Source organism: Aquisphaera insulae (assembly GCF_011064615.1).
Classification (GTDB): Bacteria; Planctomycetota; Planctomycetia; order Isosphaerales; family Isosphaeraceae; genus Aquisphaera; species Aquisphaera insulae.
Genome location: NZ_JAALJH010000024.1, coordinates 1 through 57,671 on the forward strand (window position 1 = coordinate 1; position 57,671 = coordinate 57,671).

General features: G+C 69.3%; 40 protein-coding genes and 1 pseudogene. 23 read left to right on the forward strand and 18 right to left on the reverse strand.

The features are described from left to right. Positions 1-131: 131 nt before the first annotated feature. From G6O54_RS14930 to G6O54_RS14940, 3 genes are all read left to right on the forward strand, one after another. Positions 132-1,706, forward strand: coding sequence for a DUF2271 domain-containing protein (locus tag G6O54_RS14930; protein WP_165226447.1), 1,575 nt, complete (start codon positions 132-134; stop codon positions 1,704-1,706). Positions 1,707-1,729: 23 nt separating this feature from the next. Continuing rightward, on the forward strand, positions 1,730-2,389 hold the full coding sequence (locus G6O54_RS14935) for a PepSY-associated TM helix domain-containing protein (protein ID WP_165226448.1): 660 nt from the start codon (positions 1,730-1,732) through the stop codon (positions 2,387-2,389). 821 nt (positions 2,390-3,210) lie between these two features. Beyond that, complete coding sequence (locus G6O54_RS14940; protein WP_165226449.1) at positions 3,211-4,638, forward strand: PcfJ domain-containing protein; 1,428 nt, start codon at positions 3,211-3,213, stop codon at positions 4,636-4,638. 159 nt (positions 4,639-4,797) lie between these two features. On the opposite strand, the gene G6O54_RS14945 is transcribed toward G6O54_RS14940, so the two are convergent. From G6O54_RS14945 to G6O54_RS39050, 3 genes and pseudogenes are all read right to left on the reverse strand, one after another. Next, positions 4,798-5,217, reverse strand: a complete 420-nt coding sequence (locus tag G6O54_RS14945; protein WP_165226450.1) for a VOC family protein — start codon at positions 5,215-5,217, stop codon at positions 4,798-4,800. Between the two features lie 258 nt (positions 5,218-5,475). Beyond that, entirely contained in the window at positions 5,476-6,474 is a 999-nt protein-coding gene (locus G6O54_RS39045) for a DUF1593 domain-containing protein (protein ID WP_439650246.1), read from the reverse strand. Positions 6,475-6,528: 54 nt separating this feature from the next. Beyond that, positions 6,529-8,034 (reverse strand): annotated as a pseudogene (locus tag G6O54_RS39050) (DUF5060 domain-containing protein); the annotation flags it as partial. Between the two features lie 157 nt (positions 8,035-8,191). Between G6O54_RS39050 and G6O54_RS14955 the strand changes: the two are divergent. Then, a complete protein-coding gene (locus G6O54_RS14955; RefSeq protein WP_165226452.1) occupies positions 8,192-9,049 on the forward strand; it encodes a helix-turn-helix domain-containing protein in 858 nt (285 codons plus the stop codon). Between the two features lie 541 nt (positions 9,050-9,590). Here G6O54_RS14955 and G6O54_RS14960 read toward each other — a convergent pair. Then, the gene (locus G6O54_RS14960) at positions 9,591-10,457 is read right to left on the reverse strand and encodes a hypothetical protein (RefSeq protein WP_165226453.1); all 867 of its coding nucleotides are present in this window, start codon (positions 10,455-10,457) and stop codon (positions 9,591-9,593) included. A 551-nt stretch (positions 10,458-11,008) separates the two neighbouring features. Here G6O54_RS14960 and G6O54_RS14965 point away from each other — a divergent pair. Together G6O54_RS14965 and G6O54_RS14970 are read left to right on the forward strand one after the other, a co-directional pair. Then, positions 11,009-11,200, forward strand: a complete 192-nt coding sequence (locus G6O54_RS14965; RefSeq protein ID WP_165226454.1) for a hypothetical protein — start codon at positions 11,009-11,011, stop codon at positions 11,198-11,200. Positions 11,201-11,822: 622 nt separating this feature from the next. Next, the gene (locus G6O54_RS14970) at positions 11,823-12,668 is read left to right on the forward strand and encodes a class I SAM-dependent methyltransferase (protein WP_165226455.1); all 846 of its coding nucleotides are present in this window, start codon (positions 11,823-11,825) and stop codon (positions 12,666-12,668) included. Here G6O54_RS14970 and G6O54_RS14975 read toward each other — a convergent pair. After that, complete coding sequence (locus G6O54_RS14975) at positions 12,658-13,572, reverse strand: metallophosphoesterase family protein (RefSeq protein WP_165226456.1); 915 nt, start codon at positions 13,570-13,572, stop codon at positions 12,658-12,660. The two genes, G6O54_RS14970 and G6O54_RS14975, sit on opposite strands and share 11 nt — an antisense overlap. Positions 13,573-13,591: 19 nt before the next feature. Further along, positions 13,592-14,647, reverse strand: a complete 1,056-nt coding sequence (locus tag G6O54_RS14980; RefSeq protein WP_369432142.1) for a diacylglycerol/lipid kinase family protein — start codon at positions 14,645-14,647, stop codon at positions 13,592-13,594. 68 nt (positions 14,648-14,715) lie between these two features. On the opposite strand from G6O54_RS14980, the gene G6O54_RS14985 reads away from it, so the two are divergent. From G6O54_RS14985 to G6O54_RS14995, 3 genes are all read left to right on the forward strand, one after another. Further along, on the forward strand, positions 14,716-15,531 hold the full coding sequence (locus G6O54_RS14985) for a 3-keto-disaccharide hydrolase (RefSeq protein ID WP_165226458.1): 816 nt from the start codon (positions 14,716-14,718) through the stop codon (positions 15,529-15,531). Between the two features lie 20 nt (positions 15,532-15,551). Further along, positions 15,552-16,832 carry a Gfo/Idh/MocA family protein gene (locus G6O54_RS14990; protein WP_165226459.1) on the forward strand — a complete coding sequence of 427 codons (1,281 nt, stop codon included), beginning with the start codon at positions 15,552-15,554 and terminating at the stop codon, positions 16,830-16,832. Between the two features lie 189 nt (positions 16,833-17,021). Beyond that, entirely contained in the window at positions 17,022-18,095 is a 1,074-nt protein-coding gene (locus G6O54_RS14995; protein ID WP_165226460.1) for a sugar phosphate isomerase/epimerase family protein, read from the forward strand. 254 nt (positions 18,096-18,349) lie between these two features. Here the strand turns inward: G6O54_RS14995 and G6O54_RS15000 are convergent, their stop codons facing one another. From G6O54_RS15000 to G6O54_RS15015, 4 genes are all read right to left on the reverse strand, one after another. Continuing rightward, positions 18,350-20,353 (reverse strand): alpha/beta hydrolase family protein, encoded by a 2,004-nt coding sequence (locus tag G6O54_RS15000; protein ID WP_165226461.1) that lies wholly within the window; start codon positions 20,351-20,353, stop codon positions 18,350-18,352. Positions 20,354-20,407: 54 nt separating this feature from the next. Beyond that, on the reverse strand, positions 20,408-21,253 hold the full coding sequence (locus G6O54_RS15005; protein WP_165226462.1) for a GNAT family N-acetyltransferase: 846 nt from the start codon (positions 21,251-21,253) through the stop codon (positions 20,408-20,410). A gap of 108 nt (positions 21,254-21,361) precedes the next feature. Further along, positions 21,362-24,976, reverse strand: a complete 3,615-nt coding sequence (locus tag G6O54_RS15010; RefSeq protein WP_165226463.1) for an NPCBM/NEW2 domain-containing protein — start codon at positions 24,974-24,976, stop codon at positions 21,362-21,364. 752 nt (positions 24,977-25,728) lie between these two features. Further along, entirely contained in the window at positions 25,729-27,438 is a 1,710-nt protein-coding gene (locus G6O54_RS15015) for an L-lactate permease (protein WP_165226464.1), read from the reverse strand. A gap of 291 nt (positions 27,439-27,729) precedes the next feature. Here G6O54_RS15015 and hpf point away from each other — a divergent pair, with 291 nt between their 5' ends. From hpf to G6O54_RS15070, 10 genes are all read left to right on the forward strand, one after another. Then, a complete protein-coding gene (gene hpf, locus G6O54_RS15020) occupies positions 27,730-28,089 on the forward strand; it encodes a ribosome hibernation-promoting factor, HPF/YfiA family (protein WP_165226465.1) in 360 nt (119 codons plus the stop codon). A gap of 189 nt (positions 28,090-28,278) precedes the next feature. Continuing rightward, the gene (locus G6O54_RS15025) at positions 28,279-28,749 is read left to right on the forward strand and encodes a PTS sugar transporter subunit IIA (RefSeq protein ID WP_165226466.1); all 471 of its coding nucleotides are present in this window, start codon (positions 28,279-28,281) and stop codon (positions 28,747-28,749) included. 191 nt (positions 28,750-28,940) lie between these two features. Beyond that, complete coding sequence (locus G6O54_RS15030) at positions 28,941-29,270, forward strand: HPr family phosphocarrier protein (RefSeq protein WP_165226467.1); 330 nt, start codon at positions 28,941-28,943, stop codon at positions 29,268-29,270. Positions 29,271-29,392: 122 nt separating this feature from the next. Next, on the forward strand, positions 29,393-31,231 hold the full coding sequence (gene ptsP, locus G6O54_RS15035; RefSeq protein ID WP_205678819.1) for a phosphoenolpyruvate--protein phosphotransferase: 1,839 nt from the start codon (positions 29,393-29,395) through the stop codon (positions 31,229-31,231). Between the two features lie 172 nt (positions 31,232-31,403). Further along, the gene (locus G6O54_RS15040) at positions 31,404-32,171 is read left to right on the forward strand and encodes a TIGR03936 family radical SAM-associated protein (protein ID WP_165226468.1); all 768 of its coding nucleotides are present in this window, start codon (positions 31,404-31,406) and stop codon (positions 32,169-32,171) included. Positions 32,172-32,206: 35 nt separating this feature from the next. Further along, on the forward strand, positions 32,207-35,491 hold the full coding sequence (locus G6O54_RS39055; protein ID WP_205678821.1) for an Rne/Rng family ribonuclease: 3,285 nt from the start codon (positions 32,207-32,209) through the stop codon (positions 35,489-35,491). Between the two features lie 134 nt (positions 35,492-35,625). Beyond that, a complete protein-coding gene (gene hemB / locus G6O54_RS15055) occupies positions 35,626-36,633 on the forward strand; it encodes a porphobilinogen synthase (RefSeq protein WP_165226469.1) in 1,008 nt (335 codons plus the stop codon). A 6-nt stretch (positions 36,634-36,639) separates the two neighbouring features. Continuing rightward, the gene (locus G6O54_RS15060) at positions 36,640-37,551 is read left to right on the forward strand and encodes an RpnC/YadD family protein (protein WP_165226470.1); all 912 of its coding nucleotides are present in this window, start codon (positions 36,640-36,642) and stop codon (positions 37,549-37,551) included. A 212-nt stretch (positions 37,552-37,763) separates the two neighbouring features. After that, positions 37,764-39,089: a glutamate-1-semialdehyde 2,1-aminomutase gene (hemL, locus tag G6O54_RS15065; RefSeq protein ID WP_165226471.1), complete on the forward strand. Its 1,326-nt coding sequence runs from the start codon at positions 37,764-37,766 to the stop codon at positions 39,087-39,089. A gap of 31 nt (positions 39,090-39,120) precedes the next feature. After that, a complete protein-coding gene (locus G6O54_RS15070; RefSeq protein ID WP_250846904.1) occupies positions 39,121-39,891 on the forward strand; it encodes a carbohydrate-binding family 9-like protein in 771 nt (256 codons plus the stop codon). A 41-nt stretch (positions 39,892-39,932) separates the two neighbouring features. Here the strand turns inward: G6O54_RS15070 and G6O54_RS15075 are convergent, their stop codons facing one another. From G6O54_RS15075 to G6O54_RS15105, 7 genes are all read right to left on the reverse strand, one after another. Beyond that, positions 39,933-40,394: an HIRAN domain-containing protein gene (locus tag G6O54_RS15075; RefSeq protein WP_165226472.1), complete on the reverse strand. Its 462-nt coding sequence runs from the start codon at positions 40,392-40,394 to the stop codon at positions 39,933-39,935. Positions 40,395-40,459: 65 nt separating this feature from the next. After that, the gene (locus G6O54_RS37360) at positions 40,460-42,643 is read right to left on the reverse strand and encodes a glycoside hydrolase family 99 protein (protein WP_205678823.1); all 2,184 of its coding nucleotides are present in this window, start codon (positions 42,641-42,643) and stop codon (positions 40,460-40,462) included. 53 nt (positions 42,644-42,696) lie between these two features. Further along, positions 42,697-43,782, reverse strand: a complete 1,086-nt coding sequence (gene tsaD / locus G6O54_RS15085; RefSeq protein WP_165226473.1) for a tRNA (adenosine(37)-N6)-threonylcarbamoyltransferase complex transferase subunit TsaD — start codon at positions 43,780-43,782, stop codon at positions 42,697-42,699. Beyond that, complete coding sequence (locus G6O54_RS15090; RefSeq protein ID WP_165226474.1) at positions 43,779-45,224, reverse strand: S41 family peptidase; 1,446 nt, start codon at positions 45,222-45,224, stop codon at positions 43,779-43,781. The genes tsaD and G6O54_RS15090 overlap by 4 nt, the downstream gene beginning before the upstream one ends. Before the next feature lie 109 nt (positions 45,225-45,333). Next, positions 45,334-47,457, reverse strand: a complete 2,124-nt coding sequence (locus G6O54_RS15095; protein WP_250846905.1) for a thioredoxin domain-containing protein — start codon at positions 47,455-47,457, stop codon at positions 45,334-45,336. Between the two features lie 192 nt (positions 47,458-47,649). After that, the gene (locus G6O54_RS15100; protein ID WP_165226476.1) at positions 47,650-51,453 is read right to left on the reverse strand and encodes a serine/threonine-protein kinase; all 3,804 of its coding nucleotides are present in this window, start codon (positions 51,451-51,453) and stop codon (positions 47,650-47,652) included. Then, positions 51,431-52,069: an ECF-type sigma factor gene (locus G6O54_RS15105; RefSeq protein ID WP_165226477.1), complete on the reverse strand. Its 639-nt coding sequence runs from the start codon at positions 52,067-52,069 to the stop codon at positions 51,431-51,433. The genes G6O54_RS15100 and G6O54_RS15105 overlap by 23 nt, the downstream gene beginning before the upstream one ends. A 285-nt stretch (positions 52,070-52,354) precedes the next feature. Here G6O54_RS15105 and G6O54_RS15110 point away from each other — a divergent pair, with 285 nt between their 5' ends. From G6O54_RS15110 to G6O54_RS15120, 3 genes are all read left to right on the forward strand, one after another. Beyond that, positions 52,355-53,413: a DUF1559 domain-containing protein gene (locus tag G6O54_RS15110; protein ID WP_165226478.1), complete on the forward strand. Its 1,059-nt coding sequence runs from the start codon at positions 52,355-52,357 to the stop codon at positions 53,411-53,413. Between the two features lie 13 nt (positions 53,414-53,426). Then, the gene (locus G6O54_RS15115; RefSeq protein ID WP_250846906.1) at positions 53,427-53,756 is read left to right on the forward strand and encodes a hypothetical protein; all 330 of its coding nucleotides are present in this window, start codon (positions 53,427-53,429) and stop codon (positions 53,754-53,756) included. Positions 53,757-53,869: 113 nt separating this feature from the next. Next, entirely contained in the window at positions 53,870-56,293 is a 2,424-nt protein-coding gene (locus G6O54_RS15120; protein WP_165226479.1) for a hypothetical protein, read from the forward strand. A gap of 230 nt (positions 56,294-56,523) precedes the next feature. On the opposite strand, the gene G6O54_RS15125 is transcribed toward G6O54_RS15120, so the two are convergent. Next, the gene (locus G6O54_RS15125) at positions 56,524-56,772 is read right to left on the reverse strand and encodes a hypothetical protein (RefSeq protein ID WP_165226480.1); all 249 of its coding nucleotides are present in this window, start codon (positions 56,770-56,772) and stop codon (positions 56,524-56,526) included. Between the two features lie 398 nt (positions 56,773-57,170). Here G6O54_RS15125 and G6O54_RS15130 point away from each other — a divergent pair, with 398 nt between their 5' ends. After that, on the forward strand, positions 57,171-57,668 hold the full coding sequence (locus G6O54_RS15130) for a metallophosphoesterase family protein (protein WP_165226481.1): 498 nt from the start codon (positions 57,171-57,173) through the stop codon (positions 57,666-57,668). Positions 57,669-57,671 lie beyond the last annotated feature (3 nt).

Below are 57,671 nucleotides of genomic sequence, written 5' to 3' on the forward strand. Positions count from 1 at the left end.
GACCGCCGTCAATACAAACCGTGTCGTGCGCCCCCCCCAGCCCCGCAACCGTCGTTGTCCGGCCGCGCTCGCTTTGATAGCCTCGTTCCTGGCCCGCAACCCGACACGCCCGCACGAATCGGAACTCGCCCATGCTCGTCCCCTCGATGATTCTGGCCTGCCTCCTGGGATTCCTCGACGACGGGCCCTCACCATCGGCCGGGGGACGGGACCACGACTACTTCCACGAGAACGTGATGGGGACGTCGCTCGAGCTCCGGGTCCGGGCCGCGGATGAGCCCTCCGCCCGTCGCGCGGAGTCGCGGGTCCTCGCCGAGATCGACCGACTCGCCCGGGTCTTCAGCTCCTACGACCCATCGAGCGAGATCCGACGCTGGCAGTCCGGGCCGCCCGGCCCCGCACACGTCTCGCATGAGTTGCTCGACCTGCTCGCCGCCTGCGACGGCTGGCGCGAACGGAGCGGCGGGGCCTTCGACGCCCGCGCGGAGGTCTTCACCCGGATCTGGGCCGGCGCCGAACGGCGGGGATCGCCCCCCTCGGCCCCCGAGCTCGCCGCCGCCCGGACGCTCCTGGATCGGCCCGCCTGGCGACTCGACATGACGGGGGCGACGGCCGAGCGGCTCGAGGATGTCCCAATCACGCTCAACGCCATCGCCAAGGGCTGGATCGTCGAGCGGGCCGCCGTGGCCGGGCTCGGGGAGGGCGAAGGCGTCCGCGGCCTGGTCCTGAACGTCGGCGGGGACCTGCGGGCGATGGGCGACATCGAGGCGAACATCGGCATGGTCTCCCCCTGGAGGGACTCCGAAGGGGCGGAGCCGATGACGACGCTCGCCGTCCGGGATCGGGCCGTCGCCACCAGCGGGCAATCCCAGCGCGGGTTCCGGATCGGCGGCGCCTGGTATTCGCACATCATCGACCCCCGGACCGGGCTCCCCGCCCGCGAGGTCGTCGCGGCCACCGTCGTCGCGCCCCGGTCGGCGGACGCGGACGCACTCGCGACCGCCTGCTGCGTCCTGACGCCGGAGGAGGGCCTCCGGCTCATCGCGTCCGTGGCGGGCGCGGAGGGCCTCGTCGTCGATCGCCGGGGGCGGGTCACCCGGAGCCCGGGCTTCTCACGCTTCGAGATCGCGATGGCCTCCCAGGAGCCGGCGAAGCCCGCGGCGAAACCGGAGGCCGGTTCCCAGGACGGGGCCGCGGAGACATGGAACCGGGACCATGAGCTGGCCATCGACTTCGAGATCAACGCCCCGGAAGGGGAGGGCCGGCGCTACCGTCGGCCTTACGTCGCGATCTGGATCGAGGACGCCGACGGCAACGTCGTCCGCAACCTGACCCTCTGGGTCTCGCTCCGGGGCGCCGGCCCGTTCCAGTGGCTCCCCGACCTGAAGCGCTGGTATCGCGCCGACCAGGCCCGCAAGCAGGCGGAGAAGAAGGACCTGTTCCTCACCCTGGCCCGACCGACGCGGCCTCCCGGCAAGTACAAGGTCGCCTGGGACGGCAAGGACACCCAGGGCCGCCCCGCCCCCCCCGGCGAATACACGGTCAACATCGAGGCCGTCCGCGAGCACGGGACGTACCAGCATATCCAGAAGAAAATGAAGGTCGGTGGCGATGCCCCGATCCGCGAGGAGCTGAGGGGGGATACCGAGATCAAATCCGCGACCGTCGAATACCGTCGCAAGGATTCGCCGAAACCGGCGCGGTGACATGAGGTGAGGTGACTGTGCCGATGGCCACGACCGACGCTCGCCCGTTCCGCCGCCGGCTGGCGATCCGCTTCGCCTGGCTCGCCCGATGGCTGCACGTCTACGCCTCGATGCTCGGCCTGGCGGTGACGCTCTTCTTCAGCGTCACGGGGATCACGCTCAATCACCCCGACTGGTTCTTCGGCGAGCAGGCGCGGACCGTCCAGGCGGAGGGGGCCATCAACTCGGATCTGCTCCACCTGAAACCTCCCGCCCCCGGCAACCAACCTTCGCCGGACCTCTCCGCGGAGGTTGCGAAGCTGGAGGTCGTCGAGGCGCTCCGGAAGGCCCACGGCATCCGCGGCGCGCTCGTCGACTTCAAGGTGGACGAGCAGGAATGCTCGGTCACGTTCAAGGGGCCGGGCTACTCGGCCGATGCCTTCATCGACCGGGAGTCGGGCAAGTACACGCTGACGGAGTCGATCCACGGCCTCGTCGCGGTGCTCAACGACCTGCACAAGGGCCGCGACACCGGCCCGGCCTGGTCGGCGGTGATCGACATCTCGGCGGCGGTCCTCGTGGTCATCTCGCTCACGGGCCTGATCCTCCTCTTCTATCTTAAGCTCCGTCGCATCCCGGGCCTGATCGTGGCCCTCATCGGGACGATCGTCGTCCTGGCGTTCTATTTCTGGGGAGTGCCCTGACGACAGACGAAATCCGGCCTGGGATGACGTCAGCCAGCCGGGACCGTCGCAGGTCTGGGTGGTTTCCCATGAACTCCCTGCGAGCTGATGGGTGGCTTCCCATGAACTCCCATGCCGAAGGGCGAGGTGAGTCGCAGGCGACGAGCGCCGAGATCATGCAGGATCTCTGTCCGGGTGGCTGTGGTGGAAGCGAAGCGACACCACGGGATCGCCTCGGCCGGCGCCGATGCAGGCGCGATCCGGGTAAGCCTTTGCGATCCCGTGGCATCGACTTCGTCAGCATCGTCCCGAGACGGTGAGAAGTCGGCTCCCGAGGGTTGACAGCCGGCATAATTACGCAAGCATGGGTGACCACGATCGTCAGATCGTGGTTCGGACGGGCGAAGCCTCCAGCCTCGCACGTCAGTGCGATCCGCGGGGCAGGCCGTCGCTCGTCCGAAGGCGGTCCGGCTTACGCCGGAGGCTGGTGGGCTGCGCCCCGTCCGAACCACCCGCTCACGCGGGTGGTTACCCGTTCAGAAAGCTCGCGCAGGACTGTCAATCCGTGGCTTCCGCATTTGGGATAGTGCCACTTCGTCTCTGCCACAGCCACCCGATCGAGGGCTCGTGGGACGAATGCGAACCGCCTCTCACTCCGGATTCACGGGGCGTGGGGTCGTCTTCGGCTCCGTCACAGCGACCCCGATGTTCGGTCGCGGCAGGTAGAGCCCGATGTCCAGGTCCAGCATGCAGGGACTGCGAACCCGATTCGCCGCGCGGTGTCTGTTCCGCTCGGTGGGAGCACATCGGGCGCGCAAGGCCGGGGACGAGCGAACGGCGATATGGACGCCAGGCCGAAGTCGAACAAGCAGAAGCGGCTGGAGCTGAAGGAGAAGCACGAGCGGAGGGCCGCGCGGCAGGCGGCGGAGCGAGAGAGCCCGCGGGCGCAGGCCCTGGCGATCGCGGCCCGCGCCGACGGGGCGCTCCGCGGATCGCGACTGTTCCACCGCAACCTGCCGCGGTTCCTGGAGCGGATCGAGGCGGAGGCGACGCCGGGCACGCCGGCGGCGGCGGGCGTCCGGGGGATCGCGTCGCTCTATGCGACGGTGAACCGGGCCAGCCCGAACGCGTACCCGCTCGCGCCGGACCGGGATGCCTTCCGTCGTCTCATCGAGGTCTGCTGGGAGCGGACGAGCCTGCTCACGGGACAGCACGCATACACCTTCGCCAATGCGCTGATGGCACTCTCGGCACACGCGGACGCGTGGGTCCGGCAGCCGGGCCCGTGGGTCCCGAAGACGCACAACGCGGACCGGCAGTTTCACGCGCTTCTGCGGCATCTTCTGGCGAAATACGACGTCCCCGCGTTCCTGAACTCGGCCTGGACCGAGGGCCTCACGCCGGCCGGCGTGATCCATCAGCGATGGTTCATCCGGATCGCCCAGGGGCGGAACCTGCGCGACGCCGAAGGCCTGCCGATCCCGCTCACGAAGAAGCAGGCGCACCTGTATCTCCAGGCGCCCGCCGACTTCGACGTGCTGCGGGCCTTCCGCTGGGCCCAGCTCCGCGAGCTCGGGGCCGACGAGCGGTTCATCCGCTCCGTCGCCGCGACTCGGGTCGGCGGGTCGTTCGACCACGAGGACTTCTGGATCACCGTGCTCCGCTGGCTCGTCGATCAGCCGATGCTCGACCACGCACACCACGGGCCGATCGTCGACTACCTGTTCGACCGGCGGTTCGCGGCGAACGTCCCCAACCCGCTGGCGAGCCAGCCGGGGCAGCCGCTGCTGATCCCGGCGCAGCCGAACCTGTCGATGAAGGGCCGCGACGTCGACGGCCTGCTCCGGGCCGTCGCGGCCTGGCACCGCCGGCTCGGCGGCGGTGGCCACGGGCCGAACTTCGCGTGGGACCCCGTGGGCCTGCCGGAGCTCGTCCACGAGGAGGGGGAGGGGAAGTCGCGGAAGGTCTACCGGATCGTCCAGCTCACGAACGCGCACGCCCTCCAGGGCGAGGGCCGGGTCATGGGCCACTGCGTGGCGTCCTACGCCCAGTCCTGCCGCGCCGGGCGGTGCTCGATCTGGTCGCTCCGGATGATCGACGCGGAGGGCCTGGAAACCCGGCTCGTCACGCTGGAAGTCGCCAACGCCTCCCGCCAGGTCGTCCAGGCCCGGCGGAAGCTCAACGCCATGCCCGGCCCGAAGGAGCTGAATCTCCTCCATCGCTGGACGGCCGCGGGCGGGCCGTCGCTGTCGAAGTGGGCCGTGCGGTGAACGCCGCCGCGGCTCGCGTGCCGGTACTCTGCCGACCAGGCTGACGGGCAGGCAGGGATGTCTGCCCCCCGGTCTCGTAGCCACGCAAGCGGACTGGATTCGGGGGACGGGCATTCTTGCCTGTCCTGGGCTCAGCCCGTCAATCAGGCCCGTGGCAGGTCACGATCGCTCCGCGCGATAGGCCCCGAACGACCAGGTGTAGCCTTCCAGGTCCTTCGCGACGTATTGCCGGGGGCTGTACTCGGTGGTGTGCGGCTCGGCCGTGATCTCGGCGCCGGCGGCGCGGGCCTTCGCGTGGTGGGCGTCCACGTCCTCGATCGCGAAATAGATACTGAACCAGGCCCCCGGGTCGGCCGGCGGCGTCGGGATGTTCCCGTCCGCATCCTTGTGGACCGAGCCGAGCATCACGCAGCAAGGTCCCAGCCAGAGCTCGGCATGCGCGAGCGTCCCGTCCGGGTTCTCGACCACCAACCCCTTCTCGAGCCCGAACGCCTCCTGCAGCCAGGCGATCGCCGCGACGGCATCCCGGTAACGAAGGGCCGGATAAATCACCGGGATGGCAGCTTGTGATGCGGACATGACGGGTACCTCATCCGGACGTGACGAAGACTGGACGCAGGATCGAACCAGGATGGCAATCGATATGAGCCGATTGTCGCTGACGCGGAGCCGGCAGGGAAAGAGGAGGCCCCGCATGGACGATCCGGTCGGCAGAGACCGCAAGGAACCCGCATGCCCTCGCGGTCGCCCCGTAGCCGCCCTTCAGCCAACGCGAGAATCACGGAGGACATGCTCGAGGCCCTGAGCCGCCCTCGCGACCGCTTCGCCGGCCGGCCTTCATGACCCCGCGCCCTTCGCACGTGGCCCTCGGGAGGACCGCATCCAATCGGCTCGGCGGGCAAAATCCTCCTGGACCTCGGCACGCCAACGCCAGACGGTCTCTCCTCCGGCCGGGGCATCGAACCAATGGTTCCGGGAGGAATCCGGGCGGACGAAGCGTCCGCCCCAGCCCGCCTGGTCGGGGCGTTCGGGGTCATTCCGCCCGTGCACACCACCGGCCAGGTGCAGGAACGAGGGCGAGTCTCCCTCGATGACACCCTCGGACCGGAGGTTCGCCCCGCTCTTCGGATAAATGGCCCCGAGCGGCCCGTGCCCGCTGCGGATGTGCTCGTCCAACCACGCCAGGTCCGCGAGCTTCCGGTCGGAACCGGGCATGTCCCAGAACATGCCCATGTAGTTCCGCTCCGAGAGGATGACGAACAGGCCCGGGAACGAGTCGAGCAGCCATTGCGTCGAGCCGTCCTGCCTGGCGATCGCGTAGACCCGCAGCTTGTCCAGGAAGCGGGCGAGCTCGGCGGGGGAACGTGTCGCTCGAACCTTCCAGATGGCCTGGGCCAGGTCGCACGAGCCGCCCCAGACGCAGAACCAGACCGGCCGCGGGTCGGGCCGGTCCACCAGCCTGATGATGGCCCCCGAGGCTTCGCTATCCTTGCCCTCGCCCACGAGCTCCCCGACCGGCTTGCCGTAGGTGCCCGAGCGGCCCTCCCAGGTCACCGACCGAAGCATATCGGCGGTCGGATATCGGGGGTCGTGCCGCCTCAGGTCGTCGTCTACCTGGTCGTAGAGGTCGAGGATGTCCAGCACGTTCCGCCTCCTCGCCACGTTGGCCAGGGTCGCCGACGATGCCACGAGGCCCTCGATCTCGAGGTCGTTCCCGTAGAGCAGGAAGCGGACCATCGATTGCACGTCGTCCGGGTCGCTCCGCTTCTCGGGCGGGCCGTGCCCGGCCCCCACCGGGATGACGTCGAGCGGCGGGAAGTCCGACAGCACGACCACGCGGGGCCTCGCGGCGGGAGGCGGCGACCCGAGGCCACCGTCGGCCGCTTCGGGGCGAAGCGCCTCGCCCGCCCCGCGGGGCGTGAAGCGGTACGCGAGGTCGGGCCTCGGCGACGAGACGACGAACTCCCCGGCCTTCGCCGTGCCCACCGGCGTGACGGTCATCTCCCAGGGGTCGACGGCATCGACCTTGTACGGCCGGTCGCCCTCCAGGGTCAGCGTCAGTTTCCCGGGGGCCGTGCCGTAGAGGAGGTAATACTCGCCGGGCTTTGCGAGCAGGAAGCGGCCCTTGCCGTCGCCCATCGGCCGGAGCTCGTGGAAGGCTGGGGCCTTCGCCATGAAGTCCTTCAGCCATTGGATCCGCTTCGGGCTCTGGCCGTGCAGCTCACCCCCCTTGGACCACCACAGGATGTCCTTCGGGTGCTCGTAGGTCTCGCCGTGCCCGACGTAGCAGCCGCTCAGCGTGCCGAGCCAGAACCGCTGCACCATCTCGCGAGCGGTGAGGTTCCCCCAGGAGTCTTTGAGGTCGCCCTCGTAGCGGCACTCGTCGTAGATGACCGGTTTGCGATATCGGTCGCGGAACGACCGCCCCCCGTTCATGTCGGAGGTCTGGAGGCTCGCGTGCGTCACCCAGGGTTTCGTGTGGTCGTAGACCTTGACGCCGTTGTGGATGCTCCGTAGCCGTCCGTGCGGGTCCTCGTTCTGAAGGATCGAGAAGAACCGGTCCCAATCCTCCCACTGCTTGTTGCCGCCGTGGCTCCCGGGACGCTTGTCGGTCATGAAGTCGTATTCATTGGCGAGCGACCACCAGACGTTGCGGTACGCCGAGAGCCGGGCGATGCAGTACCGCAGATAGCGGTCGTCTTCGGCGTCGCTCATCTCCGAGAAGCCCCATCGGTCGTAGGGGTGCCAGAGGATGATGTCCGCCTCGATGCCCAGCGATTGCAGGTCGAGGATGCGACGCTCGAACCGCCGCCAGAACTCGGGGTCCGGCCTGCTGAAATCGAACTTGCCGTCGGCCCGCCTGAGGAAGGCGAAGAGCTCCGGTTCGTTCTTGTTGGCGATGTAGTAGCTCTTGGGGAAGACGCAGAAGCGGAGCTTGTTGAACGGCGAGGCGGCGAGCGTCTTGAGCGTCCGCTCCTGGAGCTCGCGGGGTTGGTGCACCCAGGCGTAGCAGGTCGTGCCGAACGGGTGATAGGGCGAGCCGTCGGCATACCGGAAGTGGAACGTCTCGAAGACCCGGACCGGCCCGTGATTGCTCGCCGCGGGCGGCCCGGCCGTGAACGAGCCGGACTTGCCGTCCAGCTCGGGCCGGTTGCTCCGCGTCGCGTAGGTCCACGTGCCCGACGACGGGGGCGAGAAGCGGACCCGATAGACGCCGTCGCCGTCGTAGAAGCCCCGCACCGTCACGCGCTCGCCCTCATGACGGAGCGTGCACGAGAGGTCCACGTCGAGGAAGGGATTGCCCTCGCGAGGGCCGTCGAGCGACGCCTCCCACACCCCCCACCGCTCGACGTCGGCGGCCCGCCCGACGCCCGAGAAGACGGCGAGCGTGGCCAGGCTCAGGCACCATGCGACCGCCCGGAAGGAGGCCCGGATATCCCTGGATTTCATCGCGATGACCCTCGGTTGACCGTCTCGATCCGTACGGATTCTCCCATGAAGAAACCCGCGTTACTCCCTTGAATCGGGAGGTTTCTTGCGGAATCCTAAGGTCATGGACCGTTTCGACCCGGCCCGCCCCGAGTTCTCGCCGTACGGGTTCAGTTGCGTCCGCTGGACGCCGACGACGATGCCGCGCGGCGACCGCCACAACGAAATCGAGCTCAACCTCCTGGGGGAAGGGAGGCTCACGTACCTCATGGGAGGGAGGAAGGTCGTCGTCCCGGCTGGGCGGTTGGCCGCCTTCTGGGCCGGTATCTCGCATCAGATCGTCGGGTTCGAACGGCTCTCCGAGTATTTCGTGCTGACCGTCCCCCTGGCGTGGTTCCTCCAATGGCGGCTGCCCGACGGTTTCACGCAGGCGGTCGTGCACGGAGGGACCGTCATCGAGCCGGACGAGGGCCGCTTCGCGACGGACCGAATATGGTTCGAGGCATGGTGCGAGGACCTGCGGACCGGCTCGGAGGAGCGCCGCCGAGTCTGCCTGCTGGAGGTCGAGGCCCGCCTGCGACGGCTCGCGATGAGCGTTGCTTCAGACGAGACGCGGCGGCCGCGGCGGAGCTCGCCGGCCGTCCTCGACGGCCGCCACTTGAGCCGGGCGGAACGGATGGCGGCCTTCATCGCCCAGAACTACACGCAGCCTCTGACTGCCGAGGCCATCGGCCAGCACGTAAGCCTCCATCCGAACTACGCGATGGCCCTCTTCCAGCGGACTTTCGGCACCACGCTGATCGCTCACATCACCCAACACCGGCTCTCGCACGCTCAGCGGTTGCTCGTCACCACGAAGGATTCCGTCGCGAGCATCGCGTTCGGCTCGGGCTTCGGATCGCTCAGCCGTTTCAACGAGGCGTTCCGCCAGTCTTTCAGGTGCACGCCTCGGGAGTACCGCAGGTTGCATCAGCCTCTCTGACGGTTCGAGGGGAAATCAATGGTCACGCGCTCAAGATGGGTAAAACCAGGGAAACCGGCGGACACACGGCCTGAATGGCACGTCGACATCGCGAGCCGGCCGTTGACAGGCCCAGGCCGCCGACAGCCCCAACTGGATTGACCCGCTTTCCTCTCTGCACTACCCAGGATACCCGCTTTGAGTTCCTGGCCTTTGATGCCCTGGCGTTTGATGCTCCTAGCCTTTGATGCCCCCAACGATGCTGGCGTCGGCGGAGGCGTAGCGAGTGGACCCAGATCGGCTTAACCTGATCGACGGCCTCCGCTGTTTGACCGGCCTCGAGAGCGGTGGAGACTCGCCGACCTTGGTCGTCAATCCATCTCGCTGTGGCCGCTACGAGCCTCGCGCGAGGAAGCGCCGACCGAATCAGTAACTTGGCTTAACCAAGCCCCGGATGGATTACCACAAGGAGATACTCTTGCAGTATTATTGCGGCTTAACTCCAGGGTATTCGCGATGGCCCCTTTCATTGCCCCGCGAGCAGATACGCCACGTCAGACGCTCAGTCCGCCATCTCCTCCTTCTCCGCGTCCTGCTCCAGCATCCTTTGCATGCCTGTGATCAGGATGTCGCGCACATCCGCAAGCGGCGTGGCGCACACGATCCGCTCCGGCGGATACCAGCCGCTTTGCACTCCGATGAACCAGTAACGGCCGATGCCGTTCTCATCGAGCTTCAGGCCAAGGATAGGGCCGCCACTCATCCCCTTGATGCTCTTCACTCGTTCCTGGGTATCGACCACGCCGTAAAACATGGGATCGCTCTGCTCTTGGTAGCACGCCGGTCTTGCGTGCAGCCGTTCCACGGGGATCAGTATCGGCTGTGCCGACCAGATGCCCTGCCCTTGCGGGCGCACCAGCTCCCCAGGCAAGCCCAGCATGTAGTAATGATCGAACGTCTCCGGCACCTTCACCCAATTTGGTGGGCCGACCGGTTCAAGCCTGTTACCCAGCATCAAATCCGCATCATGAGCTCTCAGGAATATCACCCCGAAATCCATGCCCAGAGCGGTCCCCCGGTCATCAGTATGGTAGAGCCACGCCTTCGGATGACCGCCCAGATAATCGAACGGCATCGGCAGTTCCGACACGGCGTTGGCGTGAAGCATGTCGAGGAAGCGAAATCTCACGTCGTCGAAGCATTCCAGCCGTCCTAGGAGTTGCTCTTCAATCTCCTGCATGCAGTGCCCCGCCGTAATCCACATCGTTGCCTGCCGAGCCGTTCCAGGCAGGTTCACCTGGAGCAGAAATCCCGAATAATGGCTGCGCGCCTGCTCATGCGGTTTGGTTTGATGCTTCACGGTATAGGACGCTTCGAGCACGGCCAAGTGTCGGGCGAACCACAGCTCTGCGTCAACGCGATCAGCCATTGGCACCTCTGGACGGAGTCAGGCATGATACTGGACGTCCATACCCATCATATCCATGCGTTCCCTCAGTCGCCAGTCGAGCTCGCAAGCGGCCAACGCCTACAGAAAGGGGCGAGCCTTCCGGACCGCCCCGATCACCACTGGCACTCATCGACTTCCCCGGCCGTACCGCACCCGCTTTCTATCAGCCGCCATGGATGACCTGGCGGTTCAAACGTCCCGATATATCTGGACGTAGGTCGCTGCTTCCCCTTCGAGCAAGCGAGGAATCAGTGGCCGCGGGAATCAGCGGGAATCCACGGGAATCAGCAGCGGGAATCAGTGGCCACGGGGATCAGTGGCCACGCCCCCAAGTTGGAGAAGCTGGGGAGGCAGGAGAACACATCGACCCAGCGACATCTTAATTCCGAATATCGTAGTAGCGCCGCTCGGGCCGTCGAGATCGAGCTCCCCGGCGGTGTCCGGCTCCGCCTCGAATCCCGGCCGGAGCCCGAATGGATCGGCCGGCTCGTCGTGGCGGTCGTCGGGCTCGTGGCTGGGGAGGCCGGCTGATGATCCTCCGTCCGCTGGCCAGCCGCGCGTTCCTCTGCACCTGGCCCGGCGACATGCACAAGGCTTCGAGGAACTCTCCCTCGTCCGGTCCGGCTTCGACCAGGACGTCCTCCGCGGCCACCTCGTCCTCGTCGTCAACCGCCGCGGCGAACACCTCAGGGCGCTCCACGTCCACCGGGACGAACTGGTGATCTGGTCCCGCGGATCCGGGTCGAGCACGATCTGCACGAGGCCGAAACGACCGAGCGGTTACGCGGAGACGTGGGGTCTGGGATTTCGGATTTCGCCGATTTCGGCGGAAACAATCTCTGGGAAAACTCGCCGGCGAGGGACAAAAAACGCGAAACATGGCGCACTCTCTGAATAGAGGCATCCTCTTGCGGTGAGCGTGCGCGCCGCCGGGATCTCGGTCGGATCGGCGACGATGATCGAGGTCCACGTGGGTGCGGGGCCTGAAGAATCCCGATTCCAGGGCGGCGGTTCCGGGCGACGAAGGATGCGGAGATCGGGGGTCTGAATCCCGAAAAATGGCGGGCAAAGCCAAATCGAAAAGCGAGTCTAATGTGATGCAGAAAAAGGACTTATGCTAATGGCGCGGAGGCCGGGAAAAGACGAACGAACCCAAATTCGCGGGCTGATCCGGGGCACCTCCGACGAGCTGATGGCGACACCCTGGAAGGGATCGGTCTGGACCATCAACGGCCTCCGAAGCGGCCAGGGTCCAGAAGGGGTGAGGTGGCTTCTGTCGACATAGTGAGTCACGGCTCGGATCTTGCGTGATCTCTCTGCCGCATCCGTCATCCGGAGGATCGCGTGTCGTCAGAGAGCGCCCGCTCGGAGGAATCGAAGCTCCCCGCCTACGCGGCGACGATGGCCGCCTATCATCGCGCCTTCGCTCCCGAGCTGATCGCGATCCTGGAGGATCTTCCGATCCGCAAGGGGGACGTGGTGCTCGACTTCGCCTGCGGCGACGGCACGTACACGCGATGGCTCGCACGACTCGTCGGCAAGTCCGGCCAGGTGATCGCGCTGGACGTCTCGCCGGCCTTCCTGGAGGTGGCCCGGCGCAAGGTCGCGCGACGGCCGAAGCGGGCGAGGCGGGTCGGGTTCGTCCGGGGCGACGTCGATCACGTCCCGATCGGGGGCGGCTCGGTCGACATGGTTTGGTGCGCCCAGAGCCTCTATAGCCTGCCCGACCCGATCGAGGCGATCCGGCGGATGGCCGGAGTCGTCCGCCCGGGGGGGCATGTCGCGGTCTTCGAGAACGACGAGCTGCACCACGTCCTCCTCCCCTGGCCGGTGGAGATCGAGCTGGCGCTCCGCAAGTCGGAGCTCGAGGCGTTCGTCGCCGGGGCCGACGAGCCGCGGAAGTTCTACGTCGGCCGCCAACTCCTGCACGCCCTCCGCGCGGCCGGGCTCGTCGACGTCCGGGTCCGATGCGTCGCGTTCACGCGGCAAGTGCCCCTGGACCCGGCCGCACGCAAGTTCTTCGCGGGTTACCTGGAAGACCTCCGCGACCGCGCCGGGCCGCGGCTCGAGCCGAGCCTGCGGACGCTCGTCGATCGGCTCACCACGCCGGACTCCGGCCAGTTCCTCCTGGATAGCCCGGACCTGAGCGTGACCTGCGTGAACCACACCGCGATCGGCGTCAGGCCGTGAACGACGGCAAGTCCGAAGCAGTCGCGGTCAGAGAGTCCTCGATCATCGGCACGACCTTCCAGTCCGCGCCGGTCCAGGCGTGATGGGAGACCGCGACGCGATCGTCGTCCAGGAGGATCTCCAGGAAGCCGGGGAGGCGCAGGCCGGTCGGGTCGATCATGGTCGGCGAGCCGGAATTGAGGCAAAGCTGGTTGGGGATCTCCTCCGGGCGAATCGCCCAGGCGGCGTGAACGTGCCCGCAGCAGTAGAGATGAGGGCCGATCGTTTTCAGCCAGTCGCGGACGGCCTGCTCGTTCTCCAGCCGCTTGAGCGCCAGCTCGACGCGGTAGAGCGGCGGGGCGGCGACCGGATAGTGACAGGCGACGATCAGCCGTCGCGGCAGATTGGCGGGATCGGCCGTCAGCGCGCGGGCGGCTGCGAGCTGTCCTTCCGGAAGATAGCCCCGCGGCGAGAAGTGCCAGTGCCAGCGGGTGGCATCCATGCCGAGGATCCCGGTCTCGTCGTCGAGGCGGCGGATCCAGGGGAACGTGGTCGAGGGCATGAACTCGCCGAAGGCCGCCTCGAACCGGCGGGTGAAGTACGATCGGCGCGTCGTCCGGTCGTGGTTCCCGGGGATCATCGTGACCCGCTCCCGATCGCCGAGGATCGGCGCCAGCAGGCGTCGGGCCTGCTGGAATTCGGAGGGCAGGGCGGTGGTCGTCAGATCCCCCGTGATCAGGATGTGGTCGGGGTCGAGCGATCGCACGCGGTCCACCACGGCGTCGAGTCGATCCATGGGGAACCGCCGGGCCCGGCCCATGAGGAGTTCCATGACCCCGAGGATCCGGAGGCCGAACAGCCTGCGGGCGTTCCAGGTGTATCGCCAGACGTGGATGTCGGAGAGGTGGATCAGCCGCAAGGCCATCGTCGGGTCTCTCCTGGCATCAGCGAGCGGGGTGGGGGACGATCACGCGGACAGCCTGAGGGACGACCCGGACCTCGATGGGCGTCTCGCCGATGACCTCGCCGTCCCCCTGCACGGGGAGGGGCCGCTCGGACCGGATGGCCACCTCGCGACCGGCCGACAGGTAGGCGATGTCCGGATCCTGCCGGTGCCGGCCCCGGATCACGTTCCAGGCCACCCGGAGCGGGCTCATCAGGTTGCCGGCGCGGAGGATGCAGACGTCGATCCGCCCGTCGTCGACTGCGATGTTCGGGCCCCACCTCAGCCCGGAGCTGCCGAGCATCCCGCAGTTGGCCAGCAGCACCTGGAGCGCCCTGGCCTTCGACGTCTTGCCGTCGGCGGAGATCGTGAACCGATGCGGCTGGAATCGCACGAGCTTCGTGACGGCCGTCCAGAGATAGGCCAGCACGCCCAGCCGCTTCTTGGCCTCGGTGTTCGTGTCGCGGATCATGAGCGCGTCGAGGCCGACGCCGATCTGGGTGAAATAATGCTTGCCGCCGTACCCCATGGCATCGATCGCCGCGACGTCGTGCTCGCCGTTCACCAGGGCACACGCCTCGTCCATCGCGAGGGGGATTCCCAGCTCATGGGCCAGGACGTTGGCGGTCCCCAGCGGGATGATGCCGAGCCCGGCCCGGCTTCCCACCAGCCCGTTCGCCACCGCCGAGACCGTACCGTCCCCGCCGGCCGCCACGATCGTGTCGAAGCCTTCGGCCACGGCGCGGCGGACTCCCTCGACGATGTCCTCTCCCTCGCCGGGCTGCCAGATCCGGTGCTCCTTGTCCTCCTCGCCCCAGTACGCGAGCATCGCCCGGCGCACGGCCTCCGGCGAGGCTTGACCGGACTTCACGTTCATCACCACGAACATGCGCGACGTTTCGACTCGCGACGTCCTCGTCATCATCCGTTCCATCGGCGATGTTCCCCCGCCACCGTCCCCTGGATGTACGGGGGTCTCCTGTGCAAGTCCGGGGCCAACGCGGGTGAACTTTCTTGCTGGAAACCGAGGTCGCGTGCCTCTACCATGTGCGATCATCCCAGGCCGGTGACGCGCCTTGCCGTGGCGAGGGGCTGTCCCCCTGACCGAACCCGGAGGACTTGCACGTGAGCACACGACCGTTTCTCTGGGCCCTCCTCGCGGTCGCCTTGCCGGGGGGGGCGTCTGGTGACGACGCGGCGGCCGAGCCCGTGCGGCCGACGCGGGCGATCCGGCTCTTCAACGGCAAGGACCTGGGCGGGCTGACGACCTGGCTCAAGGAGACCGGCCACGTCGACCCCCGGGGCGTCTTCCGGGTCACCAGGGATGGGCTCCTGCACATCTCGGGGGATGGCTTCGGGTACGTGGCCACGGACCGGGCCTATCGCGATTACCGGGTGGTCCTCGAGTACCGCTGGGGCGACCGGACCGACGGCGGGCCCTCGGTGCGGAACTCGGGCCTGCTGCTCAACGCCGTCGGGCCCGACGGAGGCGCCGGGGGCGAGTGGATGTCGTCGGTCGAATGCCAGCTCGCGCAGGGTTGCGTGGGGGACCTGATCCCGATCCGGGGCAAGCTCGCCGATGGCTCGATGGTCCCCGTGAGCCTGACCACCGACGTGGTCCTGGGCCCGGACAAACATCCTCGCTGGAAGGTCGGCGGGACGCCCCGGACCTTCACGGATAGCCAGCTCTGGTGGTCGCGGCACGACCCCGACTACAAGGAGCTGCTGGACACCCGGGGCAAGGACGACGTCGAGAGCCCCAAGGGGGAATGGACGCGGGTGGAATGCACGTCCACGGCCGGGCGGATCACGGTCCGCGTGAATGGCCACCTGGTCAACGAATGCCGAGAGGTCACCCCGGCGGCCGGCAAGATCCTCGTGCAGACCGAGGGATTCGAGCTCTTCGTCCGCACCTTCGAGGTGCATCCGATCTCCCAGTAAGTCAGAAGGAAGGGCGACCGATGCAGGGACAAACGACGCGGCGAGAGATCCTCAGGGGCGCGGCCGGCCTCGGCGCACTCTCCACGCTGCCGATGGTGCACGCGGCCGGGACCGGCACGGTGCGGGTGGGGCTCGTCGGCTGCGGCGGGCGGGGCACCGGCGCGGCCACGCAGGCGCTCTCGGCCGGCTCCGACGTGAAGCTCGTCGCGATGGCCGACGCGTTCGCGGACCGGCTCGAGGGGAGCCTGTCGTTCCTCAAGGCCGACTCGGCCGTCGGTTCCAAGGTCGACGTGCCCCAGGACCGCCGGTTCGTTGGCTTCGACGCGTGCAAGGCGCTGATCGAATCGGGCGTGGACGTCGTCCTGCTCTGCACCCCGCCCCAGTTCCGCCCGCTCCATCTCCGGCTGGCCGTCGAGGCCGGCAAGCACGTCTTCGCCGAGAAGCCCGTGGCCGTGGACGCCCCGGGCGTCCGCTCCGTGCTGGAGACCTGCAAGCGTGCCGCGGAGAAGAACGTGTCGATCGTCTCGGGGCTCTGCCTGCGATACGACGCGGGCTACCGCGAGACCGTCCGGCGGATCCACGCCGGGGCGGCCGGCGACGTGACCACGATCCTGGCCAACGACTACCGGAGCGGCCGGTGGACCAAGCCGAAGGAGCCCGGGATGACCGAGATGATGTACCAGATGCGGAACTGGTACAACTTCACCTGGCTCTCGGGCGACTTCAACGTCGAGCAGCACGTCCATCACCTGGATATCTGCGCCTGGGTCATGAAGAACCGGTATCCGGTCAAGGCGATCGGCATGGGGGGGCGGCAGGTGCTCACCGGGCCGGAATATGGTCAGATCTACGACCATTTCTCGGTCGTCTACGAGTACGCCGACGGTGCCCGGATCATCAGCAATTGCCGCCAGCAGCCGGGCTGCAAGGACGACATGAGCGTCCAGGTCGTGGGGACGAAGGGGCAGGCCCTGATCACCGAGCGCCGCAAGGGGCTCTGGATCAAGGGGACGACGGGCGACACCTGGTACTACGACGGCCCCAAGAACGAGATGTACCAGCAGGAGCACGACGAGCTGTTCGCCGGCGTCCGGGCGGGCAAGCCGATCAACAACGGCGAGTACATGGCCCGCAGCACCTTGCTGGCGATCATGGGCCGGATGGCGGCCTACACGGGCCAGGAGATCACCTGGGAGATGGCCATGAACTCGCAGGAGGATCTCAGCCCGTCCGGCTATTCCTGGGACGCCGCGCCGCCGACCTCGGCGATCGCGATCCCGGGGCAGACGGCGTTTCGTTGAGGGCTTTCCCACTGGTGCCTCGTCAACGTTAAGAACTCGGGTTGCGGGACAGGCAGGAATGCCTGTCCCCCGGTTTATAGCTCAGCGAGTCGGAGATGTCGGGGGACAGGCATTCCTGCCTGTCCCCTGGGCAACCCGACAAGGGAGCGGTGACAACGCACTCGTGCCTCCTTATGGGGAGTCATGCCGATGAGGCAAGGGCCGTTCCGTGCCGAGGTCGTGCCGCGGGTCGGGAGCAGCAGCCCCCTCTCCCTAACCCTCCCCCACGCGGGGGGGAGGGGACCGGAAGGCCCGCCTCGAGCGAAGGTTTGTCTGTCTGTCGATGGCGATCGAGACGGCCTGGGCCGTCGCGAATGGCTCCTGGCCGCGGGGGCGAGCCTGGCGGGCCTGGCCGGCACGGCCCGGAGTGCCATGGCCATCGAGGGGCCGCCGAGGCCGGCGGCCACGCGGTTCCGGATCGCCTGCATGACGCTGCCGTACTCGCAGTTCCCGCTGGAGCGGGCTCTGGCCGGGATCCATGCGGCCGGCTTCCGATACGTGGCCCTGGGGACGACCCATGCGGAGAAGGGGGGCGAGACCCCGGTCCTTGTCCCGGACGCGCCCCCGGAGCGGGCCAAGGCGCTGGGGCGGAGGTGCCGCGACCTCGGGCTCGAGCCGTTGATGATGTTCTCGATGATCTATCCCGAGGATCCCGCGGCGCCCGCCGTCTTCCGGTCGCGGATCCGGCAGGCCGCCGCGGCCGGCGTCCCGCAGGTGCTGACCTTCGGCCACACCAAGGGGGGCAATCGCGGGCTCTGGGTCGAGCGGTTCAAGGAGCTCGGGCCGATCGCGCGCGACCAGGGCGTGACGATCGTGATCAAGCAGCACGGCGGCGAGACCGGGACGGGCGCCGCCTGTGCCGAGATCGTCCGCGAGGTCGCCGACCCGGGGATCATGGTGAACTACGACGCCGGCAACGTGATGGATTACCTGGACCTCGACCCGATCCCCGACATCACCTCGTGCGCCGACGTCGTCCGGAGCTTCTGCATCAAGGATCACCGGAATGTCCCGAAGGACCAGGACTGCGGCCCCGGCCTCGGCGCGATCGACCATTACCGCCTGCTCCAGCCCGTGGCCTTCACGGGCCGGGACATGCCGCTCTGCTGCGAGAACATCTCCGCCCCGCTGCTCCCCTCGCCCGCGAATCCCGACGAGATCGACGCGCTGGCCCGGCGGGCGCGCGAGTTCCTCGAGATCGTGATCCGGGGGATCCAGGCGTGATCGGGACGAGATGTATTCCTCTCGTTCGGCGGCGGCGGCGCTGGGCGGTGTGGAAGACCTCTCGGAGGAGATGCGAGTTTCCGGGTGGCTGTGGCAGAGCCGAAGGCGATGCCACGGGATCCCAATGGCCGGCGTGAAAGCGCCGGCGAGTCTTCCGGCCGTCGCGATCCCGTGGTGTCGCTGCGCTTCCACCACAGCCACCCGGAGGGTGAGCCCTCGTCGTTCTCGTTGGATCGCCCCACTCCAGACCCACCTCACCCCCCCGCACCCAGCCATTCGATCAGGGTGGCGGGCTTCGCGGTGAAGGCGTCCTCGACGGTGCGCACGGCCGGCAGCTCGCGGCCGAGCGAGCCGCGGCAGGCCGCCGCGAGGACGGGGCGGGGTGACAGGGCGGCGAGGACGTCGGGGAGGTCGCCGAAGTCGCGGAGCAGGCCCGGGAGGAGGCTCGCGGCATTGATGGCGAGCCCCTCGGGCGCGAACAGGGGCATGAAGCTGAGCAGACCGTCCTCGATCGCGACCGAGGTGATCCGTGGCTCGATCGCGGCGGCGAGCAAGACGACCAGCGCGGAGTCGCGACGACCGCAGAGGACGATCGGCCGGCCCGGCCGGCCGTTCGCGGGACTCAGCCGGGCCACGGCGGCGAGGACGTCCGCCACCCGCATCGCGACCAGGCTCTCCCCCACGAGGAAGGCATTGTAGGCGAGGTTCTCCTCGACGCCCGACAGCGGATCCTCATAGCGATCGCCGCGAGACTTCAAGGGGACGCGAAGCGAACCGACGCCACGCGGGTCGATCGACGTCACGGCATGTGCGCCTGCGGCCAGGGCGTCGATGAGGGCTCGCTCCTTCCCCCATGCCGGCGCCTCGTTGCCGTTCACGAGGAGGACCAGGTGCCGTCCCTCTCGCGTCCCGGCCGCCTCGTCGTGGAGGCGGAAATCGATCTCGCCCGCATCACTGCGGAGGAGCGTCTTGAGTTCGACTCTCGGCCGCGGCGGCCGATTCCGGTACTGCTCCCAGGCCATCGGCAGGAAGGGGCGAGACCTCGTCGCACCGTTCACCTGGCCGTCGGGGCTCGCCCGCAGCTCCGCCGGATCGCGCGGGCTGACCGCGACCTCCGGGGCCTGAGCATCCCTCGGTTTTCCCTTCAGCCAGTGATCGAACCAGGCGTAGGCGGCTTCGCGGAGCGGCCGGGAGAGGCCGTGCGGGCCGGGCGCCACGGTCATCCCGATCCGGTCCTCGGCACCGGCGATGGCGTAGAGCCGTTTCGCCTCCGCGAACGTGGCCCGCGTCCCTGCAATCGGGAAGAAGTCCTTCTCCGCCGAGCAAAGGAGCGCGGGCCTGGGCGCGATCAGGGCGAGGAGGCCCGCGTGGTCGATGCCTCGCGAGACGAAGCCATGCGGGTCCTGCTCGGGATCCGACGACGGGTCTTCCTGGATCCGGTTCGCCATCCGGCGGGGCAGGGCGGTGATGTAGCAGCCGATGACGGGGACGCGGACCCGGTCGTCGACCGCCGCGAGGTACGCCGTCAGGTTGCCCCCGCCGGAGTTGCCGACGCAGCCGATCCGGGCGGCATCGACTCCAGGCAGGGAGATGAGGTAGTCGAGGGCCCGGATCGCGTCCCAGATCCGGTAGCGGGCGAAGCTCATCCCCAGCAGGTAGAGCGGATTGCCGAGCACGCAATGTTCGCCGCACGAGAGGTCGAATCGCGAGCGGCCGCGGGACGCGTCCCAGAACTGGCTCCGCTCTCCTTGTCCCACCGGATCATAGGTCAGGACGACGAATCCCCGTTTCGCGAGGTTGATATGCAGGGTCTGGTACGTCTCGTGGGCCTTGCCCACCTCGGAATGCCCGCACGGGCTGAGCACGCCGGGATGGGCTGTTGCGTCGCCCGCGGGTCGGTACACGAGTCCGGAGACCTGAAAGCCGGGGAAGCTCTCGAAGAGCACCCTGTCGACGGTGTATCCATCCCCCGAGATCCGCCCGGTGATCCGGGCGGCGGGAGGGCCCTGGGCACCGGGCATCCCGCCGAGCATCTCCAGGAAGGACGCGCGGAGCGACGCCTTCAGTCCGTCGAGCTGGGTCGGGGTCGAGATCGCCTCGAACCGCGCGCGTCGGCGTGCCTCCTGGGTCGCCGCGAGGGCCAGGAGTTGCTGATGCAGGTCGGGCACCGGCGCGTCCGCGAAGCCTCCGAGCCCAGGGCCGAAGGCGGCCGAAAGTCCCAGGCCCAGCACGGTCCGCCGAGACATGGATTGAGTCACCGCGAGCTCTCCGGTGGTTTCGTCATGGAACAGGACGCATGGCTTCCGTTTGCCTCATCCCTTCTCCGGCCCGGATCCGGCCCAGGTCCGGCTCAGATCCTCCGCGACCCGAGGCCCGCGGCCCATCCGGAGCAGGACTCGCTCGGCGCGCAACCCCCACGAACCGGCCAGGGCCTGGGCGGCGACGTTCACGGTCGGGATGTCAAGGATGACAGTTTCGCCCGCGTACCGCGATCGTGCATCGGCCAGGAGCGCCGGTCCCGCCAGATCGTCGCCCAGGCACGGCCCGATCTGCCGGGCCGACGCGCCGGGTCGGGAGAGCAGGAAGCCCCGGAGCCGGCCGCTCTCGCCGACGACCCGGAATGCGTCCGGCTGCTCGTCGGCCAGGCGGCGGATCAGCCGGCCGCGGTCGGTCCCGGTGGCCTCGCGGTCCAGGGCAATCGCCGCTTCGAGATCGGGATGACCGGCCGTTCGCACCCTCGCCTCGCCGGGAGTCCCGTCGGCCGGGGACAGGATGCCGCGATGGCGATCGAGGGTGGCCTCCGCGACGAAACCGAGGTCCTCGTAGAGCGGCCGGCCCAGCGGGGTCGCGTCCAGGCGGACCGACGAAACGCCCTGGGCGTCGAGCGATTCCAGCGCCCGGGTCATCAGCGCCCGGCCGATCCCGGAGCCCCGATGGGCCTCGTCGACGAGCATCATGGCGACCCAGGCCACCGGCCCGAACCGGCAGGTCGTCACCGTGCCGACGCCGACGCCGTCGAGCTCGGCCACGAATCCGCCGCCCGGTTGCAGGTCCAGCAGGCGCCTCCAGTCGGCCTCGAGCTGATTCCATCCGGCCTGGGCCACGAGCCGGCGGCCGACGGGGATGTCCTCGATCGTCATCGGGCGGATGCCGAGCAATGTCCCCTCCCGCGGTCGAATTCGAGCCTTGCCCCACGACCCCTCGATTGTACCGGGCCGGCGCCGCCAGGGACTGCGCATTTGCCGATCTCCGGTCCCTCCTCCGACTCAATACTCCACCCGAACCCGCAACGAGGGACCGGTCGGCGCCAGCGTGATCGTCTCGGACTTCGGATCGAACGCGCCGTGAGGCCGCCCGGACACGGTCACGGAACGCATGGGTTTCCCCTCGGGATGGCGGAGCCGGAGGAGGATCCTCCGGGGTTCCGCCGGCCCGGTTGGCGGGGCGATCGTCGCCTCGATGAAACCCTCGCCGACGTGAGAGCGGATCGCGTAGCCGACCTTGCCGAAGCGCGTGGGGGCGTCGCGGACCGACACGGCCCGGCCGTCCCCGAGCCAGCGATCGGTCACGAAGGGGGCCAGCCAGAGGTCCTCGCCTCGCTCCTGCACCAGCATCAGGCGCGTCTGGCAGAGGAACCAGCCGGTCTCGTGCGTCTTGTTCCATCCGCCCTGGTTGTGGAAATGCTCCCAGAACGACATGTTTTCACGGCTGACCAGCGAGGCGAGGCCGTGGAAGTAGGCTCGAAGGAACGGCTTCACGTCGTCGCGGGCGGCGTAGATCTCGGCGACGCGGGCGTAGAAGGGCTGGACCTTGGCGAAGCCGCCCAGTCCATACGGATCCTTGCGGCTGGCCCCCTCGGGATACTCGCCCATCCCCGTCCGCAGGAACGCCGAGCCCTCCAGGTAGCCGAGCATCCCGCCGACCTCCGGCGAGCCCGGGTCGAGGATCCCGGTCGCCGCCAGATGATGGGCCCCCAGGTCCACGCTGTAGGCCCAGCTCCGGTTGGCGTCCTCGCCGGGGAGGAATTCCTCGACGTGCCCGTAGCTGTCGAGCAGGGCGCTCTGGGCCAGCGTCCAGGCCCCATCCCCCAGCGGCAGCACGGGCGACCGCGACTGAGTCCACCGATAGGCCGTTCTGAGGTCCTCGCGGTAGGCGTCCGCCTCTTTCGCCAGGGCATCTGCGGCCGGATCCCGGATCGAGCTCAGGATGCGGGCCGCGGCGGTCAAGCCCGCGGAATACTGGGCGTCGTTGAAGAACCGGTAGGCGAAGCGATTCCAGTCCGCGCTCACGCCCGGCGGCATGAGCCCGTAGCCTGGCCGTTTCCGACCTTGCTCGTCCACCCGCTTCGTTTTCGTCCGCTGCCGGATGATCCAGGCGCAGACGCGTTTCAGCTCGGGGGCGATGCTCCGGAGCCAGGCCTCGTCGTGCGTCCGCTCGACGTGCTCGGCGAGCGTCCAGAGGTGCTCGCCGGTGCCGACCAGGGTGTAGCCGGTGGTGAGGAATCCCTCGGGGCTGTACCGCCTGATGAAGAACTCCAGGCTGCGCCGGGCGTATTCCGACTGGCCGAGCATGTCCATGCCGCGAATCGGCGCGTGGGCCTCGCTCTCGAGCGGGCCGTAGCGGTCCGAACTGATCCAGGCCGCGACCCGGCGGCCCGAGTCCTCGGACCGTGCCGCGAGCAGGCAATGGACCTGCGAGGCCCGGATCAGGTCGGCCAGGAACGGGTCGGGCAGATCCACCTGCATCGAGGGCGACAGGACGGCCTTCCAGTAGGCGGTCGTCCGCTCCTCCCAGGTCGTGCCGGCGGGCGGAACGACCTTCTCTCCCGGCCGAAGCGGCCAGAGCGGCACGAGCACGGTGCACCCGGATTCCGCGTTCGGCGGCAGCGAGCCGGACAGGGTCAGTCCCCCGGCATCCTGCCGAAGCGAGAGGGGACCGGCCGCCGCTTCGGCGATCGCCAGAACCCGATCGCCGACCGAGAAGATCGTGGTCCCATCGACGGCCGCCATGGTGGCCCGCCCGGGCGCCGGTCCCGTCCCGGCCAGGGCCAGGGTCAAGCGCGCCGGGGCGGGGGTGTCGGTCTCGTTCCGCATCGCCAGCTCGACGATCCCGACGGCACGATCGCGGACCCAGGCGGGACGATCGGTCGCGGCCTCGCCGACGGGGGCGACGTACGTGGTTTGCCGATAGACGACGGAGCCCTCGCGGGTCGTCGTCGTCGGCATCGGCAACCAGCCGCCGTGAAGCCGCCGCGTGATGTCGAGCTTCCCGCCCGTCCCCGGCCGGACCTCGAGCCGCCACTGGTCCGGGATGTCCCGGGGCGGGTCGTCGATTCCGCGCGAGGCGTCGAACCGGACGTCCCCCTCGCGATCGGCCACGATCTTGCGGTTGTCGCAGGCCAGGGACAGCATCATCGGCCCCAGGTCCTGGATGCCCCGGTGGACGTCGGTCATCGCGCGTTCGAGGGTCTCGTCCGGCCGGCGCCGGACGTCCTCGAGCACGCCCGGCGTGACGGCCGGTTCCTGGATGTCGATGCCGTCCTTCCGGCCGGCCGTCGCGGCGACGCGGATGCCCCCGTACGAGACGGAGCCATGCGCCAGGACGTCCTCGATCGACACCGCAAACCCGCCGGCCTCGCCCCCGAACCGGAGGACGGTCCGGTCCGTCTTGTCCGCCCGCGGCACGCTCGCCAGCAGCCTGACGTTCAGCGGCTGAGACGCCTGCCAGCGGATCTGATGAGGATCGCCGCCCGACGAATCGACGAGTGCTCCATTGTAAATCTCAACGGGGATCACGGCCGGATCGGAGGTCGTGACGCGTTCGAGGCGAACCTCCTCCGCCCGCCAGTGCGAGCGAGTGAAGACGCCGACGGACTTCACGACGACCGCCCGGTCGCCACTCGGGAAGACCCAGCGCACCCTGGGCGTTGGCGTTCGCCAGTTCGCTCCCGGCCCTTCCCAGACGAGCATCGTCCCGCGCCGCTCCGGCCGCGACCCGAGCGCCTTCCACTCGCCCTGCCAGGGGGATTCGCCGACCCAGGTTTCGACGACAGGAGGACGGTCCGCCGAAGCCCTCGCCGCGTCGGCGAACTCCAGCTCCAGCCGGCGGAGGCTCCGCGATTCCGGCCATTGCACCCCCAGGCAGCCGCGGCCGTTCCAGTCGGGAGCGATCACCTCGTGATTTCGGCCCACAGCCAGCTCGCGGCCGGGCTCGACGTCCTTCGCGGGGAACTCGCCGATGCGGCTGGCCGAGGTCCCGGCCCGTTGCGCCGGGTCCCAGGTCATGATCCGGCCGAAGGGGACGACGTCCACCTCGGGGCGAGGCGGCCTCTCCCCCTTCGCGGCCGGGTCGATCGTGAGCCGGGCGAGGGCCCAGTCGGCGCAGTCGCAGAGGATGCCGTCCCCCGCGTCATCGACGACGAGCGTCAGTTCCGCGGCCCCTTTCGTGGCGACCGAGACGGCCCGCGGCGGATCGGCCTGACGCATGACGCCGCTGTCGAACGCCTTCCGGCCATCCACGAAGACCCGGAAGACGACCGAGCCGTCCCTGTTCGGCCCCTGCCATTGGACGCCCACCTCGGCGTCGAACGACTGGAAGCGGCCGGCGAGGTCCACGCGGATCTCGCCGCTCGCGTGATGACCCAGCCCTTTCGGGTAGGTTCGATCGCCGATCCTCAGGGGAGCCCCATTCCGCCCCGCCGGCCGGACCGCCGTATCGAGGCCCAGCTCACCCCAGGCCTGGGTGCTCGACAGGATGTCCGCGGCGTTTGTGTCCGACAGGTAGAGCACCCCGGCGGGCTCGTTCGCGGGGAGAGAGCTCACGCCCCCCGTGCAGGCCGCGCCCAGGACCAGAATCACGACGCGATGGAATGAGCCTTTCATGGGTCAGTCCTCCTCAGCCCCGATTCAAGCCGATCCCGTGCCCGGTCACAAGAGAGGCGTCCGGCTGAGTCTGGGGGATGCCGTTCCGAATACGGAAGCCACGTCCTGGCATCTGCGGGGCCATCCATAGACACGTGACCACCCGCGTCAGCGGGTGGTTCGGACGGGGCGCAGCCCTCCAGCTTCCGGCGTGAGCCGGACTGGCCTCGGGCGAGCGGTGGCCTATCCCGCACGTAACCGGCTTCGGCCCGTTTCGGCCCCGCGGTGAGCCTCTGGCGGTTCACGAGGAGGACGTTGCTCGCCGTGTTGACAGCAGCGAATGGGTTAGTCCTGATCCTTGAGTACTGGTCAGCTTCCCGTATCTTGGGGGTGTCGCCTTCACGGGTAAGACAGACATCCAGCATCGCCTTTCTCCTGGGCATCGATCATGGCATCGAGCGCAATCGAATCACGTCTGGCGTTCCTGGAGCGAGAGGTTGCCGACCTCAAGGCGAAGCTCTTGGAGTCACCAGCCGGAGACGGTCCGTGGTGGGACCGGATCGCGGGCACCTTTACCGACGACCCAGCTCATGAAGAGGCCATGAAGCTCGGGCACAAGTACCGAAGGTCTCTTCGCGCGAGTCTGACAGGCCAGCGGAAGGGTTGACGTGTGCGTCTCGCGGAGCCGAAACGAGGACGTAGCTCGTTTGACGTCGAGTCGGAGACACGTGGGCTCGAAGTGTTTGATGGTCGGTTAACAGGCCAGGGACTGCTTAAGAGGCGCCCGGCTGGACGACGACGCCCGGCAGCACATGGGCATAGATCCATACCACGGCCCCTACCAAGAGCGCCAGCGCCAGGCTGTGCCAGAAGACGGCTCGGAGGAGGTCGCCTTCCTTGCCCCCCTCGCCGGTCGCGGCGGCGGCGACGACGATCGACTGGGCGTCGATCATCTTGCCCATGACGCCGCCGGTCGAGTTCGCCGCGGCCATCAGGATGGGGGAAAGAGCGAGCTTGTCGGCGGTGATCCGCTGGAGGTTGCCGAACAGGACGTTGCTCGCCGTGTCCGAGCCCGTGAGGGCGACGCCCAGCCAGCCGAGCATCGTGCCGAAGATTGGGTAGAGGAATCTCCCGGATCGCGTGAACGCCAGGCCGAGGACGGCATCCATGCCCGAATAGCGGGTCACGAAGCCCAGCGCCAGCATCGCCAGGATGGCCAGCATCGCCGGGATCATCCGCCGAAACGTGCCCACCAGGAGCGTTGCCAGGCGGGCCGGCGAGAGCCCCAGCAGCAGGCCGCCGGCAACTGCGGCCAGGAAGACGGCCGTCCCCGTGGAGGAGAGCGGTACGATCTCCAGGACGGCCTTCTCCAGGTCCGCCGGCCGCGGCTCGGCGTGGCCGGTCACCGCCTCGCCGCGGGCGACCTTCAGGTGGAGTGCCGGGACCTCAACCTTCCAGGAAAGCCGGGCGTCGAGCCAGTCCTTGACCGCGGGCGTCCCCAGTCGCTTCATCGCCGGCAGGCCCCAGATCAGGACCAGGACCGTGAGCAGCAGGAAGGGCATCCAGGCGCGAACGACCTGGCGCGTCGACGGGCCGGATGGGCTGAGCATGGACTCGACGGCCTCAGCCGTTTCCGCCCCCGTGCTCTCGTGCTCGAACCGCCAGGTCCGCGCGGGCTTCCACCAGCGGAGGACCAGGACGCCGACGGCCATGCTGGAGACCGACGACACGATGTCCACCAGCTCGAAGCCGACGAAGTTGGACCAGAGGAACTGCACGGCCGCGAAGGTCCCGCCGATGGCCGCCAGCGGCAGCCAGACGGCGAGGGTCTCGCGGAGCCCGGCCATGGTCGCCACCAGCCAGAACGGGATCAGGAGCGAGAGCGGCGGCAGGATCCGGCCGGCGGTCGCGCTCAGGGCTTCCACGTCCAGTGCCGTGACGGCCGAAAGCGTCCGCAGGGGCGTGCCGATGCCGCCCCAGGCCACCGGCGCGGTGTTGGCGATCAGGCAGAGCATCGCGGCCGGGAACGGCCGGAAGCCCAGGCCGACCAGGAAGGCCGCCGAGATGGCCACCGGGGCGCCGAAGCCGGCGGCTCCCTCGATGAACGCGCCGAAGCAGAAGGCGATCAGGACCGCCTGGATCCGGCGGTCGTCCGAGAGCGAGGCGATGGAGGCCTTCATGACCTCGAATTCGCCGGCCGCCACCGCGATGTCGTAGAGATAGACGGCGGCCACGATCAGCCAGAGGATCCGGAAGACGGCGAAGACCACCCCGACCCCGGCCGCCGCGGCGACCATGCCCGCCGGCATCCCGAAGACCAGCCAGGCGGCCAGGGCCGCCGCGACGAGCCCGGCGAGCGCCGCGCGGCCGGCATGGACCCTGCCGGACGCCAGCAGTCCGAGCAGCAGGAGGACGGGGAACGCCGCCGCCAGCGTGGACAGGGGCCAGAACCGCAGGGGGTCGTAGCTTTGCTCCCAGACCACGGCATCTCCCGGCGATCGAGCCACCTATTATGGCCAACTGGGACCGAGTGCGGTCCTTCGGAGAGCCGCGGCACCCACCATAAGCGAGGGGGAAGGGGAGGGATAGAGGCCACCCGCCGGGCGATGCGGAAGCGACGCGCGGCCGGGCCCGTGGCGGCGGCCGACCGGAGCGGCGATGCATGATCTTTGGGCGTTGTCGTCTTGACCGCCGTGACGCCAAGGAGTTACCTTTTGTAGTCGCCCCGCGCCTCCGAGAGAGGCGATCGACAGGCGATCAGAAGGAGCACCTGAGTGCAAATCGAGATCTCGACCCGCCACGGTGAGCTGACGTCCGAACAGCAACGCCGCTTGCATGATAAGTCGGAGAAGCTGCTCAAGTATTTCGGGCGGCTCATGGCCGTGGAAGTGGCCGTGGACCAGGGTAAGCAGGCGTGGGATGTCGAGATCCTGGTGTCGGCCGAGCACAAGCACGACTTCGTCGCCCGCGAGGTGGGCCCGACGCCCGAAGCGGCGATGGACCTGTGCCTGCATAAGATCGAGAACCAGCTCCGGCGCTACAAAGAGAAGGTCCAGAATCACAAGGGCGATATGCCTCAGGGTGGGGGGCGGTCCCGGTCGGGCGACCAGGCGGAGCCCCCCGAATCGGCATGAGACTCTCGGTGCGGGTCGCGGGGGGATGATCCCCCGCGGAGCCTGTTCCTGACCAGTCGCCGCGAGCATAACGCAGCGGGTCGGTGGTCCGCCATCCTCCTCCTGGTATTGATGCCCGCCTGAGCGTCGCGATTCCGAGGCCGTCCGGGGACCCCGGCAGGGTTCCGACGGCCCATGAGGGAGGGGCGGATGAAACTATCAGATTTCGTAATTCGCGATTCGATCATCGTCGACTTGCAGGCCACGACGAAGGAAGCGGCGATCCGTGAGATGGTGCACAGCCTGAACGCCTCCAACCATCTCCCCGACTCGGAAGTGGAGAGCGTCATCCGCGCGATCCTCGGCCGCGAGGAGCTGGGCTCCACGGGTATCGGGATGGGAGTCGCCGTCCCCCATACGCGGCACGCGACGCTGACGCGGCTGATCGGCACCGTGGCCCTGTCGCGGCGAGGCGTCGATTTCGCAGCCCTCGACGGCGACCCCGTGAACATCTTCTTCCTGCTGGTCTCCCCCCAGAACCAGCCCGGCGATCACCTCAGGGCCCTGGAGAACATCTCGCGACACCTGAAGGATGAGCGGTTCGTGAGCTTCCTGCGACAGTCCAGCGACAGGGAGCAGGTCATCCAGGTACTCGACGACGCCGACCATAATACCCTGTAAGGGGATGGATGCCGCGCCGCGGCACCCCACCCCTCCCCCAGTCCGGGGCCCTCGCCAGCGAGGCGTCCCCGGCTTTCCGGCGATGGGCTCCGCGGGAAAGGACCCGAGGGACCAGGCAATTTCTTGCAAGAGGCCCTGACCGCCGGCTCGCCGCCGGCCGTCGTTCCCGGCCCAGGCCGATCGAGCTGACGATGAGCGACGAATCCGCAGTCTTCCGGCGTCCGGTTGAGATCAGGAATGCACTCGGGTTCCACATGCGCCCCGCCGGCAAGTTCGTCAAGCTCGCGCTCCGCTATCAGTCCGAGGTCCGGATCCTCTACAATGGCAACCAGTATAACGGGAAGAGCATACTCGACCTGACCTCGCTGGCCGCGGAGTGCGGAACGCGGCTCGAGATCGAGGCGAGGGGGCCGGACGCCGCGGAGGCGATCGAGGCGCTCGAGGGGCTGGTCCTGGCCCATTTCGACGAGAACGAGAACGGCGAAGCGATTTCCGCGCAGCCCACGGAGCCCGCCCGATGATCGGGCGGGGCCGGGTCGGGGCATCCCCCCGATCCGACCTCGACGCGACATGGAGTCGGCGGCGGGCCCGGGCGGAAGACGGGCGGGCCTCGCGAGGCCGAGCGAATCACAGGAAAGTTGGCATGCCGCCACTGGCCCCTCCCCACCAACCCGACGGCCCGACGCCGGCGGCCCCCCCGATGCAGGTGCTGCGGGGGCTGGCCGTCAGCCCTGGCATCGCCATCGGGCCGGTCGTCGTGGCGAGCCCGGTGGGCCGTCGCCTCCCGCCCCGCAAGATCGCACGCGAGGCCGTCGCCGCCGAAAAGGCGCGACTCGACCGCGCCCTCGAAGCCGCGGAGGTCGAGGCCGATCAGGCGTGCGCCGAGGCGCGGGACCGGCTGGGCCCGCAGTATGCGGACATCCTCGGCGCCCACGCCCGGATGATCGGCGATCCCACCCTCCGCGAGGGCGCCGGCCGGCGGATCGAGCAGGAGACCATCGCGGCGGAGCACGCCGTCATCGAGGTCCTGGAGGCGCACGCCGCCCGGCTCGAGCAGCTCAGCGATTCCTACCTGGCGGCCCGCGCGGCCGACGTCCGGGACATCGAGGCCCGGATCCTCGGCCAGCTCATGGGCCGCCGGCCGCGCGGCCTGCAGGATGAGCTGCCCGGCCCGTCCCTCGTCCTGGCGGCCGACCTCTCCCCGAGCGAGACCGCCGGCCTGGATCCGCGGCGCGTGCTCGGCTTCGCCACCGAGGCCGGCGGCCGGGCCAGCCACACGGCGATCGTCGCGGCCGCGCTGGAGATCCCCGCCGTGGTCGGCCTGGGGAAATTCCTGGACCTGGCCCGGCAGTGCCGGATCGCCATCATCGACGGCGACGAGGGCCTCGTGATCCTCGATCCCGACGCGGCCACCCAGGAGCGCTATCGGGACGCCGCCGAGGAGCGATCGGAGCGATTCCAGGTCCTCTCCCGTCAGGCGGACCTCCCCGCGGAGACGCTCGACGGCACCCGGCTGGAGCTCTGGGGCAACATCGAGTTCTCCGGCGAGGTGGAGGCCTGCCTCGGCCTGGGTGCCGCGGGGGTCGGGCTCTACCGCACCGAATTCCTCTTCATGAACGCCGAGGCCCCCCCGACCGAGGAGCAGCAGTTCGAGGCCTACGCGACGGTGATCCGCTCGCTCCAGGGCCGGCCGATCGTGATCCGGACCCTCGACCTGGGGGCCGACAAGCTGGAGTCCTACCGGGCCTCCGCCCCCCGCGAGGCGAACCCGTTCCTCGGCCTGCGGAGCATCCGGTTGTCGCTCCGGGACCGGGACCTGTTCCGGCCCCAACTCCGCGCGATCCTCCGCGCCGCCCTCCTCGGCGACGTCCGGATCATGTTCCCGCTGGTGTCGACGATGTCCGAGCTCCGGCAGGCCCGCGCCCTGCTCGCGGAAGCGGCGGCGGGGCTGGCGGCCGAGGGGATCCCCGGCCGCGGCGACCTGCCCGTCGGCGTGATGGTGGAGGTCCCGGCCGCGGCCCTCGTGGCCGATCACCTGGCGAAGGAGGTGGATTTCTTCTCGATAGGCACCAACGACCTGGTCCAGTACACGCTCGCGGTCGACCGGACCAATGAGACCGTGGCCGACCTGTATTCCGCCGCCGACCCCGCCGTCCTCCGCCTCATCGAGCGGGTGGTCCAGGCCGCCGGCGCGAGGGGGATCGACGTGAGCGTCTGCGGGACGATGGGCGGGGATCCGCTCTACGCGATGCTCCTGCTGGGCCTCGGCCTGCGGCACCTGAGCATGCCCCCGCACCAGCTCCCGGAGATCCGCCGCGTGATCCGCGGCATCCGCCTGGACGCCGCGCGGGCCCTCGCCGCCGAGGCGCTGGCCATGGAGACCGCCGCCGAGGTGGCCGACCTGCTGCAACGTCGGCTCCGCGAGGCGCTACCCGACACGCCCCCCCGGTCCGGGGCACCCCGATCCGAGGCCCGCGGATGAGCCGCCAACCCGACGGAACACCCTTGAACGCGAACCGAACCCGAACCCCCTTTCCCGAGGACAACCATCCGGCCGCCCCGCGAACGGCTCGCCGCCTCGCGGGCCCCGGCCCGATCGGCCCCGGCGGCCCTGCCGCCGCGGCGGATGGTCGCACCTCGCCCCGACCCAGGCCATGACGACCGCCACGACGATGCGACTCCGATTCGCCAAGCGAGGCGACCTCCGGCTCATCAGCCACCGCGACCTGCTGCGGTGCCTGGAGCGGATGCTCCGCCGCGCGCGGCTCCCCGTGGCGATGAGCCAGGGTTTCAACCCCCGCGCGCGGATCGTCTTCGCCCTGCCGCTGGGCCTGGGCATCGAGGGATGCGACGAGATCGTCGATCTCGAGCTGTCCCGCCCGGAAGACCCGGGAGACGTCCTGCGACGCCTCCGGGACGTTTCCCCTCCGGGGTTCGCCTGGCTCGACGCCGAGGCGATCCCCGGGCGAGCCCCGGCCCCCCGGCCGGTCGCCGCCGAGTACCGCCTCGAGGTGCCCCCCGAGCGTCGGCGCGAAGCCCGGTCCGCGCTGCAAGCCCTCCTGGGCGAGACCAGCCGGCCGGTGATCCGCCGCCGCCAAGACAGCAGCCGCGAGCAGCCCGTCGACGTCCGTGCCGCGCTGCTGGATGCCGAACTGACCGATGATGGGACGCTCAGGGCCCGCCTCCGGGTGACACCGGAGGGCTCGGCCCGTCCCGAGGAATTGCTCGAGGCGCTGGGCCTTCGCGACCTGCTGGATCGAGGATCCGTCGTGGCGCGGGCCCGCGTCGAACTTGCCAGTGCCGATGAGAGGACCACAGTGGGCGCCCGGGGCGGATCGACGTGCCCCTCGCAGGCCGACGGCCGCGACGGGCCGGGATCGCCCCCGCGTCCATCCCGCGAACCGAACACCACAACCACATGATCACGCGAAGTGCGTGAGTATCGGAAACAGACCGCATGAAAAAGGAAATGCTGATCAACGTCCTCCAGCCCGAGGAATGCCGGATCGCGATCGTCGAGAACGGCGTGCTGGAGGAGCTGTACGTGGAGCGGACCAGCCACGAGAGCTACACCGGGAACATCTACAAGGGCAAGGTGGTGAACCTCGAGCCGGCGATCCAGGCCGCGTTCGTGGACTTCTCTGTCGGCCGCAACGGCTTCCTCCACGTCTCCGACGTCGAGCCGCAATACTATCAGCGCGGCGAGGCGTCGGCCGATGAGCTCGAATCGGAGGCGGGCCCGTCGCCCTCCCCGGCGGCCGGCGCCGGCCCGCGGCCGCGCGAGGGCCGGCGCGAGAGGGACCGCGACCGGGAGGATCGGCGGCGACCCAGGCCGGATCCGTTCGGCGAGCTGCCCCCCGCCTCTCCCGCCCCCCCGCCCCGATCCGAGGATCGGCCGGCCGGCCCCGGGCGGGATCGCGACCGGGACCGGGACCGCGACCGCGAACGGCCCGACCGATCGGTCCGCGGCCGTCGCGACCGATCCGACGCCCCCCGGAGCTTCGGCGAAGGGCTCGCGGACGACCTCGGCAGCCCCGCTCCCCGGGCCCCCGAGCCGCCCCGCATCGAGTCCCGCGAGCACCCTCATCAGAAAGCCGCCGAGGCCCACGAGGCCCTCGAGCGCGACTCCTGGTCCGAGGCCGTGGAGCGAGGCTGGGAATACGAGCGCGAACGGGAGCGGCCCCGCGAGCGTGAGGCGCCCGTGGAGGACGCCCCGGAAGGCCGCTGGGGCTCCCCCGCCGCCGGCGATTTCTTCGACCCCGACCTGCCCCCCAGCCGGACCCAGAGGGGGCGGCTCCCGCAACCCGCGACCGGTGAGGAAGAGGCATTCGATCGGGGGCGATACCGACAGGCCGCCGCCCCGCCCGAGCGCGGCGGCGCGGAGCCGACGCGAGAGGCCCGCGATGAGGACGAGATCGAGTCCTTCCGGCCCAGGGAGCCGCGTCGAGAACGGGGCCGGGGCCGAGGCCGAAGCCAGCCGCCGGCGGCACGTGCCCCTCGCCCCCCGGCCGGCTTCGACGTCGAGGAGGCGGACTTCGACGCCGCCGAGGAACGCGGCGCCTCGCCCTCGGAGCCCGAGGCGCCGGAAGTGGCCGAGCCGGCCCCGCGGTTCGACGAGACACGACGTCGCGGAGGGAGGGCGGCGATCCGTTCCCGGGGCGGAGAGGGCGAACGCGATCGAGAGCGCGAGCGGCCACGGGAGCGTCAGGCGTCGCCGCCGCCCGAATATGCCCCCCCGGCGGCACGCCCGGCGCGGGCCGCGGCCCCGGCCGACCCCGACGTCGAGCGCGGCCGTGGCGCCGAGCCGGCGGAGCCCCCGCGAGAGCGGACGCGCCCCCATGCCCGCGCCGGCGAGCCCGGCTACGTCCCCCGCCGCGAGCGGCTCCGGACGGCCGACCAGGAGGCCGAGCCCGCCCCCGCCGAATCGAGCTGGCCGGAGCCGGCACACGACGATCTCCCCGACATCGAATCGCGGGAATTCCTCGGCGCGGACGACGAGCCGTTCACGCCGACGTCGGCCGCGGACGCCGGCGGCGAGGCCCGCGACGGCAAGCGGCGGCGAAGGCGACGGGGCCGGCGCCGCGACCGCGACCGGATCGAGGACGCCACCTCTCCCGCCGCCGGCGGGGAATTCGACGACGAGGCCGTCGAGCCCGCCTACGTCCCCTCGTTCGCCCGCGGCCTGGCCGATGCGGACGATCGCCACGACGACCTCGATGAACTCGACCTGGACGACGCCAGGGACGACGACGACGACGATTTGCTCGCCGACGACATCCTCGACGAGTCGCCGCGGATCGCCGAGGAGGAGATCGACCCCGAGCTCGAGCAGGAGATCCGCAAGGAGATCGCGGAGATCGAGGCCCTGGAACGCGAGATGGGGCTCCGGGGGCCCGTCGAGGCCCGTCCGAGACGCGGCGAAGACGCCGGCGCCGGCCGCGGCGGCCGGGGCGGACGCGGGCGGGGTGCCACCAAGCCCCCGATCCAGGAGATCTTCCGCCGCGGCGACGAGGTCCTGGTCCAGGTGATCAAGGAGAGCATCGGCACCAAGGGGCCGACCCTCTCCACCTACATCAGCATCCCCGGCCGATACCTCGTCCTCATGCCCGGCCTGAACCGCGTCGGCGTCTCGCGCAAGATCGTCGATGAGGGCCAGCGCCGCAAGCTCCGCGAGATCATGCACGAGCTGAACCCGCCCAAGGGGCTGGGCTTCATCGTCCGCACCGCCGGCCTGGAGCGGTCCAAGCGCGAGCTCGCCCGCGACCTCGCCTACCTGCTGCGGCTCTGGAAGGTGATCCTCCGGCGGATCAAGAAGACCCGCACCCCGGGCGCCATCTACCAGGAATCGGACATGATCACCCGGACCATCCGGGACATCTTCACGTCCGAGATCGACACGATCTGGATCGACGAGCCCGCCGCCTTCGAGCGCGCCCAGGAGTTCCTCCGCGTGGTCATGCCCCGGTTCGTCAACCGGATCAAGCTGTACGACGAGAAGGTCCCCCTGTTCCACAAGTACGGCATCGAGGATGAGATCGCCAAGATCCAGAGGCGGCACGTCCCGCTCCCGGAGGGGGGCTCGATCGTCATCGACCAGACCGAGGCCCTCGTGGCCATCGACGTCAACTCGGGCAACTTCCGCGTCGAGGATGACGCCGAGAAGACGGCCTACGAGATGAACCTCCGCGCCGCCCGCGAGATCGCCCGCCAGCTCCGGCTCCGCGACCTCGGCGGCGTCATCGTCAACGACTTCATCGACATGCGGGAGGAGCGGCACCGCCGCGGCGTGGAGCGTGCCCTCCGCGAGGCGATCAAGCGGGACCGGGCCCGCACCAAGGTCCTCCGGATGAGCGCCTTCGGCCTCATCGAGATGACCCGCCAGCGGATCCGCCCCAGCCTCAAGCGGTCGATCTACGAGGACTGCCCGCACTGCACCGGCGCGGGCGTCGCCAAGACGGCCGAGAGCATGGCCATCGACGTCATGCGGCTGCTCGCCCTGGCCTCGCACCGCGAGGATATCCGCCGCGTCGGCGTCACCGTCAATTCGGGCGTGGCGACCTACCTCAACAACCGCAAGCGGAAGGAGATCTCCCGCATCGAGGCCGACTCCAACATGACCATCCAGGTCAGCGTCAAGGAGAACGCCCCGGCGGAGCACCTGCACATCGAGTGCTACGACGCCAACAACGCCGAGATCCGCCTCATCCCGTTGCCCCCGCCGGGCCACAAGCGGGGCCATTAAGCCTCGCGGGTGCCGCGTCGCGCCGTCCCCTTCCTCTCGATCACGCCCCGGAGGTGGGGCGGCCGGCCCGTTTGACACGGCCGGCCGCCTCGCCTTCCGGGCCATGCCCCCTCGCGCCTACGGAGGACCTGCCCATGCCTACGCTTCCCGCGGCCGGATACCCGCTCCATCGCCCCAGGCGTCTCCGCGCCAACCCCCGCCTCCGCGACCTCACGCGAGAGAATCACCTGACCGTCGATGACCTGATCTATCCCCTCTTCGTCTACCACGGCACGAACCTGAGGCGGGAGATCCCGTCGATGCCGGGGCAGTACCAGCTCTCGCTCGACCGGTTCCGTGAAGCCGTGGACGAGGTGGTCGACCTGCGGATCCCGGGGATCATCCTCTTCGGCATCCCCGATTCCAAGGACGCCTTCGGCTCCGCCGCCTGCCGCGACGACGGGATCGTCCAGGAGGCCGTCGCCATCGCCAAACGGCAGGCGCCCGAACTGCTCGTCATCACCGACCTCTGCTTCTGCGAGTACACGGACCACGGCCACTGCGGCCCCCTCTCCGACCGGGGGGGCCGGCTCGACGTCGATAACGACGCCACCCTCCCGCTCCTGGCCCGCCAGGCCGTCAGCCACGCGAAGGCCGGCGCCGACGTGATCGCCCCCTCCGGGATGATGGACGGCATGGTGAAGGCGATCCGCGAGGGCCTCGACGCCGCGGGCTTCACCGGCACCCCGATCATGTCCTACGCCGCCAAGTTCGCGAGCGCCTACTACGGGCCGTTCCGCGACGCGGCCGAGAGTGCCCCCGCCTTCGGTGATCGCCGCGGCTACCAGATGGACCCGGCCAACGGCGACGAGGCGATCCGGGAGACGGCCCTCGACCTGGCCGAGGGGGCGGACATCGTCATGGTCAAGCCGGCGCTCGCCTACCTGGACGTCGCCCGCCGGATCAAGGACACCTTCGGCGTCCCGCTGGCCGCCTACAACGTCTCCGGCGAGTACGCCATGATCAAGGCCGCCGCCCGCAACGGCTGGATCGACGAGCGCCGGATCGTCATGGAGACCCTGACCGGCTTCAAGCGGGCCGGCATCGACATGATCCTCACCTACCATTCCCCCGACGTGGCGAGGTGGCTCCGCGAAGGCTGAACTCGCATGGCCAAGCCCTTCGACGCGATCCTCAAGGAGATCTTCGGCGAGGCCCCCGGGCCCCTGCTGGCGTTCTTCCTCCGCAGGCCCATCGGCCCGGCCCATTCCGAGAGTGCGGACCTGTCCACCGTCACCGCCGAGGCCGACTCCGTCATCCGCGTCGACGATCCCCAACCCTGGCTCGCCCACGTCGAATTCCAGGCCAATTACGACCCGACGCTGCCCAGGCGAATGCTCCGTTACAACGCCCTGATCCATCACCGCCACGAACTCCCCGTCCGCAGCATCGCGCTGCTCCTCTCCCGCGGGGCCGACGGCCGCTCGATGACGGGCGTTTACCGTTGCGAACTCCCCGACGGCGAACCCTGCCACGACTTCCGGTATAATGTCGTCAGGCTCTGGGACTGGTCCGCGGAGGCGATCCTGTCGGCCGATCCGGTGATTGCCCCCCTGGCCGCGATCGCCGACGTCACCGAGGAGGAGCTCCCGGGCGTCATCCTGGGCATCAAGAGGAGGCTGGAAGGCGACACGCCCGAGCCGCTGTTCAAGAAGCTCTGGACAGCCACCTACATCCTCATGGGCCTCAAGTTCTCCGAAGAGGTTACCGACCGAATCATCACGGGAGTGGAAGACATGCGAGAATCCTCCACGTACCAGAAGATCCTCCGCGAGGGACGCGTCGAAGGACGCGTCGAAGGGCGAGCCGAAGGACAGGTCGAGGCGATGAAGAAGACCATCAAGCGCCAGGGTCGTATCAAGTTCGGCCCGGGCGAGTTGGGGCACGAGGCCGCCATCGACCGCATCGCCGACATCGAAATCCTCGAGAGCCTCAGCGATCGCATCCTCTTCGTCAGCAACTGGGAAGATCTCCTCCGCGGAATACCGGGAGATTCCGACTCACGGCCCAACCCAAATTGATCGCAACAACGCAATCAGGGGCGCACTCCGGTGGACTCTATAGCCGCATGGTTGTGGATCTTGCTCGGCATCGCCTCCGTCGTGATCGCCTTTGTCGAGTTCTGGAAGCAGGAAAGTGCCCTCTCTCGGGACGGTCAACGTCGCTATATCGAGGCGTTTCAGCGAGAGCGGGCTCGAATTCGACGTCTTCACCATGAGCACAGGTCCAGCGAATGAGCTCAAGCACCCCCGCCGTATCCCGCCCCGAATTCCGGCTGCCGCAGAGCCATGAGGCCTTCGCCCGCGCCAGCCGCGTGATCCCGGGCGGCGTGAACAGCCCGGCGCGGGCCTTCGGCGCGGTGGGGGGCGAGCCTCCCTTCATCGCGAGGGCGGACGGGGCCTATCTCTTCGATATCGATGGGCATCAATATATTGACTATATCGGCTCGTGGGGCCCGATGATCCTCGGCCACGGGCATCCGGAGGTCCGCCGGGAGGTGGCGGAGGCGCTCTCGCTCGGCACCAGCTTCGGCGCGCCGACGGTCCGCGAGGCGGAGATCGCCGAGGCTGTCGCGGCGGCGGTCCCCTCGATCGAGAAGGTCCGATTCGTCTCCTCCGGCACCGAGGCGACGATGTCCGCGATCCGACTGGCCCGCGGCGCGACCGGCCGGGACAAGGTCGTCAAGATGGCCGGGCACTACCACGGCCACGTCGATGCCCTGCTGATCCAGGCCGGATCGGCCGCGACCACGCTGGGGACGCCCAACAGTCCGGGGGTGACCGCCGGCGCGGCCCGGGATACGCTGCTCTGCCCGTTCAACGACGCCCCGGCCGTGGCCGCCCTGCTGGAGCAGCACCGCGGGGAGGTCGCCGCCGTGCTCCTCGAGCCGATCGCCGGCAACATGGGCCTCGTCCCGCCGCGGCCGGGATATCTCGAGGCCCTCCGGACGCTGACGGAGACGCACGGCGTGATCCTGATCTTCGACGAGGTCATGACGGGCTTCCGCGTCGCCTACGGCGGAGCCCAGTCGCTCTACGGCGTCACGCCCGACATGACCACGCTCGGCAAGATCGTGGGCGGCGGGCTCCCCGCCGCGGCCTACGGGTCATCGGCCGCGGTGATGGATCACGTCTCGCCGGTCGGGCCCGTCTTCCAGGCCGGCACGCTCTCCGGCAACCCGCTGGCCATGGCCGCCGGCCTCGCCACGCTCCGGGCCCTCCGCGAGGAGGCGGCCTACGAGACGCTCGAAGCCCGCTCCGCCCGCCTGGCCGAGGGCCTCGAACGCGCCGCCCGCGATGCGAAGGTCCCGCACGTCGTCCAGCGCGTCGGCAGCATGCTCACGCTCTTCTTCCACGACGGACCCGTCCATGACTATGAGGACGCGAAGCGGAGCGACACGAAGCTCTTCGCCCGATTCTTCTGGGAGATGCTCGCGCGGGGCGTCTACCTGCCGTGCAGCCAGTTCGAGGCCGCGTTCGTCTCCGCCGCCCACACCGAGTCCGACATCGACCACACCATCGCCGCGGCCCGCGAGGCCCTGGCCGTCGCCACGCGCTGAAGCATCGCATCGAGAAGATGGAGGCTCGCCCATGACTCGTCCGTTCAGTCGCCGCATCGCGCCGATGCTCGCCATCCCGGCCATCCTGGCGTTCTTCCCGATCCACGCCGCCGACGAGCCCTCGATGGCGACGACCCACGCCGTCTGCCGCCGGGCTTCCGCGCCGCCGGTGCTCGACGGCAAGCTCGACGACCCGTGCTGGAAGGACGCCGCAGCCATCGACAAGTTCGCCTCCTTCTGGAGCAGGACCCCTCGGCGCGGGACGCGGGCGTATCTCACCTGGGATGACGAGGCCCTCTACTGGGCCGGGACGATGACCGACGCGGAGGTCCGCGGCTTCGGCGAACGGCGGAACGATCACCTCTGGGAGGGCGACGTCTTCGAGCTCTTCCTCAAGCCATCCGCCAATCGGCCCGAGTACTTCGAGTTCCAGGGGAATCCCCGCGGCCTGGTCTTCGAAATGGCCTTCGCCGAGCGCGGCAAGGGCCCGAAGGACTACCACGACGGCCCCGCCCTGGGCACCGCCATCGCCGTTTCCGTGGACGGGACGCTCGATCACCCCGGCGACACGGACCGGAGCTGGACCATCGAGGGCCGGATCCCCTGGTCGGCCTTCACCCTCGCCGGTGGACGGCCGAAGCCCGGCGATGTCTGGAAGTTCGCCATCTGCCGCTATGATTATGGTGCAGAAGGGACGGAGCCGGTTCTGATGAGCTCGGCCCCCCTCACGGAGCGGAGCTTCCACCAGCATGAGGACTACGGATCGCTGACGTTCGAGGGCCCTGTCGCCGCGGCCCGGTAATTCCCCCCCAACCGTCGAAACGTGACACGCGGAGCGGCGGTTCAGAGCTCGGGGAGGAATACCTCCGCCTTGCCGTACATGGCCGCGTGGCCGCCGATCAGGAAGACCGACACCCGAACTGCCTTCCATGGCTCGTTGTCTCCATCGGGATTCAGCTCGATGATCCGCCCTTCCAGCGGCGCCCCCTGGTCGAGCAGCCTGGCGATGGTCGGATTGCGGTCCCGAGGAACATACCCGAGATGATAGCCGCCCCAGCGCAGGGCCACGGCACGACGGTCATGGGGATTCTTCGGCTCGCGGACGAGCGTCAGCACCAGCCCGGTCATCAGGTCTTCCAGGATCTCCGGCCCGTCGTGGTACTGGAAACCGGCGATGTGGAATCGCGCCAGCTCGTAATCGCTTCGTGGTTCCAGAGACGTCCCGCGCCACGACGTCCATGGCCAGTCCATCGTGAAGTGGAATCTGAACCGGCAGGAAAACCACGCGCCGATCGAGAACTTCATGGCTTCGTCCCTCCGGCCCCGGAAGGCACGCATTGCACTCCTTGTTCACTGAGCAATCGTGCACTTTATCGCGAAGGTTTGACATCGAGAAGCCCTGACTCGCGGAGCGAGCCCCGTACGATCCCGAACCGGAATTCCTGCCCGGATTCGAAGGGGGCCTCGAGCTCGAGATTCTCGAACGCCACGCCGCCGGGGATCTTCGCGGTGGAGGCCCAGTAGGTCTCTCGGGCGTTGACGCGAGCCACGAGGGCGGCCCTGGCCGGCGCGGACCAGTACTGGGTGGCGACGTCGCCGCGGTAGTGCCAGCCGCGGTGGACGTCGCGGTCGTACGTGGCGTGAGTGGGGTCGGCCTCGTCGGGTGCGGCGGCGACGATCGCACGGCCGTCCCGGAGGCTCAGTTCGTCGAGCGTCCATTCGCGATGAGCCGCGAACCCCGCGACAATCGGGCGGAAAGGGTGATAGATCGAGGCTGCGGTGACGAGGCGGTCCTTCAGCGAAAGGACGCGGAGCCTCGCGTAATTGCCCATCGTCGCGGTCAGGATGCACGACCGCATCGTCGCGGAACCCTCGGCGGCGAAGACCCGGAAGGCGACCTCGTGCGGCCGATCCTCTCGGAAGGCGACTTCCACGATCGGGCGGGCGCCGTGATTGAAGGGTTCGACCCCGAAAAAGACCCGGAGGGAGCGATGCCCGTCCTCCTCGCCGACGACGCCGCGGGCGGGCCGGCTCGGGTCGTGCGGGGAGGTCGCGTCTTGCAGCCGGTCGGCCGACCACATCGCCTTGCCCGGCATGCCGGGATCGAGGCGGCTGGGCTCCAGCTCGGACAGACCGCGGGCGGCTCCGACGATCGGCTCGATGGCGACGAAGTTCATCGGCGTCAATCGGGGCTGGCCCAGATAGGGCGTGTAGATTCGGATCAGCCCGCGAGGCCCTCGGTTGGGCCAGAGTCCGACGGCGATACCCCCCTTGATCCCCCAGGTCGGCTCGGCCGCGATGCCCGACGCCGGGCGGAGGAACGGGCCGTCCTCCTCGGGGGGAGAGAGTGCGGCCGACTCCAACCGGCCCAGGATCTCACGAGACGTCGCGATGCGGCCGTTCGCGAGGTCCACCGCGGCCTCGTCCAGCTTCGCTCTCAGCTCCGGCCGGGCCGCCTGGATGCCCCTCAGATGGTAAAGGCGAAGGGCCAGCCGGAGGTCCTCACCGCGCGGGGCGAAGGCTCGATCGATGCGCTCGCGGCGGAGGCGCTGGATCGTTTCCAGGTCGCGAAATCCGACCTCCGCGGACGGCTCGACCTGCGTCCCTTCACCCCAGTCGTTCCAGGTCGCGACCTGGACGAACGGTGGCCTGCCGGCCAGTGCCTCCCCGAGGGTCGACGCGAGCATGCTCCCCCCCCGGTCGGGGAGCTCTCCGTAGCTGGCGTGGACCTTCGCCTCGGCGTAGATGTCCTTGAACCGCACGAAGGCCGCCGGCATCCGCACCGGCCAGGCCGCGGACTCCTCGCGGAATCGATCGAAGGCCGCGATCCCCTCCTTCGGGACCGGCCAGTCGAAGCCTCCCTCCGCTCGCGGGCGGCGGCGGTGTTCGCTGAGATAGACCGGTGCGCCGACCTCCGGCAAGACCTCCTGCCACTCCCGATCGCTGAGGCCGTCCCGGCCGAACGAGAGGAGCACCGGCCGGCCGTTCCATCGCAGATACTCCGGCGACCGGAACCAGTGCTCCCCCAGCCAGGCGAGCATCTCCCGGGCGTGCTTCACCCGGTCCCCCTGCGCCAGGCGGCCGGCCTCGACGAGCCGGGGGATGGTCTGGTCCTCGTAGCAGATCGCCAGCTTCAGCCCGATCCTCTCCGCCGCGGCCAGGATCGCCGCCGTGTTCCTGTGAATGATCGAATAATCATTCAAGTCGGACAGCCCGTACCAATCCACGACGATGCCGTCGATGCCGGCCAGCTTCATCAGGAGGAGATGGTATTCGATGACCGCCGGGTCGCCGGAATCATACGGTCCGATGAGCGGGTGGAAGTGCGAGGCGATCTGCCGTCGCCCCGTCGCCGGATCCACCCTTTCCGGGTCGAAGGCATTCATCGTCCAGTGCCAGCCCCACACGGGTGACGCGGGCTTCGCCACGAACCAGGGCATGTAATGGGCAAGGATCAGGGTCTCCTTCACCTCCGCCTTCGCGGGATCCTCCGCGGCGATCGCCGGAGCACCGATGCCGGCGAGCAGGACGACGATCACGGGCGATCGAGACATCCCGAACATGATCCCTCCTTCGCACCTTCGACCCGGGAAACCCGTCGGCCAGGTCAGGTCTTCCGCCCCGGGCGGACCAGCCCGGCGGCGACGTCGATGTCGAGATCGGCGACCTGGCCGGCGGACAGCTTGGACAGGGCGATGCCGGCCATGGCGGCGTTGTCGGTGCAGAGTCCCAGCGGCGGGATGAACAGCTCGACATCCTCTTCCGACGCCAGGGCCGTCAGCCGATCGCGGAGGCGAGCGTTCGCCGCGACGCCCCCGCCGACGCCCAGGCGCCTGAGGCCGGTCCTCGCCAGCACCTGGCGGGTCTTGGCGATCAGGACGTCCACGACGGCCTCCTGGAAGCTCGCGGCGAGGTCCGCCACCATCTCCGCGGACGGGACGACATGCCCGAGCTGCTCATTCGGTCCGCGGAGGGCGTAGAGGACGGCCGTCTTGAGCCCCGAGAAGCTGAAGATCGGGCGGTCGTCGTGCAGGAACGAGCGGGGGAAGGCGAACGCACGGGGGTTGCCGGCCCGCGCCGCCCGCTCGATCTCGGGGCCGCCGGGATAGCCCAGTCCGAGCAGGCTGGCGACCTTGTCGAAGGCCTCGCCGGCCGCGTCGTCGGTCGTGCCGCCGAGCAGCTCGCAGTCGAGCGGGCCGCGGCAATGATACAGGCTCGTATGCCCGCCGGAGACGACCAGGCCGACGCACGGGTAGACCTCGCGTTCGGGGAAGGCGAGCTGGCAGGCATACAGATGGCCCTCCAGGTGGTCCACCGCCACGAGGGGGACATCGAGCGCCAGCGCCAGGGCCTTCGCCGCCGTGAGCCCGACGACGAGAGCACCGACCAGGCCCGGCCGCGTGGCGACGGCGATCATTCCCAGGTCCTGGTGCGCGATCCCGGCTCGGCGGATCGCCTCGTCGATCATCGGCAGCACCTGCTGGACGTGGGCCCGCGAGGCGATCTCCGGGACGACGCCGCCGAATCTCCGGTGCAATCCCACCTGCGAGGAGACGACGCTGGAGAGGACGCGGGGCACCCCGTGGAGCGGGGGCCGCGGCCCCGCCAGGACCGCCGCCCCCGTCTCGTCGCACGTCGTCTCGATGGCGAGGAAAACGAGCTCCTCGCCGCCTCTTGGACCTGCCGTACTCACGCGGCCTTCGCCTGGGGCGCCGCGGCGATCTTCGCCTTAAGCACCTCGATCGCCTTGTCCAGGACCTTGTCCACGAACGGGCCGGCGTCCTCGCCCGGCTTGCGGATCCTGGTCGCCACCGGCTTGTCCTTGTCGTCGGGCTTCTTCTCCTCGGCCTTCTTGTCGTCGGGCTTCTTTTCCTCGGGTTTCTTGTCCTTCGCGGCCTCCGGCGCCGGCTTGCGATGTCCCTTGGCGGAGGAATTCAGGTCGCGTTCGCGGCGGCCGATGAACCACTGCACATACTCGCTGGGGGTGAGCTTCACCTCCATGCCCGCGTCCGGAGAGACCCCCCACTTGTCGGTGGGCTTGGAGTCGCGGAAGCGGTGGATGTTGTTGCCGTTGGGCCGGTGGTAACTCGCCACGGTGAGCTTCAGGACGCTCGTGCCGTCCTCCAGCTCCAGGAGGTTCTGGACCGAGCCCTTGCCGTAAGACCGCTGGCCGACGATCGTGGCGCGTCCGTTGTCCTGGAGCGCGGCGGAGACGATCTCCGAGGCCGAGGCCGAGTTGGAATTGACCAGCACGACGATGGGCAGGTCCTCGAACGGGCTGTCCTTCTGGGCGAGGTACGACTTGGGGATGGTGTTCCGGCCCTCGGTGCTGACGATCTTCCCCTTCTCCAGGAAGAGGTCGGAGATCTCCACGGCGGCGCTGAGGAGCCCGCCCGGGTTGTCGCGGAGGTCCAGGATCAGCCCCGCGGCCCCCTTGTCCTTGATCTCGTCGAGGGCCTTTCGGAGCTCATCCGGCGTGTTCTGGACGAAGCTCGAAATCCTCACATAGGCGATCTTCTTGTCCTTGTCCAGGAGGTAGTCCCACGCGTCCCCCTCGGCCCGATGGTCGGCCAGGACGCTCGGGACCTCGATGATGGCCCGGGTGACGGCGACGGTCTCCGCGGTCTCGGTCCCCTCGTGGAGGACCGTGAGCTTGACGTCGGTCCCGGGGCGGCCGGTGAGGACCTCGACGGCCTTGTCGGGCCCCATGCCCTCGGTCGAGGTGCCGTCGATCTCCATGATCTGGTCACCGGCGAGGATCCCCGCCTCGTAGGCCGGCGTGCCGACCATGGGGGCGATCACTCGCAGCCGGTTGGTCTCCGGGTCGATGCCCACCTGGATGCCGATACCCCCGAACTTCCCCTCGATCTGCCGGCGGAAGAGTCGGGATTCGCTGGTGTTGATGAACGAGGAATGCTGATCCAGGCTCTGGAGCATGCCCTCGATCGCGTTCTCCAGGAGCTCCCGGCGGGTGACCGGGCGGACGTAGTTGGCCTCGACCTTCTCCACGGCGTCGACGAACAGTCCGTAGAGCTCCAGCATCTCGTCCTTGGGCTTGGCCCCATGCGTGGCCTGCCAGCAGAACAGGCCGCTCGACACGATCAGGGCCAGGGCCAGTAAGTTCCGTCTCGACATCGGCTAGCTCTCCCTCTTCGTCCTCGTCGGCAAGATTCGTGCATCCGGTCGCAACACCCGAGTCTATTCGATGCCCCGCGGACGTGGCAAGCTGAGGCGACTCCGGCGATTATCGCGATGGTGCGTCGGCCGGACCGGCCGGCGGCGTGCCGCTCAGCCCGGCAAGGGCCCCGGTCAGGCCCGCCAGGCCGATGACCGGCTCCTTGCAGGCGAATCGCTCGCAAACATACGTCGTCAGCTTGCCATCGCGGGCCGGCCGATCCTTCAGGAGCGGGACCTGCCCGGCGAGCGTCGTGGCCTGGCTAGCCGTGGCCGGCGCGACCACGACGTGCGGGAGGAAGGGACGGTAAACGGCCTTCATCGCCCCGACCATCTCCGGATCGTCATCCGGCGCAACGATCGCCAGCTCCTGGACCGGGCTGAGGTCGAAGTCGAGCGCGATCAGGCTCTGGCCGGACGCGGCGGGGACGGTCTCGATCACGACCTGGACCGCGTCGAGGGCCCGGCGGCCGGTACGATGAAGATCCTCCCGGCCGGTCAGGGCGGCCAGCCGCAGGAGCGCGGTGGCGGCCATGGCATTGCCGGAGGGCGTGGCGTTGTCGAAGTGGTCCTTCGGCCGCGTGAGCAGGGCCTCGTGGCTCTTGCCCGTGTAATGGAAGCCCCCCTGGGACTCGTCGGCGAACTCCGCGATCATGACGTCGGACAGCTCGATCGCGGCGACGATCCACCGCGGCTCGCCGGTGGCCTCGTACAGGCGGGTCAGGCCGTCGATGAGATTGGCGTAATCGTCGAGATAGCCGTTCAATCGAGCCACACCGTCCTTGTACGTGTGGAGCAGCCGCCCATCCTCGCCACGGAGGTTGTCCAGCAGGAAACCCGCCGCGCGGGATGCGGCCTCGACGAACTTCGGGAAGATGATCGCCCGGCCGGCCACGGCCATCGCCGCAATCATCAAGCCGTTCCAGGAGGTCAGGATCTTCGTATCCTTCGCCGGTGGCACGCGGCGGTCGCGAACGGCCAGAAGCTTCGCCCGGTCCTGGGCCAGGGTCGAGAAGAGACTCAACTCATTGAGGTTGTGCTGTGTGGCGATCTCGGACAGCGGCCGGGGGAGATTGAGGATGTTCCGGTGCTCCCAGTTCCCCGACTCGGTGACGTCATACACCTCCGCGAAGGTCTTGCCCCGCTCCGGTCCGAGGATCTCGAGGACCTCGGCCAGGGTCCAGACGTAGTATTTTCCCTCGACGCCCTCACTGTCGGCGTCCTCGGTCGAGTAGAAGCCGCCGGCCGGATCGGTCATCCGCCCCAGGACGTAATACAGCGTCTCGGTCGCGACGTGGGCATATTCCATGTCGCCGGTCAACTGGTACGCCTCGACATAGGTCGTGGCGAGCAGGGCGTTGTCGTAGAGCATCTTCTCGAAGTGCGGGACCAGCCAGCGGTCGTCGGTGGAATACCGGGCGAAGCCGCCGCCGAGGTGATCGTAGATGCCGCCCCGGGCCATCTTGTCGAGCGTCAGCCGGACGGCTTGCAGCGCCCGGTTGTCGCCGGTGCGGGCGTGCTGCCGGAGCAGGAGGCGAAGGTCCATCGGGTGCGGGAACTTGGGGGCGTCGCCGAAGCCTCCGTGGCGGGCGTCGAAGTGCTCCAGCAGCTTCCTCGCGGCGGCGTCGATGTGGCCGAAGGTCAGCCCCCCGGGCTTCCCCGGCGCGAGGCTCTCCATGGCCCGGAGCTGCTCGGTCATCCCGGCCGCCGAGGAGAGGATCTCCGGCCTCCTCTCCAGCCACGCCCGATGCACGCCCAGGAGCACCCGGGGGAACCCCGCCATGCCCCGCGCGTCGGTCGGCGGGAAGTACGTGCCGCCGAAGAACGGCTGGAGGTCCGGCGTCAGGAAGACCGACATCGGCCAGCCGCCGTGACCCGTCATCGCCTGCACGGCACTCATGTAGATCTGATCGAGGTCCGGCCGCTCCTCGCGGTCCACCTTCACGTTGATGAAGTGCTCATTCATGAGCGCGGCGATGTCCGGATCCTCGAAGCTCTCCCGCTCCATCACGTGGCACCAGTGGCAGGCCGAATAGCCGATCGACAGGAAGATCGGCCGATCCTCCGCCTTCGCCCTCGCGAGCGCCTCCGGCCCCCAGGGATACCAGTCCACCGGGTTGTGCGCGTGCTGGAGCAAGTAAGGGCTCGTCTCCCCCGCCAGCCTGTTCGCCCGTCGATTCGCATGATGCGACACGTGCAAGTGCTCCTCGATCTGGACGTCCCATTCCATTCGCCGACGACGCGGACGCCGCCCGGCTCGATGATTATGACCCGGCACGCCTCTCGTGTCATCGCACTTATCGCGCCGCCCCCGCTCGTCGTCGGATCGGCGACCATCCACGCCCGAGATCCCGATGACCGCTGGCCTGGCCGGCGCGGATGCCGTTCATCGGGCGAAGACGTCGCGGGGAAATTCCGCGGGGCCGGCCTGACTCGTCGGGCTGCTCGCGATCCAGGAATCCAGCTCGGCCCAGAGTGCCAGCCAGGCCGCGCGTTCGGCGGCCGGTAACTGGGCCAATGCGATCGGGGAGCGGACCGGGGCGAGCTCCGGCGCGATCCTCCAGGATCTCACCTCCTCCACGAGATCGGCCGCGAGCGGGCGGCCATCCCGAAACGACGGCCGCCGGGCCTTCACCTCGGACCGAAACCAGGCGAGGGCATCCCGCCGCAGCCGGAGTTTCTCTTCCCACGAGGGTTCCATCCCGCGGTGGTAGCCGCCGCATGAGGCCTGGACCGCGGAGCAGGCCGCCAGGTATCCGTCGCCCCCGGATGGCTCGCCGCGGATCGCTCCCGCGAAGAGTCGGGCGGCGGTGGAGAAATGGCTCATGAGATGAAATATGCGAGCCATGACCAGGGCTTCGGCCTCGTCCCTGGGGTGTTCGGTGCCCGCCTCGACGGCCGCCAGCCGCCCTCCCAGCGCGATCGCGGCCTCCGCCAGGGCGATCCAGCGGGCGGACGGCAGGGGCCACACGTCGCGCATCGTACCGAGGCGGTGGCCCTCTCGCAGCGACCTGACGGCGAGGTCGAACTCCGAGCGCGCCATCCGCGCGAGCCCCAGGCCGCAATGGGCTTCGGCGGCTCCGGGCTCCAGGCCGACGCCCTTGCCGTAGGCTTCGACGGCCCCGTCCTCGTCCCCCAGGGCGAGGAGCCCGTTGCCCAGCGCAACCTGGGCGTAGGACTCCTGCCGCTCGAGGCGAGCCGCCTCCCTGGCCGCCTCGACCGAGCCGGCCGGGTCCCCCAGCGCGAGCAGCGCCTCCGCGAGGTTGCTCCTGTAGGTCGCCGACCCGGGGTCGCGCCGGAGAAGCACGCGAAAGGCCGCTGCCGCTCCATCCAGATCGCCGAGCTGGGAGAGGGCCACCGCTTGGTTGGAGAGGTACTCCGGATTCAGGGGATCGAGCCGAACCGCCTCGTCATACTCGCGGGCCGCCCGAGCGAAGTCCCTCGTCTGATAGAGGCTCCCGCCGAGCAGCGTGTGGGCCTGCGCGTAATCAGGCCGTATGCGCACCGCCGCCTCAAATGCCGGGATTGCATCCCGGTACTTGCCCATCAGGAACCTGACGCTTCCCAGTTGGAAGTAGGCCGCGAAGGCGCGTGGATCGAGTTGAATCGCCCGTTCCTGGGCCGCGGCCGCCCCCGGCAGGTCTTCCGCGCCCCGCAGGACATATCCGAGATTGAAATAATAGCTCGCGGTATTGGGACGAATCTCGATAGCCCGCCGGATGGCGGCGAGAGCACCCTGGTGATCACCGAGGTCGCTCAGCGTGCCGCTGAGGTCGGAGAGGGCCTCAGAATAGTCGGGATCCAGCTCCACCGCGCGCCGCAGCTCGGCGGCAGCCTCGCCAGCCAGGCCGAGCGCCTTCAGTGCGGTGCTGAGCCTCCCGTGGGCGGCAGCAAGCCGCTCATCCAGCCGGATCGCCTCCCGGGCGGCGTCGGCCGCGGCCTTCCACTGGGCCAGTTCCCCGAGGACCTCCGCGAGGCTGATATACCCGGCGGGATTCTCCGGACTTGCGGCGGCAGCAGCCCGGAAGTAGGTCGACGCTTGCTTGAGATCGGGGGGCGTCCCGAATCGGTGGGCCGTCCCGAGGTCGTGATTGAACCAGAAGTCGCGCGGATACTGATTGCGGGCCCTACCCAGGAAGTCCCTCGCCGCGTCGAACTCCCTGTCCTCGATCAGCGCGGCTCCCACGTATTCCAGGAACGGTTTGGGGGTCCTGGTCACGTCGAGCCGCTTCGCGAGAGCCGCGAGCTCTGCATTCCGTTCCGACGGCGGGAGATGGCGGAGGCGGAGGCGGTCCGGGTTCTCGTCGATCGACGAGGCGAACGCGTCGAGCCGGGCGTGGACCGGCTCCTCGGCCTTCATAGCCCAGTCGTCGACCGCCGCGACGACGGCCTCGGCGACCCCGAGGTCGCGGATCCGCTCGCTCGCCGCGGCGGCGTCGGGGCCGAGGGGATCGATCCCGGCCCGGGAGAGGGCCTGCCGGTAGGCTTCTACCTTCCGGTCGCGGTCGAATCGCCCTTCCACGACGGCGGCACCGGCGATCCGAGCCGCTTCCAGCTCGCGGACGAGTGCATCGCTCGCCTTCAACCTGTCCCGGAGACCAACGGCCGCCGCCCATTCCGCGGCCGGCCGGCCCGCCTCCTCGAGGCTTTCGACGGCGCGCTCCGCGGCCTCCAGGGCCTCGCGGAAGTCCTCGGGACTGGAGCTGAACCTGGCCCGCTCCCCGAGGCGCATCGCCGTGGCGGCGTCGGCCCTCGCCTGGCCCGTCAGTCGGACCTCCTGGGACTTGCCGGCCCACCAGGCGATCCCTCCGACCAGGGCGAGCGCCGCCACCGCGGAGGCCGCGGCGGTCACGGAGACGGCCAGGCGATGCCGCCGGCCCCAGCGGCGGATCCGCGCCGCGATCGGCTCGCGAAAGGCCGAGACCGGCTCGTCGGCCAGCCACCGATCGAGGTCTTCGCCGAGGGCCCGTGCGGTCGGGTATCGGTCCTGAGGCCGGAACGCCATCGCCCTCAGGACCACCGCCTCCAGGGGGGCCGGCAATCGCGGCTGGAGCCGGCGGGGGGGAGTGAAATCCCCCGCTTTCACCCGGGCCAGCACCTCCTCGCGGCTCGCGCCTGAGAAGGGCGGCGAGCCGGTCAGGACGAAGTAAAGCGTGGCGCCCAGCCCGTAGATGTCGCTCGCCGGGCCGATCTCCTCGAGCCGCCCTTCCGCCTGTTCCGGGCTCATGTACAGGGGCGTGCCGATCTCCCGCCCGGCGATCGTCTCGCCGCCGAGTCCCGCCGAAGGGGGGGCGGCCTGCTGCGCTTCGCCCTCGCCGCCGCCCCGGACCTTCGCGAGCCCCCAGTCGACGACCAGGGTCTCGCCGAACGGCCCGAGCATGATGTTGTGAGGCTTGATGTCGCGGTGGATCACGCCCCGGCTGTGGGCGTAGGCAATCGTCTCGCAGACCGACACGAAACGGGCGAGGAGCTTCCGCAGCCGGCCGGCCCGGCCCGCCGCCTCGGGGTCCTCCCACTCGACCGCCTCGCGGCCCGATACGGCCTCCTGGAGGGTCTGGCCCTCGATGAACCTCATGGCGTAATAGGGCCGGCCGTCGGGATGCTCCCCCAGGCTGTAGATCGGCACGACGCCGGGGTGCTCGAGGATCCCCGTGATCTCCGCCTCGAGCGTGAACCGGGCCCGCAGCGAGGGATCCGCGTCCCAGGCGGGGTGAATCTCCTTGAGCGCCACCACGCGGCCGAGCTCGGAGTCCCTCGCCCGGAAGATGCGACCCAGGCCCCCTACGGCATGGGGGTCCCGATTCAGGGGCGTGTACCGCGCCGCGACCCGGAGCCGGGACACAGGAGCCGAGGGCCCGCCCGCCCCGCCCACGACCACGGGCTCGGTCTCCTCGCCGGCGGCCGGCAGGAGGTGCTCGATGATCCCCGACAGGGCCGGGAACCGCCCCGCCAGCTCGGAAGGCGTCACCACCTCCCCGACGTTCCGGCGATACTCCACCTCGATGAGGAGCAGGTCCCTCAGCAGCGCCGTCCGTTCCGGCTGGGGGATCGACATGAGGTAGAGGGTCGCCAGGTGCTCCTCGACCGACAGACGGCCGCCGCTCCGCCAACGCCCGTCGAATCGGTCGCACCGCTCGTCGTTGCGGCGCGCGGCGGAGTCTGATAGCTCATCCTCGGATGGATACTCCATCGTCGTCCTCCTCGTGGCGCCAGATCTTGCGGATCAGGCGCAGCTTCCGGTCCACCGTGGCGCGGCTCATCCCGATCACCTGGGCGATCTCCCCGACCCCGTATCCGTCCAGCCTGAGCCGGGCCACCCTTTTCAGCAGGTCGTCGCCCAGCGCTTCGAAGCAGGCATCGAGCTCGTCTGCGAGCATTGCGGCGACATCCGGCGACGGCCCGGCGGCGGCTGGCTCTGCCTCGGCCTCGTCGGGCCCGATCGCGGACAGGTTGATCACCCCCCCGCCGCGCCGCTGCGCCCGCTCCTTCCGGAGGTGATTGAGGCTCTTCCAGTGCAGCTTCTTCAGCAGCAGTAGCCAGAGGCCGAAGCCGTCGTCGGGGGCGGACGTCGAGCCGCTTTCGATCAGACCGAGGACGCTGCGGAACGTGCTGGCCGCCAGGTCCTCCGGATCGGCGGAACGCCGCACGGAGGGGTACGCGGCGCGGGCCCGCTCGACGAGTCGTTCGTAATACCGGGCCCAGATCGCGGTGGCCGCCCCCTCGCGATCGCCCAGTCGCCCCCGGAGGGTGGCGATGTGAGCGGCCGTCGAGAGGATGGAACTCGCGGTGTCGGTAGGGGAATCCATGGAAGACCGGCCTCGAATGCGATTCGAATTCCCCGGCCTCGACGAGGCGTCAGGCCGGAAATCGGATCTCCGGCGGCACAGAGACACTCACGCGCCCACGCCCGGCGGCCTCGATTGTCGTCGCGCCGGAACATGGATTCCAGGTGTCTTCGTGGCGAGCCAGTTTTGGAAAGCCAAAAACTAAAATTGGAATCTATGGTTTTCGTGTTGCTATTATGGAAAATACGAATTAGGATGCGCCCAAATACATGAAGTGCTTCCGGACAGAGCCATGAGGAGCGGCCGATGCCCACGCAACCTGACCCCCGACGCGGAGCCTTCACGCTGATCGAGCTCCTCGTTGTGATCGCCATCATCGCGATCCTGATCAGCCTGCTCCTGCCCGCCGTGCAGGGGGCGAGGGCCTCGGCCAGGCGGATCCAGTGCGTGAACAACCTCAAGCAACTGGGGCTCGGGCTGGCGAATTACGAGTCGGCCCATCGGGCGTTCCCGCCCGCATACCTGGGAGATCCTCGGGCGTCGGGGACGGCGTACGGGGTGAACTATCCGGATCCGAATGGGAACACGCTGTCGGGGTTCGCGTGGGGGGCTCTGATCCTGCCGCAGCTCGAGCAGGCGCCGGTGCACTCGGCGTTCAACTTCAACTTGCCGTGCTGGGCGCCGGACAATACAACGTCGGCGCGGACAAAGCTGAGCGTCTTCCTCTGCCCGTCGGCGACGGGGGGCGAGGATGGCTTCGCGCTGCACCGGTACACGAACGGGGATTCGCAGGCCCCCAACGATGCCGGGCCGTTCGACCCGGAGATTCGCTTCGCCCATTCGCACTACGTCACGAACGCGGGCGTGAATCAGCCGTGGGGGCGGTCGCCGGCGTATTCGAGCGACTTCGACGTGCCCGAGCCGCTCCCCAACGGCATGTCCGTGGTGATCGACGGGCCCTTCTATCGGAACTCGCGGACGAGCGTCGCGGCGGTCTCGGACGGGCTTTCGAACACGGTCTTCCTGGGAGAGCGCACCTCGAAGCTCTGCGACGGCACCTGGGTCGGTGTGGTCCCCTTCGCCAGCGTCTGGCCCAAGCCGGGCTGGCCGTCGGACCCGAACAGCGGCGGCGACCTCGTGGGGAGCCACAGCGGGCCGGACGTCCACGACCATCCCCAGGTGATCATCCATGCCCCGAACCACCCGTTCGGCCACACCGACGAGATGTACTCCCAGGACGGCGACGGCGGCAACGTCCTCATGGGCGACGGCTCGGTCCGGTTCATCAAGAAGACGATCTACCCGTGGACCTGGGTCGCCCTCTGCACCCGCAGCGGCGGCGAGGTCATCAGCTCGGACCAGTGAGGAGCCACCCGGGATGAGAATGATCCAGATACACCGCCTCCTCGGCATCCTGCTGGTCGCGACGCTCCTCGGGCTGATCGGTGCCGGGTGCGGCCCGGCCCAGGTCGGCCCGGACCGGGACGCGTTCAAGGCCATCGATGCCCTGTACACGGCCGTCTCCTTGCGGGACGTCACGCTCACGGATCGCTGCGCGGGCCAGCTCAGGGAGTTGCACGCCGCTGCGAAGCTCCCCGAGGCCCCCTACCGCGAGCTCGTCGCGATGATCGATGAGGCGAAGTCGGGCGGCTGGGAGCATGCCCAGGGGCGGCTGGCCTCGTTCATGGAAGGGCAGCAACGACGCTGACGATGGTCTTGGATCCGGGCACCGGGCCTGCCATCATCGAGGGCGAGACGGACGATCGCGCGGCGCGGCCTCCCCGGCCCCGGGTCGATCCGCCGGATCGGAGTCTCGCCTCCATGAGCCCTCGCCGCCTGATCTTCACGCAAGCCCTCCTCATCGTCGCCCCGATCCTCGCCAATGCCGCCCGCGCCGACTCCCCGCCCGGCGACACCGCCCGCAAGGCCGTGCTCCGCCTGGAGTCGGACCGGGGCGCCAACCTCCTCCGGTCCGATCGCTGGGAGTTCGAGGGCGAGGGCTTCCGCCGCGAGGGAGACACCTTCGCCTGCGACGACACGATGCCCGGCAAACGCCGGGGGATCTTTCAGCGGGTGGAGCTGAACCAGGCGGAGGCCCGGCCCATCGTGGCCTCGGCCTGGAGCAAGGCCGAGGGGGTCTCCGGCTCGGCCGACGATGACTATTCGGTCTACCTGGACCTGACTTTCACCGACGGCACCGAGCTCTGGGGCCGGACGGCGGACTTCCGCGTCGGCACCCATGATTGGCAGCGGGCCGAGGTGAACGTCTTCCCCGAGAAGCCGGTGAAATCCGTCACGATCAACCTGCTGCTCCGCACCCACGCCGGCAAGGTCTCATTCCGCGGGGCCTCCCTCCAGTCGCCGGCAATCCCCCCCGGCGCGGTCCTCTTCGACGGCCTGCCGGTCGTCGCCCGCGGGCCGGCCGTCGAGGGCTTTCAGGTCCGCGACGTCGCCGCGGGGAGCGATTTCTTGCCGATCCGCGACCGGGCACTCGGGCTCGAGCTCGAGGCCCGGGCCTCGAGCCGGGCCGGTGCGGAGTTCCAGGACGTCACCCTCCGCGACACGACGGGCAAGGATCGCGCGATCACGCTGCTGTACGCGATCCCCATCGCCCCCGCGGGCACCGCCTGGCTGGACGATCCCCGGACGACCCGTGCCGTGGAGGCCGGCCGCGAATACGTCCACGCCCATCCCGCACGCGCCGGCACCGGCCGGCTCTCGTCCTATCCTTTCGCCGCGATCACGACCGACGACGGCAAGGGGAAGGGGGAGGCGATCGGGATCGACATGGCCTATCCGGCCGTCTTCCGGGCCGGCTACCACGCCGGGACGGGGGAGCTCTGGATCGCCTACGACCTCGGCCTGACGGTCGAGAAGCCGACCGCCCACCTCCGCTTCTGCCGGTTACGCTTCGACCCCGCCTGGGGCTTCCGCGCCGCGCTCGACGCCTACTACCGGACCTTCCCGGGAGCCTTCACCAGGCGGGTCAAGGAACAGGGGCTCTGGATGCCCTTCGCGAAGATCAGCGACGTCAAGGGCTGGGAGGACTTCGGCTTCCGGATCAAGGAGGGGAACGACGAGACGGCCTGGGACGACGCCCACGGCATCATCACCTTCCGCTACACCGAGCCGATGACCTGGTGGATGCCGATGAAGAAGGAGACCCCGCGGACGATCGCGGCCGCCGTCGACGAGGCGAGGCGGCTCGCCGAGATGGGAAACCCGGAGGCGAGGGCCTTCGCCGGGAGCGTCTATCACGACATCGACGGCACGCCGCCGGCCCTCTTCCGCGACGAGCCGTGGAACCACGGCGCCGTCTGGAGCATGAACTCGATGCCGGGGCTCTCCGGCGAGTTCACCGACTTCCGCACCAAGTGGAGCCCGGCGATCAAGGAGAAGCTCTACGGCCCCGGGCGTCGCGGAGACCTCGACGGCGAGTACGTCGATTCGAGCGAGGGCTACGTCACCGACGAGCTGGATTTTCGCCGCGACCACTTCGCCGCCGCCGATACCCCGCTGACGTTCGCGCCGGGATCGTCCCGGCCGGCCATCTTCCGCGGTCTCATCGCCTTCGAGTACGTCCGCGGGATCGAGCGGGACGTCCACGCGATGAACCGGCTGATGATGGCCAACGCCACGCCCGACCGCCTCTGCTGGCTGGCCCCGCTGCTGGACGTGATGGGGACGGAGACCGACTGGAACCCGCGCGGCAAGTGGCGGCCGATGAGCGACTCCGACCTGATCTACCGCCGTGCCCTCTGCAAGGGGAAGCCGTTCTGCTTCCTCATGAACACCGACTTCGCGAGGTTCCCCGCCGAGCTCGTGGAGAAGTACATGAAGCGGTCGCTCGCCTACGGCGTCTTCCCCGGCTTCTTCAGCCACAACGCCGCCGAGGGCCACTACTTCACCCGGCCGGAGCTCTACGACCGGGACCGTCCCCTCTTTCGCAAGTACGTCCCCCTCTGCCGGCGCGTGGCCGAAGCCGGCTGGGAACCGATCACGCAGGCCCGCTCGAACGACCCGAAGGTCCACGTCGAGCGCTTCGGCACCGGCGAGGCCGGCACGCCGATCTACCTGACCGTCTTCAACGACAGCCCCGCACGCCGCACCGCCGCGATCCGCCTGGAGCGGACGGCCTCGCCGACCGGCCGAGAGCTCGTCCGGGACGTCCCCGTTGCCTGGAAGGACGGCACGACGACACTCTCCCTCGACGGCGAGGATGTCGCGGTGATCGAGCTGAGGTGAGAGCAGGCCGACCTGCTGCCCCATGGTCATCCACCCGGCCCCGGCGGCGGAGGGCGAGGCCCACGCGCGACCGGGAAAGCCGAGCGGGATCGGGACGCATGAGCGTGCGCGAGGCCGAATCCATCCGGTCCGATAGAGGGGGCCGACGCCGACGCATCATCCGGCCCGGGATCGCGCGGGGAAGAACGGTGCGGTGGGGCCTTGGGGAAAGGGCGACCTGGCCCGACCGCTCAGCTCTTGCGACGGAATCCTTGGATCGTGTCTTGCTCGGGATGGTCGAACCCGCAGCCGGCGTCCGGGGCCTCGTGGTGGGCCTCCCTGGCTTCCGGGGCCTCATTCGCCCGCTGAGCATGCTCCAGTGGCTCCTGAACGCGAGAGGGGGAGGGCGTCGGGAGCGAGTTCTCGACATGAGTCTTGGGATGCGTGGCCGACTTGCGGGCCTGGGTCTTCTTGGTACGAGTACGGGTTGCCGTGGTCATGGGACACCTCCCCGCGCGTCGCGGGATAATCCATGAAAGGCGCGGATGCCGCCCAAGGGTATGGGCAATCTTCCACCCTTCCGGCGACCGGCCTCTGCGATGGCCGATCGCGCAGCGTCTCGACGAGAGCCGCCGCGGGGCCCTGTCAGACCGAGAACCCGCCCGGCCGGGACGAGATCGACCTCCCCGGCGATGCGGAACCCGGCACGACTTGTGAAACCCTTGTCAAAGTCTAGCGGTGGGCATTGAACTTGGCCAGGGTCGCTGGCGTCTTTATTTTCGTGGAAGTCGGGGGCGGGAACGATCCGGCCGCTAGCCGGATGGCGCGATGATTGCGTCAGGATGGTCCTCGGGCGCTGACCCCCGGCTTCGATTTCAGGACTCGAGGGGACGGAACCATGCTCATCGGCCTTCTCTCGGATACGCACGATCAGGTCGAGCGCACCCGGGATGCCGTCCGCGAGCTCAAGGAACTTGGCGTCATGGCCCTGATCCATTGCGGCGACCTCACCACGGCGGATGTCGTGGACGCCTGCGCGGGGGTGCCGGGCTATTTCGTCTTCGGCAACTGTGATTATGACCGCCGGGGCCTGGAAGTGGCGATCGCCGCCATCGGCGGCACGTGCCTGGGGGACGGCGACCTCATCACCCTGGCCGGCCGCCGGATCGCCGTGACCCATGGGCACCTCGATACTCAGGTCGGTCGGCTGCTGGACCTGAAGCCGGAGTTCTTTTTCTACGGCCATACTCATCGTCGCGAGGATGCCATGAAAGGCCCGACGCGGTGGATCAACCCGGGGGCCCTCCATCGGGCCAATCCGTGGACGATGGCCACGCTGGACCTCGCGACCGACCGGCTCGATGTCCTGACGATCGGCACCGCTATGCGTGCGTGACTG

Bases quoted from the DNA above. Each gene is read 5' to 3' on its own strand.
- G6O54_RS14930 (WP_165226447.1), top strand. From the start codon at position 132: ATGCTCGTCCCCTCGATGATTCTGGCCTGCCTCCTGGGATTCCTCGAC.
- G6O54_RS14935 (WP_165226448.1), top strand. From the start codon at position 1,730: ATGGCCACGACCGACGCTCGCCCGTTCCGCCGCCGGCTGGCGATCCGC.
- G6O54_RS14940 (WP_165226449.1), top strand. From the start codon at position 3,211: ATGGACGCCAGGCCGAAGTCGAACAAGCAGAAGCGGCTGGAGCTGAAG.
- G6O54_RS14945 (WP_165226450.1), bottom strand. From the start codon at position 5,217: ATGTCCGCATCACAAGCTGCCATCCCGGTGATTTATCCGGCCCTTCGT.
- G6O54_RS14955 (WP_165226452.1), top strand. From the start codon at position 8,192: ATGGACCGTTTCGACCCGGCCCGCCCCGAGTTCTCGCCGTACGGGTTC.
- G6O54_RS14960 (WP_165226453.1), bottom strand. From the start codon at position 10,457: ATGGCTGATCGCGTTGACGCAGAGCTGTGGTTCGCCCGACACTTGGCC.
- G6O54_RS14965 (WP_165226454.1), top strand. From the start codon at position 11,009: ATGATCCTCCGTCCGCTGGCCAGCCGCGCGTTCCTCTGCACCTGGCCC.
- G6O54_RS14975 (WP_165226456.1), bottom strand. From the start codon at position 13,572: ATGGCCTTGCGGCTGATCCACCTCTCCGACATCCACGTCTGGCGATAC.
- G6O54_RS14980 (WP_369432142.1), bottom strand. From the start codon at position 14,647: ATGATCGCACATGGTAGAGGCACGCGACCTCGGTTTCCAGCAAGAAAG.
- G6O54_RS14990 (WP_165226459.1), top strand. From the start codon at position 15,552: ATGCAGGGACAAACGACGCGGCGAGAGATCCTCAGGGGCGCGGCCGGC.
- G6O54_RS14995 (WP_165226460.1), top strand. From the start codon at position 17,022: ATGAGGCAAGGGCCGTTCCGTGCCGAGGTCGTGCCGCGGGTCGGGAGC.
- G6O54_RS15010 (WP_165226463.1), bottom strand. From the start codon at position 24,976: ATGAAAGGCTCATTCCATCGCGTCGTGATTCTGGTCCTGGGCGCGGCC.
- G6O54_RS15025 (WP_165226466.1), top strand. From the start codon at position 28,279: ATGAAACTATCAGATTTCGTAATTCGCGATTCGATCATCGTCGACTTG.
- G6O54_RS15030 (WP_165226467.1), top strand. From the start codon at position 28,941: ATGAGCGACGAATCCGCAGTCTTCCGGCGTCCGGTTGAGATCAGGAAT.
- ptsP (WP_205678819.1), top strand. From the start codon at position 29,393: ATGCCGCCACTGGCCCCTCCCCACCAACCCGACGGCCCGACGCCGGCG.
- G6O54_RS15040 (WP_165226468.1), top strand. From the start codon at position 31,404: ATGACGACCGCCACGACGATGCGACTCCGATTCGCCAAGCGAGGCGAC.
- G6O54_RS39055 (WP_205678821.1), top strand. From the start codon at position 32,207: ATGAAAAAGGAAATGCTGATCAACGTCCTCCAGCCCGAGGAATGCCGG.
- hemB (WP_165226469.1), top strand. From the start codon at position 35,626: ATGCCTACGCTTCCCGCGGCCGGATACCCGCTCCATCGCCCCAGGCGT.
- G6O54_RS15060 (WP_165226470.1), top strand. From the start codon at position 36,640: ATGGCCAAGCCCTTCGACGCGATCCTCAAGGAGATCTTCGGCGAGGCC.
- hemL (WP_165226471.1), top strand. From the start codon at position 37,764: ATGAGCTCAAGCACCCCCGCCGTATCCCGCCCCGAATTCCGGCTGCCG.
- G6O54_RS15070 (WP_250846904.1), top strand. From the start codon at position 39,121: ATGACTCGTCCGTTCAGTCGCCGCATCGCGCCGATGCTCGCCATCCCG.
- G6O54_RS15075 (WP_165226472.1), bottom strand. From the start codon at position 40,394: ATGAAGTTCTCGATCGGCGCGTGGTTTTCCTGCCGGTTCAGATTCCAC.
- G6O54_RS37360 (WP_205678823.1), bottom strand. From the start codon at position 42,643: ATGTCTCGATCGCCCGTGATCGTCGTCCTGCTCGCCGGCATCGGTGCT.
- G6O54_RS15090 (WP_165226474.1), bottom strand. From the start codon at position 45,224: ATGTCGAGACGGAACTTACTGGCCCTGGCCCTGATCGTGTCGAGCGGC.
- G6O54_RS15100 (WP_165226476.1), bottom strand. From the start codon at position 51,453: ATGGAGTATCCATCCGAGGATGAGCTATCAGACTCCGCCGCGCGCCGC.
- G6O54_RS15105 (WP_165226477.1), bottom strand. From the start codon at position 52,069: ATGGATTCCCCTACCGACACCGCGAGTTCCATCCTCTCGACGGCCGCT.
- G6O54_RS15110 (WP_165226478.1), top strand. From the start codon at position 52,355: ATGCCCACGCAACCTGACCCCCGACGCGGAGCCTTCACGCTGATCGAG.
- G6O54_RS15115 (WP_250846906.1), top strand. From the start codon at position 53,427: ATGAGAATGATCCAGATACACCGCCTCCTCGGCATCCTGCTGGTCGCG.
- G6O54_RS15120 (WP_165226479.1), top strand. From the start codon at position 53,870: ATGAGCCCTCGCCGCCTGATCTTCACGCAAGCCCTCCTCATCGTCGCC.
- G6O54_RS15125 (WP_165226480.1), bottom strand. From the start codon at position 56,772: ATGACCACGGCAACCCGTACTCGTACCAAGAAGACCCAGGCCCGCAAG.
- G6O54_RS15130 (WP_165226481.1), top strand. From the start codon at position 57,171: ATGCTCATCGGCCTTCTCTCGGATACGCACGATCAGGTCGAGCGCACC.